The sequence below is a fragment of the Leifsonia sp. 10L418 genome (assembly GCF_056395445.1).
The window spans coordinates 286197-327537 of the sequence record NZ_JBFTJN010000006.1 but is presented as its reverse complement, the minus strand read 5'-3'; the positions used below and the strand labels follow the sequence as shown (position 1 = coordinate 327537).

The 41341-nt window shown below is 61.9% G+C and carries 30 protein-coding genes (1 of these 30 running past the window's edge); 11 read left to right on the top strand and 19 right to left on the bottom strand.

Going from position 1 to position 41341, the window contains the following annotated elements; all coding sequences use genetic code 11:
* Window positions 1–766: 766 nt before the first annotated feature.
* Window positions 767–1000, bottom strand: a complete 234-nt coding sequence (locus AC1DCF_RS14160; RefSeq protein ID WP_441791840.1) for a DUF3499 family protein — start codon at window positions 998–1000, stop codon at window positions 767–769.
* Window positions 1001–1045: 45 nt separating this feature from the next.
* Between AC1DCF_RS14160 and AC1DCF_RS14155 the strand changes: the two genes are divergently transcribed.
* On the top strand, window positions 1046–1510 hold the full coding sequence (locus tag AC1DCF_RS14155; protein WP_477211562.1) for a metallopeptidase family protein: 465 nt from the start codon (window positions 1046–1048) through the stop codon (window positions 1508–1510).
* A gap of 71 nt (window positions 1511–1581) precedes the next feature.
* Here the strand turns inward: AC1DCF_RS14155 and AC1DCF_RS14150 are convergent, their stop codons facing one another.
* The 4 genes from AC1DCF_RS14150 to galE (AC1DCF_RS14135) form a co-directional block, all read right to left on the bottom strand.
* The gene (locus AC1DCF_RS14150; RefSeq protein WP_477211561.1) at window positions 1582–3039 is read right to left on the bottom strand and encodes a DUF5719 family protein; all 1458 of its coding nucleotides are present in this window, start codon (window positions 3037–3039) and stop codon (window positions 1582–1584) included.
* Window positions 3029–6127: a glycosyltransferase gene (locus AC1DCF_RS14145; RefSeq protein WP_477211560.1), complete on the bottom strand. Its 3099-nt coding sequence runs from the start codon at window positions 6125–6127 to the stop codon at window positions 3029–3031. The genes AC1DCF_RS14150 and AC1DCF_RS14145 overlap by 11 nt, the downstream gene beginning before the upstream one ends.
* A gap of 113 nt (window positions 6128–6240) precedes the next feature.
* Window positions 6241–6561 (bottom strand): WhiB family transcriptional regulator, encoded by a 321-nt coding sequence (locus tag AC1DCF_RS14140; protein ID WP_441791836.1) that lies wholly within the window; start codon window positions 6559–6561, stop codon window positions 6241–6243.
* Window positions 6562–6704: 143 nt separating this feature from the next.
* Window positions 6705–7685 carry a UDP-glucose 4-epimerase GalE gene (gene galE, locus AC1DCF_RS14135; protein ID WP_477211559.1) on the bottom strand — a complete coding sequence of 327 codons (981 nt, stop codon included), beginning with the start codon at window positions 7683–7685 and terminating at the stop codon, window positions 6705–6707.
* Between the two features lie 149 nt (window positions 7686–7834).
* Between galE (AC1DCF_RS14135) and AC1DCF_RS14130 the strand changes: the two genes are divergently transcribed.
* Complete coding sequence (locus AC1DCF_RS14130; protein ID WP_477211558.1) at window positions 7835–8791, top strand: GlxA family transcriptional regulator; 957 nt, start codon at window positions 7835–7837, stop codon at window positions 8789–8791.
* Between the two features lie 44 nt (window positions 8792–8835).
* Here AC1DCF_RS14130 and manA read toward each other — a convergent pair whose 3' ends face one another.
* Entirely contained in the window at window positions 8836–10143 is a 1308-nt protein-coding gene (manA, locus tag AC1DCF_RS14125; protein WP_477211557.1) for a mannose-6-phosphate isomerase, class I, read from the bottom strand.
* A gap of 135 nt (window positions 10144–10278) precedes the next feature.
* On the opposite strand from manA, the gene AC1DCF_RS14120 reads away from it, so the two are divergent.
* The 3 genes from AC1DCF_RS14120 to AC1DCF_RS14110 all read left to right on the top strand — a co-directional run bounded on the left by AC1DCF_RS14120 (window position 10279) and on the right by AC1DCF_RS14110 (window position 14257).
* Window positions 10279–11457 carry an acyl-CoA dehydrogenase family protein gene (locus AC1DCF_RS14120; RefSeq protein ID WP_477211556.1) on the top strand — a complete coding sequence of 393 codons (1179 nt, stop codon included), beginning with the start codon at window positions 10279–10281 and terminating at the stop codon, window positions 11455–11457.
* Window positions 11458–11622: 165 nt separating this feature from the next.
* Window positions 11623–12951 (top strand): O-antigen ligase family protein, encoded by a 1329-nt coding sequence (locus AC1DCF_RS14115; protein ID WP_477211555.1) that lies wholly within the window; start codon window positions 11623–11625, stop codon window positions 12949–12951.
* Window positions 12952–12958: 7 nt separating this feature from the next.
* Window positions 12959–14257, top strand: a complete 1299-nt coding sequence (locus AC1DCF_RS14110) for an O-antigen ligase family protein (protein ID WP_477211554.1) — start codon at window positions 12959–12961, stop codon at window positions 14255–14257.
* Window positions 14258–14454: 197 nt separating this feature from the next.
* On the opposite strand, the gene AC1DCF_RS14105 is transcribed toward AC1DCF_RS14110, so the two are convergent.
* Entirely contained in the window at window positions 14455–15465 is a 1011-nt protein-coding gene (locus AC1DCF_RS14105) for a glycosyltransferase family 2 protein (protein WP_477211553.1), read from the bottom strand.
* A 25-nt stretch (window positions 15466–15490) separates the two neighbouring features.
* A complete protein-coding gene (galE, locus tag AC1DCF_RS14100) occupies window positions 15491–16480 on the bottom strand; it encodes a UDP-glucose 4-epimerase GalE (protein ID WP_477211552.1) in 990 nt (329 codons plus the stop codon).
* A gap of 115 nt (window positions 16481–16595) precedes the next feature.
* Here galE (AC1DCF_RS14100) and AC1DCF_RS14095 point away from each other — a divergent pair, with 115 nt between their 5' ends.
* Window positions 16596–17987, top strand: coding sequence for a hypothetical protein (locus tag AC1DCF_RS14095; RefSeq protein WP_477211551.1), 1392 nt, complete (start codon window positions 16596–16598; stop codon window positions 17985–17987).
* A 33-nt stretch (window positions 17988–18020) separates the two neighbouring features.
* Here the strand turns inward: AC1DCF_RS14095 and AC1DCF_RS14090 are convergent, their stop codons facing one another.
* The 3 genes from AC1DCF_RS14090 to AC1DCF_RS14080 are packed head-to-tail and all read right to left on the bottom strand — an operon-like array spanning window position 18021 to window position 20358.
* Entirely contained in the window at window positions 18021–18395 is a 375-nt protein-coding gene (locus AC1DCF_RS14090; protein ID WP_477211550.1) for a DUF2304 family protein, read from the bottom strand.
* Window positions 18396–18403: 8 nt separating this feature from the next.
* Window positions 18404–19072: a glycosyltransferase family 2 protein gene (locus tag AC1DCF_RS14085; RefSeq protein WP_477211577.1), complete on the bottom strand. Its 669-nt coding sequence runs from the start codon at window positions 19070–19072 to the stop codon at window positions 18404–18406.
* 59 nt (window positions 19073–19131) lie between these two features.
* On the bottom strand, window positions 19132–20358 hold the full coding sequence (locus tag AC1DCF_RS14080; protein ID WP_477211549.1) for a lipopolysaccharide biosynthesis protein: 1227 nt from the start codon (window positions 20356–20358) through the stop codon (window positions 19132–19134).
* A gap of 186 nt (window positions 20359–20544) precedes the next feature.
* Here AC1DCF_RS14080 and AC1DCF_RS14075 point away from each other — a divergent pair, with 186 nt between their 5' ends.
* Both AC1DCF_RS14075 and AC1DCF_RS14070 read left to right on the top strand, forming a co-directional pair.
* A complete protein-coding gene (locus AC1DCF_RS14075; RefSeq protein WP_477211548.1) occupies window positions 20545–21888 on the top strand; it encodes a hypothetical protein in 1344 nt (447 codons plus the stop codon).
* A gap of 299 nt (window positions 21889–22187) precedes the next feature.
* On the top strand, window positions 22188–23987 hold the full coding sequence (locus AC1DCF_RS14070; protein ID WP_477211576.1) for a DUF4012 domain-containing protein: 1800 nt from the start codon (window positions 22188–22190) through the stop codon (window positions 23985–23987).
* A gap of 64 nt (window positions 23988–24051) precedes the next feature.
* Here AC1DCF_RS14070 and AC1DCF_RS14065 read toward each other — a convergent pair whose 3' ends face one another.
* Complete coding sequence (locus AC1DCF_RS14065) at window positions 24052–25518, bottom strand: sugar transferase (protein ID WP_477211547.1); 1467 nt, start codon at window positions 25516–25518, stop codon at window positions 24052–24054.
* 172 nt (window positions 25519–25690) lie between these two features.
* Entirely contained in the window at window positions 25691–26134 is a 444-nt protein-coding gene (locus tag AC1DCF_RS14060) for a VanZ family protein (protein ID WP_477211546.1), read from the bottom strand.
* A gap of 345 nt (window positions 26135–26479) precedes the next feature.
* On the opposite strand from AC1DCF_RS14060, the gene AC1DCF_RS14055 reads away from it, so the two are divergent.
* Window positions 26480–28597, top strand: a complete 2118-nt coding sequence (locus AC1DCF_RS14055) for a glycosyl hydrolase (protein ID WP_477211545.1) — start codon at window positions 26480–26482, stop codon at window positions 28595–28597.
* Window positions 28598–28793: 196 nt separating this feature from the next.
* Complete coding sequence (locus AC1DCF_RS14050; RefSeq protein WP_477211544.1) at window positions 28794–30893, top strand: acyltransferase family protein; 2100 nt, start codon at window positions 28794–28796, stop codon at window positions 30891–30893.
* A 984-nt stretch (window positions 30894–31877) separates the two neighbouring features.
* Here AC1DCF_RS14050 and AC1DCF_RS14045 read toward each other — a convergent pair.
* Entirely contained in the window at window positions 31878–33296 is a 1419-nt protein-coding gene (locus AC1DCF_RS14045; protein WP_477211543.1) for an O-antigen ligase family protein, read from the bottom strand.
* A gap of 249 nt (window positions 33297–33545) precedes the next feature.
* Between AC1DCF_RS14045 and AC1DCF_RS14040 the strand changes: the two genes are divergently transcribed.
* Window positions 33546–34838 (top strand): oligosaccharide flippase family protein, encoded by a 1293-nt coding sequence (locus AC1DCF_RS14040; RefSeq protein WP_477211542.1) that lies wholly within the window; start codon window positions 33546–33548, stop codon window positions 34836–34838.
* 64 nt (window positions 34839–34902) lie between these two features.
* Here AC1DCF_RS14040 and AC1DCF_RS14035 read toward each other — a convergent pair whose 3' ends face one another.
* The 5 genes from AC1DCF_RS14035 to AC1DCF_RS14015 form a co-directional block, all read right to left on the bottom strand.
* On the bottom strand, window positions 34903–36018 hold the full coding sequence (locus AC1DCF_RS14035) for a glycosyltransferase family 4 protein (RefSeq protein WP_477211541.1): 1116 nt from the start codon (window positions 36016–36018) through the stop codon (window positions 34903–34905).
* Window positions 36011–37114 (bottom strand): glycosyltransferase family protein, encoded by a 1104-nt coding sequence (locus AC1DCF_RS14030; RefSeq protein WP_477211540.1) that lies wholly within the window; start codon window positions 37112–37114, stop codon window positions 36011–36013. Before AC1DCF_RS14030 ends, AC1DCF_RS14035 begins: the two co-directional genes overlap by 8 nt.
* An 80-nt stretch (window positions 37115–37194) precedes the next feature.
* Window positions 37195–38250: a glycosyltransferase family 4 protein gene (locus tag AC1DCF_RS14025; RefSeq protein ID WP_477211575.1), complete on the bottom strand. Its 1056-nt coding sequence runs from the start codon at window positions 38248–38250 to the stop codon at window positions 37195–37197.
* A gap of 691 nt (window positions 38251–38941) precedes the next feature.
* Entirely contained in the window at window positions 38942–41071 is a 2130-nt protein-coding gene (locus AC1DCF_RS14020) for an acyltransferase family protein (RefSeq protein ID WP_477211574.1), read from the bottom strand.
* Between the two features lie 163 nt (window positions 41072–41234).
* Window positions 41235–41341: the final stretch of a glycosyltransferase gene (locus AC1DCF_RS14015; protein WP_477211539.1), read on the bottom strand. 1015 nt of this gene lie beyond the right edge of the window; only the last 107 of its 1122 coding nucleotides appear in the window; the start codon falls outside the window, past its right edge — the gene reads right to left on this strand; its stop codon occupies window positions 41235–41237.

Below are 41341 nucleotides of genomic sequence, written 5' to 3'. Positions count from 1 at the left end.
ACACAAGTTTGAAACTGACAGAACAAATCATTACTGACTTGCTTTGTTGTTATAAATGTTTTCCAAAGGAATCTCCTACCGGCAGAACCGGTACGAGGTTTTTGGCATTTGACATTGTGCACGCTGTTGAGTTCTCAAGGATCGGACGCTCTCGGTTTCAGGCCACGCTATGACTAGCAATGTGACTGTCGCTCCGAGGCAACTTCTCTAAGTTAGCCACTCAATCCCAGGCTGTCAAATCGAGTTTCTAGCGGGTTTGAGCGGTGCTTTTGCACACGCCCAATCACGCATCTCGAACTAACAATCAGCTCTGTGAGTGGACTTTCCATCCTAAGCGATGAACCCGAGTCCTACAAGAGGAAAACGAGTGATTATCAGCTTTGGATGATGGTCCCGCTTGAGGCCGGTAAGCTCTGCGGCTTTCCGTACCTGTGGGGTACGTAGATATACATTACGGTCGGTTTCAGCACTCGTCAAAACGGCTGCCCGCCCGGGCGCGTCGGTTTCGCTGGAGCATGGACTGCCCCGTCTTTCCGGGCGAGAGCGCTAGTTGTCCCCGTCTTAGGGGCATCAATCGGCACTCCCCTCTTGGGCCGCACTGCGCGAGCACGGCCGGACTCCCTCGACAACCGAATTAGGAGCGCGCTGACCAGGTCGAATCACCAGTGGTTGCGCGGGGCCCCGGACGCGAAGCGCTGGGGTGATCCTGTGACCTCTCTCTGCCGGCTCGACACTGAGAGTCGAGAGATCCGGTTCGAGCGGGTTGTCAGCTGTCGCTGGTGCGCGCATCCATCTCGGTGCCGAGAAAGCGATGGCGAATGACCTGCCAGCCTTTCGGCGCAGAGGTTCGCTCCGCATGGCGTCGGCAGAGGTCGTAGCCGTGCGGTTCCTGCGTCACAGAGAGCGGTCCGAGCACGGCCGTGGAATCGGCGTACACGAAAGTGAGAGTGGCCACCGCAGGTTCGGGGCAGCTGATTCGGGAGCACGGTCTGTGAGACATCGACATTTAGAGTACCTGCACACGCGCCGCACGTAGGATTGCACCATGTCCAGGTCAGACCGTTCCGCCTCGCCGTTCGCCGAGCCGACACCGCGTGGACGCGCTCGGGATCGCCACGGCCGCGGCGTGCGCAGCTCGGTGACCGGACCTTATCTTCCGCCGTTGCGCACGCGCATCAGCCTGTTCGACATGACAATCGCGACGACGGTCGACTACCTGCGCGGAGTCTGGCCCGATGATCTGGGCGACGTGCGGTTTGAAGTCGCGCCCGGGCCGTCAGTGGCCCCGACCGGTATCGCTACCGGAGCCGGCGTCGAACGGTGGGCCGTCGACGCCAGTGCTCGACGGATTGTTTTCTACCGGCTGCCGATTCAGCGCCTGTCCCGGCTGCACCGCAACGACGAGTTTCACCAGCGCATGATCATCGAGAGCTGTGTCTTCCGGGCGATCGCCGAGCTACTCGGCAAAGACCCGTGGGATCTCGCGCCCGAGCGCTTTCGACACTCCTGAGCTTTCAACGCTCCTGGGCTTTCGACGCTCCTGGGCTTTCGACGCTCCTGGGCTTTCGACGCTCCTGAAACTCAGCGCAGGTAGACGGCAATCGGTGACGCCAGCGGTCCGGCCGGCCGCACAGTGAACGATGCAAGTTTCGCAGGACCGGAATAGCCGACAGCGGCGACGACTGGGGCACTCGCGTTGACGAGGTAGGTCACCGATTCAGCGATCGGGACCGCAACCGTCGCGCCGGCCGCCACGGTCACCGACGTCGGAGCGCCGGTCTCCCCCTGTACTGACACCACTGCGTTGCCGGGTGCGGTATTGACGAGATGCAGTGCGGGCGCGGGACCGGGCGCCGCCGTGACGAGAAACTCTCCGCTCAGCGGTTCAGACGAGGCAAACCAAGCGAAGTCCTTGCCCGTGACATCCGATGTCGATGCGTTTGCCGCGGCGACCAGGGGCTGATCGGATTCGATGGTGACGGCATAGCCGCCGGGAAGCAAGCCGGCTAGCGGAACCTCGGTCGCGACGCCGGCCGGAATCTGAACCTGAATCGAGATGCCGGGGTTTGCGCCGTTCTCGCTGACCGCGCCGACGTGCACTGTTGCCGGTTCGGTGCCGGTGACCAGCATCCGCACGCTCGCCGCACCATCCTGAAGCTCGTCGACCTCAGCGGTCGGGTTCGCAACGGGCGGCGACGTCACCGTTACTCCGGCGATCGTGTGCTGCAGCGAGGGACCCCGCGTCGCGCCGATCAGGTCGACGCCCTCCGGCACAATGCCGCTGATGAGACTCTGCTCCATCGACGCGACGACCTGGCCGCCCTGCGATTGCACGTGAACGACCGGGGACTTGAGATTCGGGGCGAGGCCGGCGAGTGAGACCACCCGCTGCGAGCCCGGCTGAACCAGGATCCCGGTCGAGCCCGGGGCATCGATGAGGCCCGTCTCGCCAAAGACCCGGAGCCCCACCGTCGCAACGACCGTCGTCGGGTTCGAGAGCAGAATCAGGGTGGTGCGCCCGATGTCGGTCGAGCCGCCGACGAGCCAGGTGTCACTCGTTGCTTCGGCGCACGATGCGGCGGCAAAGCCGGCCAGCGTCTCGGTGCCCACGGTCTGCGATTGGCTACCGGCCACGAGCGGGGCAACGCTCGTGCCCGCTTCAACAGGAACGCGGATGAGTTGGGGCGCGACGCCCTGGTCGCCCAGTGTGTTGTCGGGTGCGGCCAGAGCAGAAACTTCGGGTTGAAGTGTTGACACGCCGCTCGTGGGATCTGTCGCTGCCGCGACGGTCGAAGCGGCGCCGACTGAGGAGACGGACTGGGCCAGGCTCGAGTCTTCGGCCAGGGCAAGAAGCGGACCGGGACAGACCCGCATCTGCTCGCTCGGCTGCGGGGTGACCACCACTGAACCGGGAGTCACGGCGAGGCTCGGCCAGTCGAGAAGAACTGCCGCAGATACTCCGAGTGCAAGTGCCCCGATGCCCAGAATTCCGCCCAGGGTCTGGGCACTACGAACTGCCACGCTGCGCTTAGCGGACATCGTCTGCCTCCCTCGTCGTCACGTCGTGGCTTTGGGCACTCGGTGAGCCGGGCTCCGCCTGGTCGACGGCAACCGCGGTTGGTGCAAGGGCCGTTGCCGACACGAGGTCACCCGAGTCGGTCGAAACCCCATCGGAGACAACCGTCTCCGTGCCGAGTTCGGGCACGGGGCCAGTCTTCGCGCTGTTGGCAGCCGACTCGCGCTTTCGCCGTTTCGTTTCTCGTGCCGCATCTTTCGCCTGGCGACGAATCGCATCGCGGTTCGCTTCACGCACCGCCTCCCGGCCGGCGCCGGTGGGAATCGAGAGCAGAACCGTCGCACCGATCACGATCACGGCGATGAGGAAGGCGATCTGGCTCAGCACTCCGCCAGGGTTCGCGGGAATTGCGACAGTGCCGAGGGCATCCGGATCTTCGGAGGTTTGCCACAGGTGCCCGAACGATGTTTCGCCGACCGGCACCACGGCGGCGTTCCCGTCAAGCGACGTGATCGCGCGCAACTCAGTCTCTGCGGCTTCGGGGGTGACCGGCGAGTTGCCATTAGCCTGCGGGTCAGCCGTTTCGGCCGGACGCAGCAGGACGAAACGGATGCCGAGGTCGTGAAGCTGCTCTGCGCTGTCCAGGCCACTGCGTGAGACCAGGTTTCCGACCAGAGTCGCGAATTCGACATCGCGCTTGTTGAAGCTGGTGTCGGTGCTCGCCAGCGTCGACTGATTGTTGAGGGTGGCTCCGGAGCCTCTGACGAGGGTGCCCAGAATTCCGCCATCGCTCTGAGCCGAAAGTTCGAGGGTGCCCACCTGCGGGGTGATGCCGGCTTCTGCCGCGACGAACGCGGGCTGCGTGCGGCCGATCCCCTTCGCGACGACGCTGGTGCCGAGGGGCACCGCGGCGGCCAATGGCGCGGCGACGATCACAATCAGGAGCGACACCACGATGGCGGGCGCCACGGCAAACCGGCCGAGGCCGCGCAGCGCGAAGATGCCGGCCCCGACCAGACCCATCCAGTAGAGGCTGAGCCCTGATCCGGTCCAGATCGACACGGCTGCATCGCCCGACGCGGCCAGGGCGATATGGCTGCCGGCCACGGCGGTTGCGAGGCCGATGACAGCGGTCAGAAGCGCGAAACTTGCCCCGCGCGACCCGCGCAGGAAGAGCGCGAAAAGTGCCAGCGCGCAGAGCGGCGCAATAAGGATGGGGATCAGGAGCTCGGCGTTCACACCGGGGAATGCGAGCGACGTCAACCACGGAGTCCAACCGCCGAAGTCACCAGAGGGGAAGCCGAGCAGGAGCTGCCAGGATTGCACGGTCGCTGACGGAAGCGGCACACCCGGGTCGGCGAGAAGCGCCAACCAATTGCCGCGCAGGGCCTGGTCCCAGATCAAGGGGGCGGCAAGTGCGAGGGCCGGCAACGGGATGCCGATGAATCGCATGATCCGTCGGCCGCTGAGCACGACGCAGATCAGCCATCCGATCAACAGCGCCGGAGCAAGCGACGGCGCGCAGGCGACGATCGCGGCAAAGAGCAATGCGGTCGAGGCTGAAGCAGACCAGGATCGTGCCGCAGCGAATCCGGCGTAGAAGAGCCACGGGAGAAGCAGGTGCACCAGGATGGCGGCCGGGCGCCCCTCGGCCAGTGCGGTGAGGAACGGCGGGGCGAAGACCCAGAGCAGGGCGGCAACAGCACGCAATCCGCTGCGCGCCGTCAATCGGGATGCTGCAGCCCAGGCGCCGAAAGCGGCAAGTGGGAAAGTGAGGAAGTAGAGCAGCACGAGTGCGAACGACGGCGCCCAGAAGGTGAGTGTTCCGAGCACGGCCAATACCGCAGTGAAGGGGTCTGCGGCGCCGACGAATCCGAGGCCGATCTGACGCCAGCCGTAGGCGGCGCTCTGCCACAGCTCGGTGACGGTGTCGGACAGTGGGAGCAGCCCGCCGCCGGTCAAGGTTTGTGCGCCGAGGAGCGGGGCGAGGACACCCAGACCGACGCACGCCGCGGCCAGTACCACCCACGCTCCCCCGCGGGAGAAGAAGTCGAGTTCGTGTCGTTCGCCGCGGAGGCCTGTGAGATTTGCCTCGCGTTTCAGCATGTGTCGACGCCGCACGACGGCAGTGGGCACCCGGAGTGAGGCAATTGAAGACCAGCCCAGCGTGCGGGTCTTGGCGAGGTTGCGGCGCGCGTTGGCCACTCGAACCAGCCGGAACGCTGCAGCGAAGGCGGCGGAGAATTCCCCGATGATCGCGCCGGGCTCCTTGCGGAGGAGTTGGCCGATCGAACGGATGAGCGCCAACGGAACCAGGCTGAGCCAGTGAAACAGCAGCGCCCACGCGGGAGCGTAGACGAGTCGGCGATGCAGCTGCGCGGCCCGTTCGGCGCGCATCCGATGACGGCGGGGCTTGCCGCGCGACGACCCATTCGGGCCGGCCACGCCGTCGCCGGCGGTAGCCACGCGCGCATCGGCGACAACCGACACGCGATAACCGGCCAGGCGAACACGGATGCAGAAGTCGAGGGAGTCGTCGACGCTCGGCAGCCCGGGGTCGAATCCGCCGAGTTCGTCCCAGACGGACTGGCGCACGAGCATCCCGCCGGCACCGACGGCGAGCACATCGCTCATGCCGTCGTGCTGGCCCTGGTCCAGCTCGCTTTCGACCAGGGAGACCGACGCGCCGTACGGAGTGATCGATTCGCCGAAATCGTGGATGTAGTCGCTGGCGACCCACTCCATCACCTTCGGACCGGCCACCGCCACGGAGGGGGCAATCTCGAGTTCCTGCAGCAGGGCAGCCAAGGCGCCCGGCTCCGGAGCGCTGTCTTGCGCGAGGAACCACAGCACATTGTTCTCGTCGGCGGGCGGCGACGCCACCCGCAATGCGACATTGATGGCCTCGCCGAAAGAGAGGTCCGCATCGGCGACGATGATCTGGGTCGGAGCGAAGACGGCGAGAAGTTCGCCCGTCGCATCCGTCGACCCGCAGTCAACGGTCAGGATGGCGTCGGGCTGACGCGTCTGTTTGGTCAGGGCCTCGAGAGTTCGCTCAAGGTGCTTTTGACCATTGCGGACAACAAGGATGACGGTGACTCGGGGTTGCATATCGAAATCAGCCTAGGTTGGGATCTTGCCCAGCCACGTCGGCTGTGTCGGCGCGCCCGAAATCAGTCGTCAGCACCGGTGTCAGATGAAGCGGATGTGAGACGCAGCGCGGCTCAGCTCGCGCGCTTTCTCAATTTGCGACGCTCGCGCTCCGACAGGCCGCCCCAGATTCCGAAGCGTTCGTCGTTGCCCAGGGCGTACTCCAGGCACTCGGACTTCACCTCGCACGACGCGCAAATCTTCTTGGCGTCTCGGGTTGACCCACCCTTTTCAGGGAAGAAAGCCTCAGGGTCTGTCTGGGCACACAGCGAGTCGGCCTGCCAGGCCAACGGATTGTCATCGCCGACTGTGGAACGTACCCCCGGCACGCCCAGTCGAATGGGATCGACGAACCAGTCGTCCGGAACCCCAGAACGATTCTCAGGTATTGCCATACCGTCTCCCACCCATCGTTCCACGCCCACGAATTGAGCGTTTCACCTAATTACACCGGTGTAGTTCCCCATTCGTCAAGTCGCAGATAGTAAACCCTCAATATTCGATGGAGAGTTTCGACGCGCCCAGAATTTCAGATCGTTCACAACGGGCGAACAACAGCCGCCTGCCGCGCTTCCCAAGCGCTCTGCACCATGTCTTCGAGGGAGTGGCGCATGGCCCAGCGGAGGTCCCGCGCGGCGAGTTCACCCGAGGCCACAATCCGGTCGGGGTCGCCCGCGCGTCGAGGCGCGATCTCCGGCGTGAAATCGATGCCGGTCACTGCCGCCACGGTCGACATGATCTCGCCGACAGAGACTCCGTCGCCGCTGCCGAGGTTGTAGACGGCGTTGATCGGCTCGCCGGCATCCATGCGTCGTGCCGCAGCAACGTGCGACACCGCAAGATCCGACACGTGGATGTAGTCGCGCACGCAGGTGCCGTCGGCGGTTGCGTAGTCGGTGCCGTTGATGCGCGGCGTGCGGCCATCGACGAGTGCGTCGAAGATGAGCGGGAAGAGGTTGTGCGGGCTGGTGTCGCGCAGGGCGATCTCTCCGGAGCCGACGACATTGAAGTAGCGCAGGCTCGTGTGGGTGAGGCCGGCCGCAATGCCCTGGTCGCGCAGCAGCCACTCACCGATGAGCTTCGTTTCACCGTAGGGCGACTCGGGGTTCTTCGGGGTGGCCTCGGTCACGAGGTCGGTCGACGGCGTTCCGTAGACGGCGGCACTCGACGAGAAGACGATGTTCGAGACGTTGGCCTCTGCCATGGCGGCGAGCAAGATCTGGGTCGTGGTGACGTTCTGCTCATAGGTGTGCAACGGTCGCTGCACCGAGACACCGGCGTATTTGAATCCGGCAACGTGCACGACTCCGGTGATGGTGCCTGCCGCCTCAGCGAACGTGCGCCGAAGGAGCTCGGCGTCGAGGAGGGTCCCCTGCACGAACGGCACGCCATCCGGCACGAAATTGGCGTGACCACTCGAGAGATCGTCGAAGACGACGACGTCGATTCCCTCGTTGAGGAACGCGCGTACAACATGCGAACCGATATATCCGGCTCCACCGGTAACAAGCCACGCCATGTGCAACTCCCGTGTTCAGGCGGATGCGGTGTGCCCCGGCCTGCTCCAGAATACCGGGAGCAGAATGCGCGTCGTCCCACCCGCTGCCGCGCGGCATCCGGGCTGGCAGAAAAGCGCGGAACTGGGTTATTCTGCCAGAAGGAGGTCTCATGCTTCAGAAGATTGTCTGCATCGCGTTGCCGGGGATGGCGCCGTTCGAGTTCGGTGTGATCTGTGAGGTGTTCGGGATCGACAGAAGCGACAGCAACGGTCCGTCCTTCGACTTTCACGTCACGGCGGCGGAACCGGGTGCGATCCGCACCAAGCTCGGGTTCGACATCATCGTGCACGAAGACCTGTCTGCCGCTGCCGATGCCGATCTCATCGCGATTCCGGCTTACCAGGCCGGGGTCGCCATCCATCCGGAGATTCTCCGCGTGATTCGTGAGGCCGAAGCGCGCGGCGCCTGGGTGCTCAGCGTCTGCAGCGGAGCGTTCGTGCTCGGCGCCGCGGGCATCCTCGATGGACGCCGCAGCACCACCCACTGGATGTACACGGACGACCTCGCTCGAGCGTTTCCGCTGACCAGCGTCGATCCCGACGTGCTTTTCGTCGAGGATTCCAACGTCGTCACCGGCGCCGGAACCGCCGCGGGCATCGACGCCGCACTGCACATTGTGCGCAAGGAGCTCGGTGCCGCCGCCGCGAACAACATTGCCCGGCGCATGGTGGTGCCGCCGCAACGCGACGGCGGCCAGTCACAGTATGTACAGCCGCCGGCCACGGATTGCCCGAGCGACTCGTTCGCCGCGGTTACCGAGTGGATGCTGGCGCACCTCGATCAGGAACTGACGGTCGATCAGCTTGCGCGCAAGAACTTGATGTCGCCGCGCACCTTTGCCCGCCGTTTTCGCGCGGAGCTCGGCACCACGCCAACAGCATGGCTGAACCGGCAGCGGCTTTTGCGCGCACAGCAATCGCTCGAAGAAACCGATTGGAGTCTTGAGACGATTGCCTCGGACACCGGTTTCGGAACCGCGTCGGTCATGCGGCACCATTTTCTGAAGGTGCTGCAGACCACCCCGACGGCGTATCGGCGCACGTTCGGGGCGCGACAGGTCGGCTGAGCGGCCGGCATTACGCAACGGAGAGTGAGGCTGGGCAGCCGGCCTCAGCCGCCGATCGTTGCCAGAAAGACCTCGCCGACGCCGGCGAAGGTCAGCGTTGCCTCCTCGGGAGTGATGTAAACCGCCTCGCCCCGCTTCAGCCGCATCGATGAAGCGGCACCGGCCACGAGGAATCCACCGGACGTGCAAATCGCGATCGCCGGACCCGACAGGGGCACCTGCCGCATGGGCACCGGGCTCTCGCTGGCCCCGGAGTCCGCAGGTGTCGCATCCGCCTGGATGTGCACCAGCTCGAACTCGGGGACGCCCGGCCGAAAGACGTCAACGCCTGGCGTTCCGTCGTTGATCGGCGTCAGGTACGGAACGGGAATCGACCGGAAATCGAGCACGTCGAGCAGCTCGTCGACGTCGATGTGTTTCGGGGTGAGTCCGCCGCGCAGAACATTGTCGGAGGCGGCCATCAGCTCGACCCCGAGGCCCGAAAGATAGGCGTGGATGTTTCCGGCCGGCAGATAGAGCGCCTCGCCGCGTTTCAGCGTGACGCGGTTGAGCAGTAGGGAGATCACGATCCCGGGATCACCCGGGTAGGACTCGGCAAGCGTGCGCACTGTCTCCAGCTCACGCGCGTAGCTGACGACCGCGCCGCCCTCGGCCAGGTAGACCGCGTGCTCGGCGAGCGCCACCACGCGTTCGACCAGCCACGAGACTTCCCCGCTGTCTCCGCCGCGGCCATCCCGCAGCAGCCATTCGACGGCGTCTCGCAGCCCCTCGGCGCCGACGAGTCGGTTCTCGAGAGCGTCGAGTGCTGCGGCCTGCGGGTCGGGCGACGCGATGTCGAGGGCACGCAGTTCCGCCAGAATGCGGTGGATCTCGGCAATGCTTCTGAACCCGCACAGCGCATCGAAGGTCTCGCTCAGGGCGAAGATCAGCTCCGGCTTGTGAAACGGGTCACGATAGTTACGTTCCGCGGCGTCGATCGGGATGCCGGCTGCGTTCTCAAGCTCGAATGCGGCGAGCGCCCGCGCCGACGACGGATGCGCCTGGAGCGACAGCGGTTTCGCCGCGGCAAGAACTTTGAGCAGGAACGGCAGCCGCACTCCCCCCGTCGCCGCGGTCGATGCGGCAAGCTCGGCCCCCAGCGCCGTCGTCGGGTCGGCGGCGACCCACTCGGCAAGCGTGGTGGCCCCGCCTGCGTGCGACGGATCAACAATGACTGCGGGCGACCCCGGGTGTGCTCCCAGCCAGAGCTCGGCCTCTGGGCGTCCGGACGCAGCGCGCCCCAACTGGTCGCTGATCGCGTGCGTCGATCCCCAGGCGTAGTCGCGCGGCGTATTGGTGATGCCCACAAACATGTGTCGCTCAACTTTCCATTCGTTGGATTCAAACTACCAATCGCTTGGGTAGGCGCCAGGCTGCCCCCTAGGCTGGCGCCTAAATCACCGACGGATGCCTTCAGGGGCTTTCGCAGCATGCAATGGAGCACGTACATGACATTTGAGCTACTCGACAGCGACTTCTACGGGTACCAGAATCTGCTGACCGATCAGGAAAAGGCCGCGCTCACCGCGCTGCGCAGCTACCTCGACACCGAGGTGCGTCCGATCGTCAACGGCTATTGGGACCGCGCAGAGTTTCCGTTCGAGATCGTCAAGCCGTTGGCGGAGCTTGGCGCCTACTCATTTGCCTGGGACGAGACGAAGCCGTTTGCCAACTCTGCCGTCTTCCGGGGCTTCGTGGCGATGGAGATAGCGCGCGTTGACGCCAGCGTTGCCACCTTCCAGGGTGTGCAGAACGGCCTGGCGATGGGAAGCATCGCGGCGACCGGGTCGCAGGAGCAGCGTGACGAGTGGCTGCCACGTCTCTCACGCGGCGAGATCGTTGGAGCGTTCGGGCTGACCGAGCCGCTCTCCGGTTCCGACTCCGCGCAGGGTCTGCGCACCACCGCGGCCCGTGACGGCGACAACTGGGTATTGAATGGCTCGAAGCGCTGGATCGGCAACGCCACCTTCTCTGACATCACCATCATCTGGGCGAAGGATGTCGCCGACGGTCAGGTCAAGGGATTCATCGTTCCCACAGACACCGCCGGCTACAGCGCCACCAAGATTGACGGCAAGATCAGCCTGCGCTCGGTGCAGAACGCCGACATCACGCTGGAGAACGTCGTCGTGTCGGAAGGCAACCGCCTGCAGAACGCGCACTCGTTCAAAGACACCGCCCGAGTGCTCCGTTTGACCCGTGCCGAGGTGTCATGGACAGCGGTCGGCATCTCGATCGGCGCGTACGACTCCGCCGTCGCCTACGCGAAGACCCGCATCCAGTTCGGCAAGGAGATCGGCGGGCACCAGCTCGTTCAGGATCTGCTGGTGAAGAGCCTCGGCAACATCACGGCGAGCCTCGGCATGGTGGTGCGGGTCTCACAGATGCTCGACGAAGGCACCCAGCGCGACGAGCACTCCGCACTGGCGAAGACCTACACGACCTCGCGGATGAGGGAAACCGTCGCCTGGTGCCGCGAACTGTTCGGCGGCAACGGTATCGCGCTCGAATACGATGTCGCCCGGTTTTTCGCCGACGCTGAGGCCATCTACTCCTATGAGGGAACACAGGAGATGAACACGCTGATCGTCGGCCGCACGATCACGGGCAAGGCTGCTTTCGTTTAGTCGGTGATCGAGCCTGTCAGGATCCGGTGGCCGGGTCTTGAGATCGACCCGCGTGGTCTCGACAGGCTCGACCACCGGATCGGCTCGACCACCGAATGGGCTCAACCACCGATGGCTCGACCACCGGGACGGCCCGACCGCTGACCCCAGCACTATCCTGAGAAGATGCCCACCGCACGCAGCCGCTTCGCCGTTCGCACCTTTGCGGTCTTCGTATGGTTCGCCGTACTCGCCGGACAGTTCTGGCGCAATCTGCTCGGTTGGTGGGGCTTTGGCGCTGTCGCGCTCCTCGTGCTGGCCGGCAGCATCTATTTTCTGATTCGACTGAAGCCGGACTGGCGCTGGCGCCGATTCCCGAAGTCACTCGTGGCCTTCCTCGGGCTGGCCACACTCTCGATCACCTGGTCGTTCTATCCGGGCGCATCCGCCGTCGGCATCGCCCTGCAGTGGATGACCACGATCGCCGCATTGTTCCTTGCACTCTGCCTCAGCTGGCCCGAACTCATCCGCACGCTCTCGGTCGCCCTGCGCTGGGCACTGGCATTGTCACTCATCTTCGAGTTCAGCGTGGCCGCGTTCGTTCGGCAACCGGTACTCCCCTTCTTCGTCGACTACGGCACCGAGAAGATTCCGGCGGCGTTCTACTGGTCGCGTGGCTTGCTCTTCTCGGGCGGCCCGATCGAGGGCATTGTCGCCAATCGCAACCTGCTCGGCTTTCTGGCCCTGCTGGCCGTGATCGTTTTCGCCATTCAGCTCGCAGCCGGCACCGTGCGTCGGGGCTGGGGAATCGCCTGGCTCGTGCTGGCGTCCGGGATGCTGGCTCTCACGCGGTCCGCCACCGTCACGGCAGCCGGGGTAGTGGTGCTCGTCGTGCTGGGCTTCGCTCTCTGGACCCGCCGGGTCGGGCCGCAAGGGCGCCGGCCGGTCTACCTGACCGCAGCGGCATCCGTCGTCGCCGCCGTCGCCGCCGTCATTGCACTCTCTCCGGTGCTGCTGCGCGCACTCGGTAAGAGCGAGGATCTCACCGGGCGGTTCGATATCTGGAACAGTGTGATCTCCCTCGCCTCGGAGAAGCCGGTCTTCGGCTGGGGTTGGGTGAGTTACTGGGCCCCGTGGGTCGAACCGTTCAATGGCCTGGCGGTGCGCAAGGGCGTGACCTACCTGCAGGCGCACAACGCCTGGCTCGATGTGTGGCTGCAGCTCGGCATTCTGGGCGTCATTGTCTTCGCCGCCCTCGCGCTGTCGACCCTCTGGCGATCCTGGTTCTTCGCCGTTGACCGCCCGCGCACGGGAGTCGTCGACGACGTGCCGTACTCGGCATCCGCTCTGCTCCCGTTGTTGCTCGTTGCCGCCCTGCTCGCACAGAGCATGGCGGAGAGCCGTTTGCTCATCGAGTACGGCTGGGTGCTGCTCGTCGTCCTGGCAGTTTTCACGAAACGGGCACAGACCGGGGTTCCGCCTCAGCTGACCGTTTCGGAAAAGCCGCTAGCCTAGAACACCCATGAAACCCCGCGGAACATCCTCGACCGTCGCCCTGGTGCGGCAGACGCTCGAGTCACCGCAATTGGCCACGGTTCTCACCCAACTCGTGTTCGGTGTCGCGTTCGGAGCTCATCTGCTGGTCAGTTTGATGGGCTGGGCCGGACTGCTCGGCGCGGTGCTCACCCTGGTCGCCGTCGCGACCCTGGCGCTGCTCGCCCGGCGCACAACGCTGGAGTGGCACGGCCTGCTTCCCATCTCCATTCTGGTTTTCGTCGGCTGGTGCGCCCTCTCGGTCGTGTGGAGCGGGTACACCCTCGTCTCACTGGCCGGCATCGGCTATCAACTCGTCTTCGCGTTTCTGGCCATCGCCGTTGCGCTGCTGCGCGACACGATTCAGATTCTGCGCGCTACCGGCGACGTGTTGCGCGTGCTGCTGGGCCTCTCTCTCATCTTGGAGATCCTGTCGGGCCTTCTTCTTGACCTGCCGATCACGTTTCTCGGTATCGCGGGCAACATCTCCACCCTGGGGCCGATTCAGGGTGTCTTCGGTTCCCGCAACCAACTCGGCTTGGTCGCTTTGATCGCCGCCGTCACCTTCACCATCGAGTTGCGTGCCCGGTCGGTGCGCCGCAACGTCGGCATCGTGTCGCTGGTACTTGCCGGGACCGTCCTGCTGCTCACCCGATCCCCCGTGATCCTGGTCGTTGCGCTCTTCGTGGGCATTGCCGCACTGGCCCTGTACTGGCTACGTCGTACGGCCCCGGAGCGACGCTGGATGCTGCAACTCGGCTTGGCCGGCGCCGTGGTCGTCGTCGGGGCCACCGCCTGGTTCGCCCGCGCGCGCATCGTCTCACTCTTGAATGCCGGCAGCGAGTTCGAGACCCGGCTGACGCTCTGGCGCGAGGTCTGGCGGCTGACCAGTTTGCATCCGTTGGAGGGCTGGGGCTGGGCCGGCTTCTGGCCCGCGCACGGCACGCCGTATGACTGGCTCGATTTCATCACGCGGACCGAGCAAACCTCAGGTTTGAACGCGTTCTTCGACGTCTATTTTCAGGTTGGGCTTGTCGGTTTCATTGCGTTCGTCGTACTTTTCGGACTGGCCTTTGTGCGCTCCTGGTTGCTCGCATCGGACAGACGTCCGCTGGTCTATGTCTGGCCGGCGCTTGTCCTTGTTATTCTGCTCGTCACCTCGACCGCGGAGAGCACGGTGCTCGTCGGATTCGGCTGGCTGCTGCTTGTTGTCTGCTCGGTGAAGGCTGCGCAGAGCATGAGCTGGAGAAGCGCGTTGGCACGCAAGCCGCATCGAGACCTCAACTAGGTCACTACGGTCGAGTCTTCACCCGCTCTCGCACGGTGCCGCCGAGTGGGATTATCTCTGGGCCTTCACCAAAAACCAAAAACGCCGTGATGCCGTTGCGCCACTCATCGAGTTATCCAACACTCATCGACGCCACACCGCGCTCGGAGGAAATCCACCTGTCAACCGAATGCAACCAATGTCATGACCGAGTACCTCTAGACCGGCTGCACGAGATCGCGCAGCACGTCTTGAGCGCCGAGCCCGAATCGAGAATAGTCACCGCGAGTCCACGCCCTGAACACGAGGGGCACACGGCGCACCCGGGAAGCCGGCAACGACGATCGCATCCGCTCGTGGTCTACCTTTGCGGCGATCTTTGCCAGGGTTCCGACTGACGGAACGGGGAGAAGATGCTTCGCCCGCTCCTCCAGCACCTCGGCGCGTGCCAGCAGCCGTTGATTGCGGGCCGTTCGGGGCATGCTCAGCCGGCGGACCCGTCCGGCGGCGTCGAGGCTCGATGCTCCGATCTGGTTGCCGCCATGCTGGCGATAGTCGAGAAGAGACTCTTCGAGGAGATCCACCTCGCCAGTAGCCGCCGAGACAATGGCCAGCCATTCATCGTGCACCCATGGGGTCGGGAACGGTGTTGCCCGCCCCACAACCTCGCTGCGCAGCATCGTCGTCGCTCCCGTGACGATATTGCGCCGGAGCAAGGGATCAATTGCCCGTCCGGCGTGTTCGGCATTGCGGTCAGACTCAGAGACTCCCAACGTGGCGAGTAGCGTTTGCCCTGTCGGGCTGCCGTTCTCATCGACGAGGCGCGCGTCGGTGTGCAGAAGCAGAAGCTGCGGGCGCTCCACGAACTGTCCGACGAGGCGGTCGAGTCGATGCTTCGGCCACAGGTCGTCCTGGTCACACAGCGCGATGAGTTCGCTGGAACAGGAGTTCAACGCCTGAGCGAAGTTCGCGGTCACCCCGAGTGGTTCAGCGTTTTGCAGGACCAGTACTGCCAGCGGGTTCTGCGGGTTGGCCAGCCGCCACTCGGCAACCACCAGGTCGACGATTTCGAGTGTGCGATCACTCGAACCGTCATCCGACACCACGATCTGGGCCGGCAAGTAGGACTGGTTCAGGATGCTGAGAAGTTGCGCTTCGATGAATCGCGCCCCGTTGTAGGTGCAGAGTGCTACTGAGACATCGATCGGCGCCGACGTCGACGGTGCCACAGATCGGCTCGGATCAGGCGTCACTCTAACCCGCCGGCGACGAGTCGGCAGCGAACAAGCGATGCGACTCCCACGCCGACGCGACGATTTCGTCAACGCTTCGGCTGGCACGCCATCCCAACGTATTGTCAATTCGCTCCGGCGATGCGACGACCCAGGCGGGGTCTCCAACACGGCGTGGCCGAACCTCGGGAACGACCTCAAGCTCGGCGACGCGAAGGATCGCATCGACCATCTCCCGCACGCTGGTGCCGACGCCGGTGCCCACGTTGAATACCTCATGGCCCGGCGCGCGCGCGGCGAGGCCGTCGACCGAGGCAATGTGCGCTTCCGCGAGGTCGAGCACATGCACGTAGTCACGCACGCAGGTGCCGTCATCGGTCGGATAATCGTCACCGAAAATGATCGGCCGTTCGTCGTTGTCGAGCCGCTCGAAAACCATCGGGACGAGGTTCAGCACCGCCCGGTCGCCGAGTTCGGGCCAGCCGGCCCCGGCAACGTTGAAGTAGCGCAGGCTCGTTGCCCGCAGCGGGAAGGCATGGGTGGCTGCTGCGACCAAATTCTCCCCCACCAGTTTGGTTTCGCCGTACGGGTTGACCGGAACAGTCGGCTCATCCTCGCGGATGGCGGCCCCTTCAGTCGCCCCATAGACCGACGCCGATGAGGAGAAAAGCAGTTGGGTTACCCCTGTGGCCTCCATCGCCAGCAAGACGTTGGCCAGCGACCCGATGTTCTGCTGGAAGTACCAGGCCGGGCGCGCCACAGATTCGCCGACTTGCTTGCGGGCCGCGAAGTGGATGACGGCGTGAACCGAACGAGTGCGCATCAGATCACTGAGCGTCTCTACTGCTCCAGACTCGGCGAGATCGCAGCGGATCACCGGGACGCCGTCGAGGCGTGCCGCATCTCCGGTGATGAGATCGTCAACCACGACGATGTCGTCGAAACGCTCGCGCAAGAGTCTGACGACGTGGGCTCCGATATATCCGGCTCCGCCGGTGACGAGGATACTCACGGTTCGAGTCTACGAGACTTCGACCGTCTCACGTCGCGTCGTCAGCTCCCCACGGTTTCGCGCCGACTACTCTTGGTACGACGTGCCAGCCACTTTGCGAAGGAATGCAATCAATTTGTCGAACGATCGCCCCAGCATTGCTCCGCCGACTCGTGTCGCACCGTGGAAGCCGCTCGTGAACAAGTTCTGGGTGCCCGTCGTGCTCCTGATCGCTGCATTCGCGATGAGCGGAACGATCACGGCGAATCACAGCGACGCGCTTTCTCCCGTCGACGAGTGGGTCTATGTCGACTATCTCTTCAAGCTCCCCGAGCAGGGAATCGTGCACCAGGGCGAGAAGATCGGCGACGAGGCCCTCAACATCATGGCCTGCGACGGCGTCCAGCCCTATGGGCCGATGGGGCCGGCGTGCGGGAGCAACTACTCGGACCTGTCCGAATTTCCGTTCGCCGGAGTGACCTCTGCCGATGCGTACACCCCGGTGTACTTCGCCATCACGCGTGTCGTCGGCGACGCCATCCATGCCGTCACCGGCATTGACCAGCTCACCTCCTGGCGACTGACCGGTTCGCTCTGGTTGGCCCTGACCGTCGGCCTGCTCTACCTGCTTATGCGCCAGTGGCGCGTGCCTCGCTTGGTCAGTCTCGGGCTTGGGCTGGCCTTCATCGCGTCACCGTTCGCCTGGTGGACCTACAGCTATGTCAGCACGGATGCGCCCTCTGTCGCTTTCGGCATCATGCTTCTGTTTGCGGCGGTGAAGTTCGGGCGCGGCCAATGGTCTGGCTGGTGGGTGGTCCTCCTCAGCACCGCCGCCGTGATCTTCAAAGTGACTAACATCTTGGCCGTCTGCCTGGCCGCGCTCTACCTGTTGATTGTCTGGCTGCTTGAACTGCGGCGCACGCGGTGGTCAGGATTGATGACGCGACGCCCCGATCATGCCGACCGTGCCTCGCTCGCGCTTCCGGCGCTCGCCGTGGCGGCGATTGCCACCTCAGGAGCCGCTCAGGTGGCGTGGCTCGCGATTCGCCGCGCGTTGGCGATTGGCGTTCCGCCCGACCAAGCAATCGGCATCCCGCTCACCGTGCAGGAAATCGTGTCCCAGATCGTGAATTTCTTGCCCGGCACGATCACGGCAAACGTGAACTTGTCAGGTTCGACGAGCCTGGCCTACGCGATCCCGCCGTTCGTGGTGGAGCCGCTCTCGTGGATCTGCATCGCCGGTGTTCTCGGCGCGTTCTGGACACTGAAGAAGAGGTCCGTCACGACGCCGCTGATCGTCTCGATCACACTCGCGGCACTGTTCTTCGCACCGATGCTCGCCGTCATTCTGCAGCTGTTCACGGGGGCGTATTTCCCGCTTCCGCCGCGCTATGGTGCGCCGATCCTCGGCGCGTTCCTGCTTGCAGCAGGAATGATGGTGAAGAACCGCTGGGCCGCCGGGATTCTGCTTGGCTATGCGATCGCGCTGTATGGAACGGTGCTCATCACGGCACCGATACTTGCCTAGCGGTTGGTCAAGCCGGGCCTGCCCCCGCGGAGGCTAGCTGTCGCTCGTGGTGTTCTCCGGGCGGGAAACGACCGGTGACTGAGACAGCGCGACGCTTCGTGCGAGCTTGGTGATCTCAGATTCGAGCAGCCGGTGACGACGCTGCGCGACGATTGAGTTTCCGACGAAGACAATGATTAAGCCGTAGAGCAGCAAATCCGCACCACGCCCGACCCCCATCAGATTTGCGATTCCGTTGATCAGGTCGGGGAAGATGATCGCCAGCAGCGCAATCGCGAACAGGGCGAGCATCGAGAGTCGGCGGAGGGCGATGTGCCGAACACCGCGCCCGGGCATCAGAAGGAAGATCGCGAAAATTGCCGCAGCGGCGATGAGCGCAATCTTGATGAAGAGCTGGTCGTTGTCCATAGCGACTCCTACTTGAGAAACAGGTCACTCAGGATGTTCACCGAGTTCCAGATCGATTGGCCCTTGGACCGCGAATAATCGGTGTAAACCACAAATACGGGCTGCTCGGCGTAACGGAGGTTCTTCTTGCCAATCTCCGCGACGATCTCAGAGGCGTGGGCCATGCGGTTCTGAGTAATCGCAATCGATTCAGCAGCGGTGCGGTTCAGCGCGCGCAGGCCGTTGTGGGCATCCGTCAACTTCACCCCGGTGCTCATACGCTCAAAGAACACGGCGAGTTTCAGCACAATCTTCTTCAAACGGCCCGGCTTGGTGCGTCCGTCGAGAAAGCGGGAGCCGACGACGATGTCGAGCGGTTCATTCTCGAGACGGGTGACCATGTCGAGAGCATCGCTGACCTGATGTTGCCCGTCGGAGTCGAACGTGACGAAGTAACTCGCCTGTGGATCGCTCAGTGCGTAGTCGATTCCGGTCTGGAGTGCCGCGCCCTGCCCGAGGTTGATCGGGTGTTTGACGACGACGGCTCCGCCTGCGGCAGCTTCTGCAGCAGAGTTGTCGCTGCTGCCGTCATCGACACAGACGATGTTCGGGAACACGGTGCGTGCTTGTTCAATCACAGAACGCACGACAGTCGCCTCGTTGTAGAGAGGAACCACGAGCCAGGTTCGCTCTTCAATCGATGTGGAAATGAGTGTGCCTCTTCTGTGTGGCTGGGCGTATCGCCCGCCTTCGTCGGTCATGAAAGCCCCTCCGCGGGGGCAGGTTCGGTCACTATTTTAGCCGTGCCCCACCAAATGGTCAGCACAGCGGAGATGCCGGCGCCGGCGATGTAGCCGATCGCGGCGGCCCATGCACCCATCGACTGGGCCAACACCGCCATTGCAGCGACCCCCACCAGGAACCCGATGACTGACGCGACGGTGTACTGCCGGTCACGCCCCGTCGCGATCAGGGTGGCTGCGGGGACGAGGGAAACGGCGTAGATGTAGACGCCGATCAGCAAGGCGCGCATGTAGTCGCTCGCGCCGTCGTAGCTGGCACCGTAGAGCACCTCCACCACGAGCGGCGCGGCCACGGCGAGGGCCCCGAAGACCACGCCGAGCCCGGCCGCGACGACCGCGGTGACCTTGATCGTCGACGCACGGATGTTGCCGGTCGCGCGCGCGTGCATCCCCGCGAAGTGTGGAATCAGCACCTGGTTGAGTGACTGGCCGAGCATCGCGGCGGGCGTGGCGAGTGACAACGCTGCGGCGAAGAGGCCCGCGTTGCGGGGATCGTCGGCCAGCGCAGCGGCGAGCATGGCCACCTGCAGGAGCCCACCGGTGGCGACCTGCGCAATCGAATTGGTGGCGATGAAGGTGCGCACCTCGGCGCGGTCGACGCTGCCGCGCTCGACCCTCGTCGGCCAGTTTGCTGCAGCGAACACCGCATAGCCCAACGAGAGCGGCAGCAGCAATGCCCAGTGCCAACCCGAAATCAAGACGAGTGCGAGCAGAAGAATCGACGCGAACGAGGACACCGTATCCATCACCGCGACGCGCAAGAATCGGCTTGAACCGAGGGCCGCCCCGCGGGTGAACGCATAGGCGGAATAGGCGGCCATCAGGATGACGGCGCCGATCGCTGAGCCGATATCGTGCGCGAGGAAGTAGGCCACTACGAATGTTCCGACACTCAGGATCGGCAGGGAGAACAGGAACGAGCGGGTGATCACGGCGGCTGTCGGGGATGCTTCAAAGCCGGCGACGCGATCGCGTGGAATGTACCGAGACGCGGCGACACCGGACGCGGTCGGCCAAAACAGCGAGACGAAAACGGCCAGCGCGAGCAGGCTACTTACCTCGCCGAGGGTCTGGGCGCCAAGCACCCGGCCGATCAGAATGGTGTAGCCGAAACGCGCGAGACCCTGGATCAGTACTCCAAAAGTCGCGATTCCGCTGTTCTTGAGGAGCGCCCAGTTCATTCGTGAATGCTATCGGAGCGGGATCGGAGCGACCTGCACCCGACACGTAAGCTGGAGTGACCCACCCCAGATAACCCAGGAAGATCACACGTGTCCCTCTCACCCACGAGCATTCGGCAGAATGTGGCGGACCCAGTGCAACCTGACGCGACCGGGCGCGGCGTGCGCAGTGCGCCGACTTCCCGGATGCAAACTTTCGCGCGTCGGGCGGGACGTTTCCTGGTACCTCTGCTTCTTGTTGTTGCGTCGCTCGGCATGGCCTGGACGGTCACCGCTGCGCACTCCGAATCGTTCTCCCCCCGGGACGAATGGGTCTATCTGGACTATTTGAACAAGTTGCCGCAACAGGGTTTCATTCATCAAGGCGAGTTGATCGGCCCGGACCCGCGCGCCAGAATGGCATGCTTCGGCGTGCGGGACTATGGGCCGATGGGCCCGCCCTGCGGCAGTGACTACTCAAACCTCGACTCGTACCCCCAGCAGGCGATCAACACCGCCGACATCTACACCCCGCTGTACTTCGTTGTGACCCGGGCAGCGGCGGCCGGCATCCAAGTCGTAACCGGGCAGGACCTCTTTCATTCCGCTCGGTTGACCGGTGGGCTGTGGCTTGCCGGATCAATGCTGATGTTCTACGGCATGATGCGCAGCTTCCGTGTGAGCCGCAGTGCGATCCTGGGGCTGGGGCTTGCTTTCATCGCCTCGCCGTTGGCCTGGTGGACGTACACCTACATCAGCACGGATGCCCCGACCTTTCTCATCGGGGTGGCCGGCCTGTGGATCGCCCACGCCTTCGTGCGGGAAAGGGCAGCAGCCTGGACCGTCGTCGCGTTCTCGGCCGTTGCGGTGCTCTTCAAGACGACGAACCTGCTTTCGGTCGCGCTCATCGCGCTCTACCTGCTGCTCGAAGTGGCGTGGAAACGCTGGCGGGGATGGAAGGAAAGCGGCAGGTGGTCGTGGCCACGCGGCGCAGAGCTCAAGACGATCTTTGTTGCAGTCGGCTCGGTTCTGCTCGGTGGCCTCGCGCAAGTGGGCTGGCTCGCGGTGCGAGCGTTGACCGCGGTCGGGCCGTCTCCCGACCAAGGGAATCTCAGTTCTTTCGGCCTCGGAGAAATGGGCCGATTGGCGATGATGACGATTCCCGACGCCATCATCTCCAATTCGACGATCAACCCGTCCGGGGCGAACTCCTACCAAATCCCGGAGTTCCTCGTCGCTCCCCTGAGCTGGATCTGCATCATCGCCGTCGTCGGATCGTTCTGGCAATTGCGCTCACGCTCTGCGCAAGCAGCGCTCGTGAGCGCAATCGCGTTCGCCGCCGTGGTGTTCGTTCCCGCCCTGGCCTTTGCGCTGGCGCATTCACAGGGCGCTTATTATCCGCTGCCGGCGCGCTACGGCGCCCCGCTGGTGGCGTCGATTCTGCTTGCGGGCGGCTTCGTCTTGGAGAACCGCTGGGCGCGCGGAGCCGTGATCGGCTACGGCGCAGCCCTCGTGATCTACGTGATTCTGCAGGCGCCGGTTCTTGCTTAGGCAGGCCGTGCATGAACACCACCCATTTCTGAAACGTCAGGCGCATTCGCGGAAGAGTTGAGCCGATGCTGAAGATTCAGCAGCGCTGATCCGAGCCTCAACGGCGTGAAGCGCGCAATCTGCGGCGGCCAGCCGAACGCGCAAGCAAGTTCCAGCCCGTTGATCACAGCAACTTCCACGGCGCGGTGTACTACGGTTCCTAGAGTGACCGATTCGATAGATGGCCGCGCCCGCCGTGTGCGCGCACGCACAGACGACGCCCATGCACATTGGTTCCCCGGAGCAAACGGGCCGTGAGCATGCGCCATGCCCGTCGCCAGCGTCCCTCCCGTCGCCTCATCGTCACCCTTTCAGTCGTGGGTGGCCTGATCGTTCTGCTCGCCACTGCCGGTGGCTGGCTGGGCACCCGTGTACTCAATGCGAAGAGCTCATTGGAGAGCGCCCAGTCCCTCGTCGGCACCGTCAAGAAGCAGGCGACAGCCATGGACTTCGCCGGCATAGGCACATCATCCACCGAGTTGTCGAAACTGACGGCGGATGCCGTCAATCAAGCCCACGACCCCGTCTGGCGTGCCGCCGAGTTCATTCCGATCGCGGGCAAGAATCTCACCGTTGTGCGTGAACTTGCCGAGTCCATCGATTCAATTGCGCAAGACACCGTCGGCCCGCTCGCCATGGTCGCCTCGACGCTCAGCGTCGAGTCGCTGAAGCCCGTTGATGGTCGTTTGAACGTTGAGCCTATTCAGAAGCTGGCAGCCGCGATGGCACCGGCCGCCGTTGCCCTCGACGCGACGACGAAGGATGTTGCCGCGATCGATGCGAGCGGAACCGTCAGCCAGGTCAGCGACGCCCACACCAAACTCAACACCATGTTGCAGCCGGTCAACGAGATGATCGGTAGTGCGAACTCGGCGCTGGCCGTCGCGCCCGACATGCTCGGAGCATCCGGCCCCCGCACCTACCTGCTCGTCTTTCAGAACCTGGCCGAAGCCACTGCGCTGGGCGGCACTTCTGCCGCGTTGACGGAGATCAAGGTCGACAACGGCGCGATCAGCATCCAGCGGCAAGCATCGAGCGGGGACTTCCCGTGGCGGGACTCCCCGATCATGGAGCCGGATCCCACTCTCTCCGCGCTCTACACGCCTCAGTTTTACACGCGGCTCAATCTGGCGACGAGCCGCCCCGACTTCCCGACCGCCGCCGGGATAGCCGAAGCTTTCTGGCAGGAGCACATCGGTGGCACCGTCGATGGCGTGATCTCGATCGACCCGGCGGCTCTCGGGTACATCCTGAAGGCCACCGGTCCGGTGGCGATGAGTACCGGCGATCAGCTGACGAGCGACAACGTGGTCAAGTTGCTGCTCAACGAGGTCTACTTTCGCTACGCCGGCACAGACGTCGGACCGCAGACCGATGCCTTCTTCGCAGAGGCCGCAAAGACCATGTTCAGCGCACTGGTGAACACGAAAGCCGAGCCGAAGGCGCTCTTGCAAGCCGTCTCACAGGGAGTGAATAATCACCGCATCATGGCGTGGAGCGCGCATCCCGCCGAGCAACAACTCCTGGCTACGACGCCACTCAGTGGAATCCTGCCGACCGATAACACGAGCACCACCACCACCGGGGTCTTCTTCCGTGACATGTCAGCCTCGAAGATGGACTACTACCTCAACACCAAAGCGACGCTCACGACTGACGCCTGCACCTCCAGCACACCGACGTTCACCACACAGGTCGATCTGCACTCAAACATCACTCCCGAGCAGGCTGCCACCCTGCCTGCCTATGTGGCGAGCGGCCCCTGGGGCGGAGATCAATTCCAGACCCAGGTGTTCTTCTATGGCCCTCCCGGAACCAAGCTTGCCTCGACCTCCGTGGATGCGGCCGGCGTGCTGAGCGAGGTGGGCGGCACCGCCGACGACCTCGGCCGGCCAGTCGTCTGGTTCTGGGTGATCCTCGCTCCCGGGCAGACGAGCACGATCACCGCGACATTCACCGGCGCCGAGGGTACTTATGCCGCACCAGAGCTGCGCACCACCCCGATGCTGAACCCCACCACGGTCACCGTGAACTCACCCGGGTGCCCGGCGAAGAAGTAGCCAGCACATCTGAAGCGGCGCCCGAGATCACTGATCTCGGGCGCCGCTTCTTCGTTCGAGGAGGTTAAACGGCACCTTCTGGCGTGACGACAGCACGCACGGTGCGGAAGAGGATCGTGATGTCGGTGGTCAGCGACCAGTTCTCGACATAGTAGAGATCCAGACGGATGCTGTCTTCCCAACTCAAATTGGAGCGCCCGCTCACCTGCCACAGCCCGCTCATGCCCGGCTTCATAATGAGGCGCCGGTGGGCAGCATCGTCGTAGAGCGCCACTTCGGCGGCGCGCTGCGGACGCGGGCCGACCAGGCTCATCTCACCGAAGAAGACGTTAAACAACTGCGGCACCTCGTCGAGCGAATACTTGCGCAGGAACTGGCCAACGGGGGTGATCCGCGGGTCGTTTGTGACTTTGAAGAGGGGCGTGTCGGATGTGCCCTGCGCGTCGAGCAGGCTCTCCAACTGGTCGTCGGCGTCTTGCACCATCGAACGGAACTTAAGCATGCCGAACGACTCGCCATGCCGCCCGATACGCACCTGGCGATAGAGAATCCCTCCAGGGCCCGATCGCTTCACCGCGACAGCCACGGCAATGAGCACGGGCGAGCCGAGAAGAATGAGCAGCCCCGAACCCACGATGTCGAAGGTGCGCTTGTAGACGCGCTTGGCGCCTTCCAAGGTGGGATAGCTGACGTGAATCAGTGGCAGGCCCGCCACCGGACGGGCATGAATTCTGGGGCCCGCAATATCGGTGAGTGCGGGAGCGACAATCAGCTCGACGCCGCGGGCCTCAAGCTCCCAGCCGACCCGGCGCATGTCGTCGGGGCCGATCTCATCTGCGCCGGTCAGAATCACCGTGTCGGCCTGCGTTTCATCGACCGCGCGCAGCAGATCGCCGTAACCGCCCAAGATCGGAACCCCGTGGACCGCATCTTCGCTCGCCGAACCGCGCTGAATGAGCGCACCGACGAGGTGCAGTCCTGTTCCTGGCGTGCGCTGAATGGTTCGAGCCACATGGGCCGACTTCAAACGGTCCCCCATAAGCACCGCTCGTGAAATGTAGCGGGCATCTGCCTGCTGCTTTCGCAGCCATTGACGCCACGACCACCGGGAGATGAGGAGGAGAATCAACCCGGCCGGCAACGCTGTCAGGAAGTAGCCCCGGGCGAGCTCGATCTTGAAGAGGAAGGCGACGATGGCAAAAAGACCGAACAGAAGGACAGTTGCATCGCCAACGCGTTTGTATTCGAGAGTGCCACTGCCGATCACCTTGTGGTCTCGAGTCGCGAACACATCAAGCATGATCATCCATGCGACGACGAGAATGGCAGAAACTGTCAAATACCCCAAGCGGAGGCCGATAGCCTGCCCACTGGCGAGGTCTACGGACTCGAACCCAAACCAGATAAGTTGGGAGCCCACGACGGCCCCGACGATGACCAGCACATCAGTGGCAAAAAGCCGAGCTGCGTAGGCGCGCTGCCAGGACCTCCGACGCAACGCACCAATCGCACGTTTGCTGTCCAACGCCATTCGGTCCCCCGGTCATTTGAGCAATGAATTGTTTCGTCGCACCATCGCAATCGAGCAACATACTCCAGTCCATCCTTTCATGCCCTGGAGCAAGGCCCGGTAACCGAAGCCTATTCACCTGTCGCCATTCGGGATGATGGGAAACGCTGGGGCGGAGTTGACGCGTTTGGCGCTACCTGAGGTCGCGCTGCTCCCACAGCACCCGCGCAATGAGCTTCTGGTCGCGCTCATGAATGATTGCGCGCAGCACAACGGCGCAGAGAACACCGACGATCGCGCCTAAGGAATTCGCGACCACGTCGAGAGGGCTGGCAAATCGAGCGCTGAGCAACACCCCTTGGGTGAGCTCGATGGCCACTGACAAAGCGGGGCAGAGGAGAAGCGCGAGCCACCACGTCCGTTGCGGAAGAATCATCGTCGCAAGAAACCCGAGTGGGACGTACATCACCACGTTCGCCGAGAACTCAAGCTTGGAATAGCCGAACCAGTCTGGTACTCCGTTGCGGTGAAGCACCTCGAGGAACTTTTGGATCGACGATTCATATCCCTGGTCGAGCGGGGTGGGCCACATCGTTGCCATCAAGATGAGAACGACATAACCGCCTAGAACGATCACACTCAGCCACTCACGCGCCCTACTTTTTGCTGGTGCTACATCTGTCATTGCGCCGTCCCGACCGTCTGATTTCAACTCCCGGCCATTGCCTCGGAGCCGGGTGCTTGCCGGCACTCACCTCATGCGTGCTCACTCTGACGAGCGCTGCACCTGAATAGCGTAGCCGCGAGAGCAATCTGAGGCTCCCACTATCTATGAAAGAATCGCACAAGGGGCGAAAGAGTAGGTTCACCATCACAATCGGGTTTCGGGGCACCTGTCGAGTTGGCATCTCACCGCGAACTGACCTGGCTTCTCCTCCTGCGCCGAGCAACGACGTCAACGCGCCGACTCTCAAGGAGAACTATGAAATCGACCGCACAATTCAGAGCTTGGGCGCGCAAGCATGCGCTACTACTCATCGCATCGGTCGCGGTGGTGGCCGTCGTCGCTGTTGTTGCGGTGGTGCTTCTCGCGAAGCCTGACTCCTCGACGGCGTCCGCACCGCCCACCTCTTCTCCGAAGTCGCCCGCCGCACCCGCTGACCCCGTGACAGTGCACGTTCCGGCGTCGTTTCGCGATTGGAACATCGAAGGCGCGGATGACCCCACGTCGACCCTGAGCGCAGACGCCGGCGACTCCAACGCGGGCGATGTTGTGCTTCGTCTGGACAGCACCACTCCCGTTGGAGGCGCGACCTACGCGGGGCTCGTGCAGACAATCGCCGTCACCCCTGAGACGCAGTATTCCTTCACCGCCTGGACTCGGTCATCCGTTGCGGGCTCACAGGAATCAGGGGTCATCGTCTCCCTCGGGTCAGGCGACGCCGACCAGGTCGAAGTCCCTGTCTCACCGGAAAAGTGGCGTGAAATCAAGTCGACGGTGACAACGACCGCAGATCAGACTTCCCTCTCCCTACGCGTTTCAGCTAGCGGCCCGGCGATCGGGGTTCGACTCGACGATCTGCGTCTGACGGCCGCCGATACCGACACGAACCTTGTACAAAACGGTTCCTTCGAGCATTTCGACGCTCCGACCCACCTCATCGCGAATGATTCCCTCCTCATGACGAAGGGATCGGCGAGCATCGGGTTCGCATTGGCGACGAAGTCTGTGTCTTGGACCGTGGCCGATCACAACGATCAAACGGTCCTTTCCGGCGAAGCCGACCTCACGTCAGGCTTAGGAGTAGTCCCGTTGCGAAAGCTCGCGCCGGGCTACTACAGCATCGTTCTCACCAGCACCGACGACCCCCCTGCCACACTTCAGACGTCATTCGCCGTTCTCGAGTCCCCCGCAGCCGGAGCAGAGGCATCAGATTCACGCTTTGGCGTGGGCACCCACCTCAGCGAACCGGCGTACCTCGGCTCCGAAGTCCCTGCCGCCCAGCTGGGATTCCGGAATGCGCGCATGGACATTACTTGGAAGAAGGCCGAAAAGGCTCCGGGCGTGTACACGTTCCCGACAGACATTGACGCCAGCATCCAGCGGTTCGAAGCGGCCGGTCTGACCCTCTTGCCCATTAGCAACTACACGAATGACCTCTACGACGACGGAAAGACGCCACATAGTGCTGCTGGAGTTGAAGCCTTCGCAAACTACACCAGCGAGGTTGCTACCCACTACGGCGCTGAGTCAGTCGAGGTGTACAACGAGTTCAACAATCCGCCGATGAATAAGGGCGTCTGCGGCTTGACCGCTGACTGCTACCTGCCGTTGCTGCGTGCGAGCGCCGAGAAGGTGCGGGAGGTCAGCCCGACCACCAAGATCATCGGACCCGCGATCGCACACAAGGATGATGCCTGGTTGACTTCGCTGTATCAGGCCGGCGGATTGCAGTACCTGGACGCTGTGAGCTTCCACCCCTATGACAGTGCCCCCGAAAACGGCCCCGAGTTTCTCGCAAAAAGCCTCAAGCAGGCCGAGGATCGCATCAAGGAGTACAACAACGGTGAGAGCAAGCCGATTTGGATCACCGAGCTGGGCGTCAGCACCGCCGGCATCTCCGAAGAGGCACAGGCCAACTACGTGGTTCGTGCCACCGCAATCGCGCTGGCAAGCGGTGCCGAGAAGTTCTTTTGGTATGACCTCGTCAACGACAAGCCCGATCTTGCCGATCACGAGGGCAACTTTGGTTTGCTCCGCCAGACCACGGAATCAGTTCCAGCATTCGCCCCCAAGCCGTCCGCGGTCGCCCAGGCGGTCCTGATCCGTAAGATCGCCGGAAAGCTGGATACTGCACGAGACGAGCTCAGCGACTCAACGTTCTCGTACGCCTATAGCGACGCTGATTCGACGACCCGGGTGGCCTGGTCAACAACCCCTACCACTGTTACTTACGCGGCGAGCAAGCCCGTCACGATGACCGACCAATATGGGAAGGTGACGGTGATCAAGCCGGCCAAGGGCCTGATCACTGTAAAGCTCACTGAAGAGGCGATCTACCTCGACGGAAAGCTCACTGACGCTGCGGTCGCGGGCTAGCAGGAAGCTGCGCCGCTCGTACTGCCGCCGTTGTCGTTGAAGCCAAACAACGTTGTCGCGGAGGAAGCCTGCCGCGAGCGGGCAAACAAACATGAACTGGGGCACACGCCCCCCTCTGAACGCAGCAGATCATGAGCCGCCCTTGCCCCTGAACAGCGGCACGCAGGGGATTGAAGAACTCCGATAGGGTCTGTGAGTGCGCGGAAAAAGACAGGACATCCAAGGGCTACGCGCAATTGCTGTTTTGCTCGTTATCGCAAATCATTTGGTCGGCTGGCCCAATGGCGGCTTCATCGGGGTGGACCTGTTCTTCGTCATCAGCGGGTTCCTCATCACAGGATTTCTTCTTCGCGAGCATGAACGCGTAGGGAGGGTTTCCCTCCGTGGGTTCTACATGCGACGCATCAAAAGAATCCTTCCGGCCGCATTGACTGTCACGGCTGCGACAGTTGTCCTTGCCAATCTGCTGTTCTCCACAGCGCGCGCTGGAAGCACCCTTGTCGATGGACTCTTTTCGTCGGTTTTCGTCGCCAACTGGCGTTTCGTTGCGATTGGCACCGACTACATGCACGCCGACGACAGCGTGTCTCCGCTCCAGCATTACTGGTCCTTGTCGGTCGAAGAGCAGTTCTATCTCATCTGGCCGATCGTAATCATTCTCACCCTTGCGGTTGCGCGGCGTTACCCCCGCAGGTATGTCACCGCAATTCTGGCTTTCCTCACCATTGCGTCATTTGGTTGGGCGCTCTGGGAAAGTGCAGCGCAACCGACGTGGGCGTATTTCTCAACGGCGTCAAGGGCCTGGGAACTCGGAATTGGCGCGTTGCTGGCATGCTGCACGACCAGCTTGAGTAGGCTACCGGCGAGGATCCGGCCTCTGCTCGTACTCGGGGGCCTCGCTGCAATCGGCATCAGCACGTTTGAGATCACAGACGCGAGTGTATTTCCAGCTCCGTGGGCTCTCGTCCCTGTGCTGGGCACGGCCGCCATCATCGCTGCTGGGATAGGTCAAACTACACGAGCTTCATACCCGATCGCGAACCCGGCAACAAGTTACCTCGGCGAAATATCCTTCTCACTCTACCTCTGGCATTTCCCGGTGATTGTCTTTGTCGGCGAGCTGTTGCCACAGCGGGGCGAAAAATACCTCCTTGCATCCCTCATGTTGACTGTGTTGCTTTCGATCGCGACCTATCACTGGATCGAATCACCTTTGCGGCGCGCGACATGGAGCACGTCAGGCTTTGCCAATGCGTTGAAAGCCACCCGAGGCAAATATTCTGTGCTGCCTGCACTGCTGGTGTGCGCGCTAGCCGTCGGTGTCATGACTTTCCAGTCGCGTTTACCAGAAGCCTCTGCGGAGGCACATGAGGACTCAATTGCGGTGCTTCTCGGGTCGTCATCCCCAACCGCCGCCGAATCTGCACGAAGCGCGCAGATCAGAGACGCCCTGACCCTCAGCGAATGGCCGGAACTCTCTCCTCCGATTGAATCGCTCGGTGTGCACGATCGAGCCCCGGAGTGGGTCGAAGATGGGTGCGCAATTGACTCGACGGTGGAGAACTCATCTACTCCAGCGCAAACCGTCCGGCGCTGCACCTTTGGACCGGTCAACGCCAAACATACGATCGCAGTTCTCGGCGATTCCACGGCGATCAGTTACGTTCCTGCGATTCGGGCCGCGGCGGGCAATGACACGATGATTCGGCTTTACATCATGGAACAATGTCCCGCTACCGACGTCTCGGTACGCTTGTGGAGCGGCGAATCTGCGTCTCGTTGTAATCCATTTCGAGTCTGGGCGTTGGGAGAAATTCGATCGACAGCACCGGATGTCGTCATTCTTGCCTCCGCGCCAACCACGATTAGGCGCCTGGGAGATCGCGCAACGAGCACGGATGCACTGGTTGAATGGGAAGCCGGCACTCGGCGTTTGTTCGACCAGTTGTCAATGGCCACTGTCATTTCGCTGGACCCGCCCCCCACTATGCGGTCGCTTCAGGATTGCGCAGTCCCAGGAAGCACGCCCAAAGACTGCGTCTTCGCCCCCGAACAAGATTTCATCGATGTTGGCCGAGTCACTCGCGAGGTCGCGTCCGAATATACGAACGTCACAGTGCCCTCCACCATTGAATGGTTTTGCAGTGCTAACGGCGAATGCCCCCTATTTGTTGGGTCGACCCCAATCCTGGTGGACGGCAGCCACCTCACAGCCGCAGCGTCCGTCGAGTTGGCACCATTTCTCCGAGAGATGCTTGCAGGGCGACTCACTGAAGCGAGTGAGATTCGCGGGTAGCGCTGTCAATGGTCATTCAGAACTGCCCATCCGTGGCCATCAGAATTGGGAAACCCCGTTTCTAGAAGGTTAGAGACCGAATGTCTCAGGACCTCCCGTTGTCAGTCGGCTGTGTCGGTAGGCCGACTTCTTCGCGTCTGAGTTTGGCGATGTCTTCGGCTGAGTACGTCGCAAGAATCTGCCGATCGTTTCCGCCCTGAAGCACATTTTCAGTCAATAGCGCTGACGTCTCGCTTCGACGAATCTCATCGAAATGGCGACTTGTGCTGTTCACTTGACGGACTGCATAGCCTTCTCGAACGGCCATCTTGTGGAGCCAAATATCGTCGGCACGGGGCGCAACCTGAAGAAACGCGGTTCCCTCTGCTTTGAGAACTCGTTGGAAGCCGGGCGGATAGAGCACCCCTGATACCCCTGTCGCAAAATTGAGGATGCTGGGAACAGTTCCGTTGCAGAGCTTCCAGGTCGCATACGGAGCGAACCCGTCGACGCTGAGGGATATTCGAGATGCGCGATGACAAGAGATGTCGGATGGGTTCGTCTCATACGACCCCATCAGTTGGGATAGCCAGGCGCGTGGGTAAAGCACATCATCGTCCGCCGTAACCAGCGGTGCGCGAAGATCGCTCGCCGTTTCGAGGTACGAGTAGTACTTCTTATGAGGGCCGTAGTCCCGAACTCGTTGGATTTCCAAGCCTCGACGAAGAAGCCTGCGTAAAGATCTCGGCACCGGCGCCTCGCTGTTTTCGTCCAACGACAAGATCAAGCGCCCGGGAAGGGTTTCCCCTTCAGCAATTGACTCGATTGTGAGATATACCTGGCGCATCCTGTCCCCGAAAGTGGTGAGTGAGACCACGGGACCGTCAGGACACACAACGCTCTGAACACTCACATGGTTTGCGACGTGCAGTCGAAACTTACGGAGCTCGATTCTGACTCGGTTGAATATGCGTGACAGGACCGAAGTCCTCACCGTGTCAGACATCACCGCTCCAAGGGTTCGAGGTCGCGGTTAGCGCGCTTGGCGGGCCTGGGTAAGAGCCTTCGCAACGTGTGCCGCAACTCGAGATCAGGGGTGGGGCTGAGCTGATTCCCACTTACATGGGCAATCGCGGCGGCCGCGAGCGCTGCCGTCTGGACGACTCCGAAGAAAGTCGTATTGTCGGCCATTCCATGCAGCACCGCCCAGGCAACCACTGCAAGCACACATGCAAGCGCCATCCCCTCAATTCGACGATCAGCTTTTCGAATTTGCGATACACCAGCGACAAAAAAGAGGCCGAAGAGAGCCAAGACGGCTAGGACTGTAAGGATTCCGCTCTCCGCCCACATAGCGATGAGAAAGTTGTGAGGAGGAAAAACCTGTTTGAGACCAACGTCCGCCAGGAGTGGTTGGGCCTTTTCCGCCCAGCCGCCAAAGCCCATGCCGAGAAAGGGGTTGGAGACGAAGAAATCTGCTGCCGCCTCCCAGAGTTTGACACGAATGCCCCAAGTTGTTTCGGTCTGCGACGCGATGCCAGAGTCGTTCTTAGCCAGAAAGAGGGACGCACCCACCGCTCCACCGACTGCCACGACACTCGCGACGCAAAGAAAAAGCCAGGGACGTCTGTTGCGCACAAGCAGGCCGGACAACGCCACGAAGGTTCCCAGGCATGCGAGCAGCACGAAGGCGGTCTTCGAGCCAGTGAACAGTGCTGCAACACCGGCGATGACCGCGAAGGTGAGGGACAAATACGACCGCGCCGAGAACCACAACCACAGATATCCCATTAGGTACATTCCGAGCATCATTGAAGCGACGTTCGCATTGAGAAACATGAGACCGCCGGACTTCGCGATGTCGAGAACGTTGTTTGGATTGTCTGTGTAAAGACTCGAAACCGAACTTCCCAGCAGGAAGCCGGCCCAGTTCGAGCGAAGATAGCTGCTCTCAATGGCGGGGAAGACACGAAAGACAATAACGGAAAGTGCTTGGCAAACGACCAGCGGTATCGACGCAACGAGTACGAGTTTCATCGGCGACGCCGCCCGCGCCTTCGTTTCAAGTGCGAGGAGCAGTACAAGCCAAAAGACGAATGTTTGAAGCACCCTGATACGCCAGATTGAGAGGTCTGAACTCCACAACCCCGCGACCACTTGCAGCAGGAGGACGGTGGACGCGAGCCACATTGCTGGCTGCCGAAACTGCGAGCGACTATCGACTACGGTCTTCGGTGCTGATGCAATAGCCCATAAGAGGCTCGCAGAGAGACTGTTGACAAAAGGGGGCAGAAAACCCTGAACTAAATTCACTGCAGTCGAGATCCGCAGACGCACCAATTGGTTGAGGAAGAGCGAAACGATCAGAACAGCAACGACAGCAGCCCCACCTGCAACTATCCCTAAGGCGAGCATTCGTTCCATTTCGTCAGTAGTTCGCCGGGGACCGGTCCCACCACCCCAAGATCCGGAACTTGTATTTCGACGCTTCGATAGCAATGGCTCCAGCCATCCTAGCTGAGCCTTGAAGGGACTCCTCGGCGGTTACGCCGCCTCGTCCGTGCGTCAGGTGAATTCGTCAGCAAGCAATCACATGCGTCAAGATAGGGAGGCTGCCTCAAGGGCCAAGGATGCCTACGTTCAATTCGGACGGCCACGTACGCAAAGGAAACGATGTCAATACGCCGCGGAATCCTGACTGCCACTCTGGGCAACTTGATTCCCCCACTGGCGGCACTGATCACTGCGCCGCTTCTGGCTCAAGGGCTTGGAGTTGAAGGGCGCGGCGAGGTCGCTGCGGCCACCGCGCCGCTAATTCTTGCGACAACCATTCTGACGTTTGGCGTCCCCGAGTCATTCACCTATTTTGTGGCCAGAAATGTGCTTCGATTCAGGAGGCATTTGGTTCTTGGGCTCACATTCCTCCTACTCGCCGGGCTCCTCGGGAGCGCTGTCATATCAGTCTTTGCGCTTCCGCTCAGCGCGGGCGATCCCGGACTTGCCCAACTTATCCTTGTGGCAACGACTTGCTTGATTCCGGCACTCTTGGTTGCAGGACTTCGGGGCGTGGCAAGTGGGCGACAGCTCTGGAAACGGATCGCAATTGAGAGATCCCTCGGCGCAACATTTCGGATGGTCGGGGTAATTGTTCTCTTCGTTACTGGAGATCTCACTCCATTGACCGGAACAATTGTCCTGTCAGCTTCGACTGTCATCGGTGGAATCGTCTATTTGGTACCGCCGGTCGCGTCCCGCCACCACCTGAACCACCGTTCCGCCGACGAGGAAAACGTCAAGGTACTCGGTTATGGGAGCCGCGTTTGGCTTGGGTCTCTTGCGGGCGTCCTGCTCATGAGGCTTGACCAGCTCATGATGATCCCGCTTTCGAGCGCTACAGCGCTTGGACTCTATGCCGTCGCGGCGAGCATCAGCGAATTGATTCTGATTTTCAATTCGGCCGTCCGTGATGTCTTGTTTTCTGTTGAATCGAGGTCTCCCGTTGCACATCGGGTGGGCCAGGCTTCGCGACTTTCGACGCTGGTCACTGCCTTTCTTGGCGCGGCAGTCGCGTTGGTTTCACCGTGGGCAATCCCCTTCTTCTTTGGCGAGGATTTTCAAGGCGCGGTATCCGTCACAATAATTCTCCTGGTCGCCGTTGTCATCGGAAACCCGGGCTCGATCGCCGGCGCCGGGCTCAGCGCCCGCGGACGCCCGGAGCTGCGGAGTGCTTCAATTCTCATTGGACTCGTCGTCAATGCCGCGTTGATCTTCACGTTGGTGCCGCTCTTCGGAGCGGTCGGCGCGGCGATCGCAACGCTCGCCGGGAACTTCGTTTCTGGAAATCTGAACATCGCTTGGATGAAGTGGTACTTTTCCGTCCCGATTTCCGAGTTCTACCTTTTGAGGGGCGAAGACTTGACGTTGATCAAGGGGATCCTCAAGTGGCGCCCGGTGCAATCAATGTAGATCCGCACCCACTGGAGAATTCCGCTGAGGGCGCCCCTGCTATCGCCTGACCACATCGTGAAACCTATCGTGACCTGGGCAGGTATTCTGCCGCTCCAGCTTGTGAAGCGAACAAGTCGATGTGCGATGCCACCCACAGACGAACATCGTACTGTTCGCTCCACCGTCGGACTCTTTCTCGCGTGCTCGGGTCATCTATTAACGTGCTCATTCCGCCGCTGAATCCCTCCGGTGAGGCCGGAACTGCCACGCCGCCACCTTCGACGACGAGGCTTCCAAAACCGGAATCGTCCGCGGCCACCGATGGAATACCCATGGCTGCTGCCTCAAGCAGCACCGTTGGAAAGCCTTCGCCGGCGCCATTTGACGGAAACAGATGCACATCGGCACACTCGAAGATTTCACGAGGACCCGCTACCTGACCGAGAAATTTCACGGACTCGCTCTCATACGCGCCCCTGAGCTCCTCGAACTGGCTTCCCTGCCCAGCGACAAGAAGTGAAAACCCACCATGCCTTGCGGCTTGAATTGCCAAACCAGCCCTCTTCGCCGGCTCGATTCGACCTGCGTACACAGCAACGGGCCCCTCAGGTAGACCGAACCTTTCTCGGGCTTCGGCCTTCTGGGCAGGGGTCGCGGGGCGAAGTTTATCCGTATCGACCGCGTTCGGTATAACAACGATCTCGCACCTCGACCCCAGCAGACGCCGAATGTCTGTTGCGACGATGTCCGAGACGCAGGCGATGGAAACGACGTTTCGTGCCGCGTACCTGTAGAACGGAAGAATCAGGCGCCCGAAAAGACCGGCAGGGAAGCGGCCATGCTCAGTCCAGAAAACCTGACCATTCCGGCTCAGGAGCCGCGAGAATCCAATCTGCTCCCTCTTGAAATGAAGGTGATAGATCTCTCCCCGTGCGCCTGCAACTTCACGGGCAAGGGCCCGCCGCTCTTTCCACAGACGAGCCACACCACCAGGAAGTGTCCGCAGGCTCCACTTGGGACCAAAATTGAGATCGACGGAGTCCAGTTCGTCCACCGGCCACGGGGGGATGCTCCCAATCAGGCGAACGGAGCAGCCGGCCTCGACCAATCCGCGATAGAGCCGCGCTATGTAGAGTTCAGCCCCCCCGGCGAACGACGTCGCGGCCACCACATTGATTCGCGGCAGTTCCTTACTCATTTGTTGCTTTCACTCCTCGGGGAAGAGACGTCATAAAAGTGACCAACTCCGTAGCCTTTCGGTGCCAATCGTATTTCTCTGCATCATCACGACCGGCGTCGTTCGGTGCATCCCGCGCCAACGACTGACGTACAGCATCGATTGCCTCTTCTGCACCTGAATACATGAGCACTCCGGGGGCGCTGCGCCGTTCCAGCTCTGGGGTACGCGTCGCGACGACATACATCCCAGCTGCCAAATACTCGTAATACTTCATCGGACTGCGCCCTGCGTTCTCGAATGCGTCGTTGAACGGGAGTAGACCAACCGCCGCTGACTGCAGAAGCGCGGGCAAATCCCCATATGCGACTGGACCGACGAGCTTCACATTTTCAGGAAGAGGTGGCGGCTCTGAGACAATGGGCCCAATCAACCGGACAGATATCGTTGGAAATTCGTTGGCGATTGAAACGATGACGTTCCAGTCGAACCGGTGGTCGAGGGCGCCGGCATAGACGATTCCGGTTCGGCTCACTCTGCCAGGCGGGGCAACGAAACGGCTGAATTCCACACCGTTTTCAATTACTGTCGTTGGGATGGAATTTCGAACCGTCAGTGAGTCAAGCACCTTTGCCGAGGTCGCGACGACGCCATCAACATGCTTGAGGAGTTCTTTCTGTCGGCCGACAGCAATCCTTGCCGACACCTCGTCGGTCGGGCGATAAACCACCGCCCCCGGTGTCGACTTTCCGACCAAGTCGCCCATCAATGGCTGGTCTACGAGGATGTAGTGTGCGTCCCAGTATCCAATTCGCTTGAGATGCCGGCGCAGCGCTCGGGAACTACCTCGAACTTGCAGGGGAAGGAAAACCAAGGGAACCGAATGATAGGTTCCATGCTCATCTCTGATCCCGGGAGCGAGCGCCAGCTTTCTCTTTCGAGGATCGCCTTTAGCCAGGAGTAAGTGAAAGACCGAGACCGGGGTTGATACGTGTGCTACGTCGAACCCCATGAGAGAGAACTCGCGCGCCAGATGGTGGCTCCCGACCTTGAAGCTTCCCCCCTCAGCGGTGTGACTTAGCAGAAGTATTTTCAATCGACCAGAACTATTTTTCACTTAGGTTCTCCTCCCCCGCAAGACGACAAAAGCTGGCCCCGTCTGACGGGGCGCCGTTCATACACGTCGGCAGCAATTGTCTAGTTTTCGCTTCGTGGGTAGTGCGCAAGAACGTCGTTGACCCGAGCTGCAACCGCTCCCCAGTCGTACCGCTCCCTCCAGTGGCCCGCTGACGCGAGGAGCAACGACTCCCGATCGGCACTCGCCCTATCCATTGCCGTGGCCCATTCATCGGGGTTTGAAGCATCGGCCACCCCAATCCCACTCCCGTCACTTATCTCAGCCACCGAAGCACAGCCTGACCAATACACGACGGGAGTGTCACAAAGAAAGGACTCAAGCGCCGGAAATCCAAAGCCCTCAAGAAGCGATGGCATGAGCGTCGCCTGGGCACCGCGATAGAGCACCGCCAACTCATCATCGGACAGTCCACTGAGTGTTGAAACCTGTCCACGTACGCGGTGTCGATCCGCCAGGGTGGATGCTTCTTCCCTGCTTGGAGTTACCATCACAAGTCGATAATCCGGTCGCTGCCTGAGCGCTTCAAGTACGACTCCCACGTTCTTGTGCGAGCGCAGGTTTCCCACATAGAGAAACGTCGGATGATCAGTAAGCACCTGACCCGGCAGGGGATGAAATGCCGGGGAACTGCCGTTCCCGATGACGCGAACGTCGACTGCATCATCGTTGAGCCACTCAATCAGGCGATCGCGCGACGATTCAGAGACAGTGAGGACGATTCCCGCACGTTGCACGACGGGCTTGACGAGCCGCTTGTAATAGACAGACTTGGCTCGGGATGACTCCCCTGGATCGTCCAAATGAATGAGGTCATGAATTGTGATGATCTGCGTCGCCCGCGTCGGGCCGCAGTTATACGAGGGTGAATACAGTACGTCTGACCGCTTCAAGCGGAGTCGAGCAGGCAAGATCGGGTCTGCCGCAGAGCTCGGGCGGAGGTTTCCCCGCAGCGCAACGAATTCGGCCGATATTCTGCTACCCACCTCTCGTGAGAAGCGTCCGATCCCGTGATTGCCATTCCATCGACTGTCAACGTAAAGCAATCTCAGTCCTTCCTTGCGACGCGGGTAGAGCGTCCACACGACTGAGGAACTAACGTCTTGTTTGGATCGCATGCGCACCGTGCCCAACGAATCGCCGCACACTTTGCTATCCTCTCACAGCACCGGTACCTTCACTTTCGCACCACAGGCGAGACGACAAGCTCACGCCGATGGAACAATTGCTTCTTCGCGCAACCGACGCATCACAACGCGCGCCATCCGTTAGTCTCGAAACATGCGTGATGATCCCATCAACGGCCTTGAGAGAATCGCCCGGTCTCTGAACAGACCAATCGTCGGTCGAGTCGCGGTGAGGCTCCTACATCTCCTGGGTGTCGATATACCCCGAAACATAACCGGCATAGAAACCGTTCGGCTCCCCCACTGGTCCGCAGGGCTCGTCGTTCACCCGAACACCGTTCTTGGCAATTCGGTCACTCTGATGCAGGGTGTGACTATCGGGCGGTCTGATCAGTTCCTTGACCGATCTCAGCTCGCATCTGGTGGCGGAGTTGTCTTGGACGAAAATGTGTATGTTGGGGCTGGGGCGGTCGTCCTATTCCGCTCAGGCGAAACCCTCACGGTGGGGAAGCGGAGCTTGATCGGGGCAAATTCAGTCGTCACCAGGTCAATTCCGGCCGGCGAAATTTGGGCGGGGAATCCCGCACGCAAGATTCGTGACCTCCCAGAGGACGCCCATATCCGCATAAGTTAGGACTTCCTACTTATCCGTCGGGAAACTCCTTGTGCAGCTTCGTGCCGATCAACGTCCCGCAGGCGAAGGTTGAGCTATTGATGCTGCACTCACAGTGGTCCCTGTGAGCACGCCAACGAACTCCGACGCGAGGGAGCGCGCGAACGCAGTCGTGACATGGTCAGAGTCGATGTATGCAGGTACTCCTCCAACGACTGAATGGCAGACATCGTGGTCGCAAAACACGTTTTCAAAATCAACAAAAGTGAACTTCGGATCGTCAATCCGATTGGCGGCGAGGCGCAACGGACCCGCACCTTGAACCAACTGATGATTCATCGTGCATGGGTCGACGCGCTGAGGACTGCGAGCGAGACAGTCGGGCACTCGCACCGGATGCTGCGGAACGTCGTTGATCACGACAACACGTTTTCCCGCTGAAAGCCATGTCTCCCATGCTGCGACATACCCATCGCCCGGATCCGTGGCGCGGAGCGATCCCTCAGAGGCACCGCCGATGAAGTAGCTACGGTCATTACTTGAAGTGACGACAACGTCGATTGAAGGGTCCGCAGCAACCTTCGCGATTGCCGCCTCGCGCCACTGTTTGCAACCATCGCGGTAGGTATTGTCACGATATTCGATCGCCGGGTCGAGAGTCGCAGGGCAAGCCGATTGCAAGTAGGACGTAATCCGAAGCCCCTCCTGCTCGGCAATCGCGCTGAGTGCAGGTGCCCACACTCGGGCGTGAGAGTCGCCAATCAGCGCAGCACCGGTCGTTTCGCGTCCTTTCTCCACACCGAATGAGCAGCCCCGAACCTGCGTCGAGCCGCGAAGCTCCTGACAAGTTCCTCCGGGAGGGACGAGGGAATTCTGGTTGCTTTCATTCACCAACACGAGATTCTCGTCGGACAGCAAGTGTGACTTGTCGCAGGTTTCACCAGACACGACAGCTTGACCGGCAAAGCACTTCCCTGAAACCTTCGCCTGCTGGGCGACGCTCGCAGCCGCGGTGCGGGCGCGCTCACCCATTTGCGTTGACATCGTCACCGTGACCACCACCACCATCAGCATTGCGGTCGCCGTTGCCCACAGGACCCAACGTGGCTTTCCCCACCGAGCGGTGGTCATTGACCGTACTGGATCTTCGATGAACCGTTTGGAGAGGTAAGCAACCGAGAGCGCTACGCCCAGAATCACGACCTTGTCGGCACCGTGCAGGTCGCGATTCAGGATTGACGTTGCGGCAACGATCAACGGCCAGTGCCATAGATAGGCGGAATAGGAGGCGTCCCCGAGCCACTGAATCGGACCGAACGAGGTGAGCGCTGTCGGCGCCCACGAATGATTGATGTCTCCGACCCAGATAATGATGGCGGTGGCGATCACCGGGACCAGCGCGAACGCCCCCGGGAAGCCGCTTTCAGCGTCAAAGACGAACGAGCTGAAACCAAGGGCCATCCAAGCGGTCCATGCGATGGGTATGAGCCACCGTTTGATTTGAGCTGTAGCAGCGGGCACGAATGCCAGTAATCCGCCCGCTGCAAACTCCCAGGCCCGACCAGCCGTTTGAAAGTAGGCTGCATCGGGCTCGACGGCAGATTCTCGAATTCCCCAGAGGAACGAGGCGACAAATACGCATGCGAAAGTACCGACTATCACATAGCATCGGGCAGCCGACCAACGGGTGCGCGTAAGCCACAGGCAGCCCGCAAGCAGTAACGGCCAGACGAGGTAGAACTGCTCCTCCACTGAGAGGGACCAAAAATGGGTGACAGGAGAGAGCGCACTTCCTTGAGCGAAGTAGTCAAGTGATGACGCAGCCAGGAGCCAGTTAAGAACATAGACGCCGGCCGCACCAATCTGATCGAAGGCTGACTGACGGGTTGTGATCGGCAGCCACGCTGCGGCCATGACGATTGAGAACGCTAGAACAGCCAGAGCGGCAGGAAGGAGCCGCTTTGCCCGTCGGGCCCAGAACGAGGGAAGGTTGATCCGCCCCGTATTGTCAGCCTCACGCATGAGATGCGCCGTAATGAGGTATCCGCTGATGACAAAGAAAATGTCAACACCGATGTACCCCCCAGGGACGCGATCGGGCCAGAGATGGTTGAGTAGAACAAGTCCAACGGCTAAGGCGCGAAGCGCCTGTATCTCGCCACGAATCGGCGACCTGTGTCGGATTTTCGCGGGCAGCACGTGTGACGGCTCGACAACAGTCGCACTCAATGAATTCCCCCGAGCTACCGAACCGACAATTCGACAATTCTATGGGTGCGCGCACTGCTGCCCTGACCCTCGAACCGATCGTGAGGCGCACTATCGCCGCAGGTCGAATGCCCGGATCAGTTGGCAGTACTCGTTAGGACCCGACCCATGCCCGAATCCGGCCCGCAAAGACTTCCACGTCAAATTCCCATGCCGTGGAAATACAGTCTGCGGCGTCGGCTGTGGCTGCAATATCGACTG

What these genes read in the sequence shown, in the direction of transcription:
- AC1DCF_RS14045 (WP_477211543.1), bottom strand. Translation starts at nt 33,296, where the DNA reads ATGGAACGAATGCTCGCCTTAGGGATAGTTGCAGGTGGGGCTGCTGTC.
- AC1DCF_RS14160 (WP_441791840.1), bottom strand. Translation starts at nt 1,000, where the DNA reads ATGTCTCACAGACCGTGCTCCCGAATCAGCTGCCCCGAACCTGCGGTG.
- AC1DCF_RS14090 (WP_477211550.1), bottom strand. Translation starts at nt 18,395, where the DNA reads ATGGACAACGACCAGCTCTTCATCAAGATTGCGCTCATCGCCGCTGCG.
- AC1DCF_RS14140 (WP_441791836.1), bottom strand. Translation starts at nt 6,561, where the DNA reads ATGGCAATACCTGAGAATCGTTCTGGGGTTCCGGACGACTGGTTCGTC.
- AC1DCF_RS14130 (WP_477211558.1), top strand. Translation starts at nt 7,835, where the DNA reads ATGCTTCAGAAGATTGTCTGCATCGCGTTGCCGGGGATGGCGCCGTTC.
- AC1DCF_RS14115 (WP_477211555.1), top strand. Translation starts at nt 11,623, where the DNA reads ATGCCCACCGCACGCAGCCGCTTCGCCGTTCGCACCTTTGCGGTCTTC.
- AC1DCF_RS14080 (WP_477211549.1), bottom strand. Translation starts at nt 20,358, where the DNA reads ATGAACTGGGCGCTCCTCAAGAACAGCGGAATCGCGACTTTTGGAGTA.
- AC1DCF_RS14110 (WP_477211554.1), top strand. Translation starts at nt 12,959, where the DNA reads ATGAAACCCCGCGGAACATCCTCGACCGTCGCCCTGGTGCGGCAGACG.
- AC1DCF_RS14155 (WP_477211562.1), top strand. Translation starts at nt 1,046, where the DNA reads ATGTCCAGGTCAGACCGTTCCGCCTCGCCGTTCGCCGAGCCGACACCG.
- AC1DCF_RS14040 (WP_477211542.1), top strand. Translation starts at nt 33,546, where the DNA reads ATGTCAATACGCCGCGGAATCCTGACTGCCACTCTGGGCAACTTGATT.
- AC1DCF_RS14145 (WP_477211560.1), bottom strand. Translation starts at nt 6,127, where the DNA reads ATGCAACCCCGAGTCACCGTCATCCTTGTTGTCCGCAATGGTCAAAAG.
- galE (WP_477211559.1), bottom strand. Translation starts at nt 7,685, where the DNA reads ATGGCGTGGCTTGTTACCGGTGGAGCCGGATATATCGGTTCGCATGTT.
- AC1DCF_RS14055 (WP_477211545.1), top strand. Translation starts at nt 26,480, where the DNA reads ATGAAATCGACCGCACAATTCAGAGCTTGGGCGCGCAAGCATGCGCTA.
- AC1DCF_RS14150 (WP_477211561.1), bottom strand. Translation starts at nt 3,039, where the DNA reads ATGTCCGCTAAGCGCAGCGTGGCAGTTCGTAGTGCCCAGACCCTGGGC.
- AC1DCF_RS14025 (WP_477211575.1), bottom strand. Translation starts at nt 38,250, where the DNA reads ATGCGATCCAAACAAGACGTTAGTTCCTCAGTCGTGTGGACGCTCTAC.
- AC1DCF_RS14120 (WP_477211556.1), top strand. Translation starts at nt 10,279, where the DNA reads ATGACATTTGAGCTACTCGACAGCGACTTCTACGGGTACCAGAATCTG.
- manA (WP_477211557.1), bottom strand. Translation starts at nt 10,143, where the DNA reads ATGTTTGTGGGCATCACCAATACGCCGCGCGACTACGCCTGGGGATCG.
- AC1DCF_RS14065 (WP_477211547.1), bottom strand. Translation starts at nt 25,518, where the DNA reads ATGGCGTTGGACAGCAAACGTGCGATTGGTGCGTTGCGTCGGAGGTCC.
- AC1DCF_RS14035 (WP_477211541.1), bottom strand. Translation starts at nt 36,018, where the DNA reads ATGAGTAAGGAACTGCCGCGAATCAATGTGGTGGCCGCGACGTCGTTC.
- AC1DCF_RS14075 (WP_477211548.1), top strand. Translation starts at nt 20,545, where the DNA reads ATGCAAACTTTCGCGCGTCGGGCGGGACGTTTCCTGGTACCTCTGCTT.
- AC1DCF_RS14070 (WP_477211576.1), top strand. Translation starts at nt 22,188, where the DNA reads ATGCGCCATGCCCGTCGCCAGCGTCCCTCCCGTCGCCTCATCGTCACC.